This window comes from Azospirillum halopraeferens DSM 3675 (genome assembly GCF_000429625.1).
Taxonomy (GTDB): domain Bacteria; phylum Pseudomonadota; class Alphaproteobacteria; order Azospirillales; family Azospirillaceae; genus Azospirillum; species Azospirillum halopraeferens.
Genome location: NZ_AUCF01000006.1, coordinates 170,855 through 226,167, shown reverse-complemented (window position 1 = coordinate 226,167; position 55,313 = coordinate 170,855). Strand labels below are relative to the sequence as shown.

General features: G+C 70.6%; 56 protein-coding genes (2 of these 56 running past the window's edge). 29 read left to right on the top strand and 27 right to left on the bottom strand.

The window, feature by feature from the left end:
* The 5 genes from G472_RS0108940 to G472_RS0108920 form a co-directional block, all read right to left on the bottom strand.
* A protein-coding gene (locus G472_RS0108940) for a hypothetical protein (RefSeq protein WP_029008111.1) crosses the window boundary here: on the bottom strand, nt 1-181 show its 5' portion. It extends 71 nt beyond the left edge of the window; the window shows 181 of its 252 coding nt (coding positions 1-181); its start codon is at nt 179-181; its stop codon lies beyond the left edge, outside the window.
* Nucleotides 182-228: 47 nt separating this feature from the next.
* Nucleotides 229-1,062 carry a carboxylating nicotinate-nucleotide diphosphorylase gene (gene nadC, locus G472_RS39740; protein WP_029008110.1) on the bottom strand — a complete coding sequence of 278 codons (834 nt, stop codon included), beginning with the start codon at nt 1,060-1,062 and terminating at the stop codon, nt 229-231.
* Complete coding sequence (locus G472_RS0108930) at nt 1,047-2,678, bottom strand: L-aspartate oxidase (protein WP_035691655.1); 1,632 nt, start codon at nt 2,676-2,678, stop codon at nt 1,047-1,049. The genes nadC and G472_RS0108930 overlap by 16 nt, the downstream gene beginning before the upstream one ends.
* A 26-nt stretch (nt 2,679-2,704) precedes the next feature.
* Complete coding sequence (gene nadA / locus G472_RS0108925; RefSeq protein WP_245593436.1) at nt 2,705-3,733, bottom strand: quinolinate synthase NadA; 1,029 nt, start codon at nt 3,731-3,733, stop codon at nt 2,705-2,707.
* Between the two features lie 107 nt (nt 3,734-3,840).
* Nucleotides 3,841-4,857 (bottom strand): NUDIX hydrolase, encoded by a 1,017-nt coding sequence (locus G472_RS0108920; protein WP_029008107.1) that lies wholly within the window; start codon nt 4,855-4,857, stop codon nt 3,841-3,843.
* 186 nt (nt 4,858-5,043) lie between these two features.
* Between G472_RS0108920 and G472_RS0108915 the strand changes: the two genes are divergently transcribed.
* Nucleotides 5,044-5,214 carry a hypothetical protein gene (locus G472_RS0108915; RefSeq protein ID WP_029008106.1) on the top strand — a complete coding sequence of 57 codons (171 nt, stop codon included), beginning with the start codon at nt 5,044-5,046 and terminating at the stop codon, nt 5,212-5,214.
* A 110-nt stretch (nt 5,215-5,324) separates the two neighbouring features.
* Nucleotides 5,325-6,182: a pantoate--beta-alanine ligase gene (gene panC, locus G472_RS0108910; RefSeq protein ID WP_029008105.1), complete on the top strand. Its 858-nt coding sequence runs from the start codon at nt 5,325-5,327 to the stop codon at nt 6,180-6,182.
* Nucleotides 6,183-6,206: 24 nt separating this feature from the next.
* Here panC and hemB read toward each other — a convergent pair whose 3' ends face one another.
* The 3 genes from hemB to G472_RS0108895 form a co-directional block, all read right to left on the bottom strand.
* Nucleotides 6,207-7,220, bottom strand: a complete 1,014-nt coding sequence (gene hemB, locus G472_RS0108905) for a porphobilinogen synthase (RefSeq protein WP_029008104.1) — start codon at nt 7,218-7,220, stop codon at nt 6,207-6,209.
* A gap of 68 nt (nt 7,221-7,288) precedes the next feature.
* A complete protein-coding gene (locus tag G472_RS0108900) occupies nt 7,289-8,134 on the bottom strand; it encodes a metallophosphoesterase family protein (RefSeq protein WP_029008103.1) in 846 nt (281 codons plus the stop codon).
* Nucleotides 8,131-9,036 carry a diacylglycerol/lipid kinase family protein gene (locus G472_RS0108895; protein ID WP_029008102.1) on the bottom strand — a complete coding sequence of 302 codons (906 nt, stop codon included), beginning with the start codon at nt 9,034-9,036 and terminating at the stop codon, nt 8,131-8,133. The genes G472_RS0108900 and G472_RS0108895 overlap by 4 nt, the downstream gene beginning before the upstream one ends.
* Before the next feature lie 390 nt (nt 9,037-9,426).
* On the opposite strand from G472_RS0108895, the gene G472_RS0108890 reads away from it, so the two are divergent.
* The 6 genes from G472_RS0108890 (at nt 9,427) to G472_RS0108865 (ending at nt 15,042) form a co-directional block, all read left to right on the top strand.
* Complete coding sequence (locus G472_RS0108890; protein ID WP_029008101.1) at nt 9,427-9,900, top strand: MarR family winged helix-turn-helix transcriptional regulator; 474 nt, start codon at nt 9,427-9,429, stop codon at nt 9,898-9,900.
* 430 nt (nt 9,901-10,330) lie between these two features.
* The gene (locus G472_RS0108885; RefSeq protein WP_029008100.1) at nt 10,331-11,101 is read left to right on the top strand and encodes an ABC transporter ATP-binding protein; all 771 of its coding nucleotides are present in this window, start codon (nt 10,331-10,333) and stop codon (nt 11,099-11,101) included.
* Nucleotides 11,094-11,843: an ABC transporter ATP-binding protein gene (locus tag G472_RS0108880; protein WP_029008099.1), complete on the top strand. Its 750-nt coding sequence runs from the start codon at nt 11,094-11,096 to the stop codon at nt 11,841-11,843. Before G472_RS0108885 ends, G472_RS0108880 begins: the two co-directional genes overlap by 8 nt.
* Nucleotides 11,844-11,897: 54 nt before the next feature.
* The gene (locus tag G472_RS0108875) at nt 11,898-13,103 is read left to right on the top strand and encodes an ABC transporter substrate-binding protein (RefSeq protein ID WP_029008098.1); all 1,206 of its coding nucleotides are present in this window, start codon (nt 11,898-11,900) and stop codon (nt 13,101-13,103) included.
* Nucleotides 13,104-13,169: 66 nt separating this feature from the next.
* Entirely contained in the window at nt 13,170-14,060 is an 891-nt protein-coding gene (locus tag G472_RS0108870) for a branched-chain amino acid ABC transporter permease (RefSeq protein ID WP_035691654.1), read from the top strand.
* Between the two features lie 4 nt (nt 14,061-14,064).
* A complete protein-coding gene (locus G472_RS0108865) occupies nt 14,065-15,042 on the top strand; it encodes a branched-chain amino acid ABC transporter permease (RefSeq protein WP_035691653.1) in 978 nt (325 codons plus the stop codon).
* A 38-nt stretch (nt 15,043-15,080) separates the two neighbouring features.
* Here G472_RS0108865 and G472_RS0108860 read toward each other — a convergent pair whose 3' ends face one another.
* On the bottom strand, nt 15,081-15,761 hold the full coding sequence (locus G472_RS0108860; protein WP_211100162.1) for a FadR/GntR family transcriptional regulator: 681 nt from the start codon (nt 15,759-15,761) through the stop codon (nt 15,081-15,083).
* 232 nt (nt 15,762-15,993) lie between these two features.
* On the opposite strand from G472_RS0108860, the gene G472_RS0108855 reads away from it, so the two are divergent.
* The 5 genes from G472_RS0108855 to G472_RS0108835 are packed head-to-tail and all read left to right on the top strand — an operon-like array spanning nt 15,994 to nt 20,179.
* Nucleotides 15,994-17,022, top strand: a complete 1,029-nt coding sequence (locus G472_RS0108855; RefSeq protein ID WP_029008094.1) for an ABC transporter substrate-binding protein — start codon at nt 15,994-15,996, stop codon at nt 17,020-17,022.
* 31 nt (nt 17,023-17,053) lie between these two features.
* On the top strand, nt 17,054-17,893 hold the full coding sequence (locus G472_RS0108850) for an ABC transporter permease (RefSeq protein WP_029008093.1): 840 nt from the start codon (nt 17,054-17,056) through the stop codon (nt 17,891-17,893).
* Between the two features lie 3 nt (nt 17,894-17,896).
* A complete protein-coding gene (locus G472_RS0108845) occupies nt 17,897-18,709 on the top strand; it encodes an ABC transporter ATP-binding protein (RefSeq protein ID WP_051340598.1) in 813 nt (270 codons plus the stop codon).
* A gap of 13 nt (nt 18,710-18,722) precedes the next feature.
* Nucleotides 18,723-19,478, top strand: a complete 756-nt coding sequence (locus G472_RS0108840) for an ABC transporter permease (RefSeq protein WP_029008091.1) — start codon at nt 18,723-18,725, stop codon at nt 19,476-19,478.
* The gene (locus G472_RS0108835; RefSeq protein ID WP_029008090.1) at nt 19,475-20,179 is read left to right on the top strand and encodes a fumarylacetoacetate hydrolase family protein; all 705 of its coding nucleotides are present in this window, start codon (nt 19,475-19,477) and stop codon (nt 20,177-20,179) included. Before G472_RS0108840 ends, G472_RS0108835 begins: the two co-directional genes overlap by 4 nt.
* Nucleotides 20,180-20,312: 133 nt before the next feature.
* Here the strand turns inward: G472_RS0108835 and G472_RS0108830 are convergent, their stop codons facing one another.
* The 5 genes from G472_RS0108830 to G472_RS0108810 form a co-directional block, all read right to left on the bottom strand.
* Nucleotides 20,313-20,597, bottom strand: a complete 285-nt coding sequence (locus G472_RS0108830) for a DUF2218 domain-containing protein (RefSeq protein ID WP_029008089.1) — start codon at nt 20,595-20,597, stop codon at nt 20,313-20,315.
* Nucleotides 20,594-21,406 carry an ABC transporter ATP-binding protein gene (locus tag G472_RS0108825; RefSeq protein ID WP_029008088.1) on the bottom strand — a complete coding sequence of 271 codons (813 nt, stop codon included), beginning with the start codon at nt 21,404-21,406 and terminating at the stop codon, nt 20,594-20,596. The genes G472_RS0108830 and G472_RS0108825 overlap by 4 nt, the downstream gene beginning before the upstream one ends.
* The gene (locus tag G472_RS0108820) at nt 21,403-22,446 is read right to left on the bottom strand and encodes a FecCD family ABC transporter permease (RefSeq protein ID WP_051340622.1); all 1,044 of its coding nucleotides are present in this window, start codon (nt 22,444-22,446) and stop codon (nt 21,403-21,405) included. The genes G472_RS0108825 and G472_RS0108820 overlap by 4 nt, the downstream gene beginning before the upstream one ends.
* A gap of 8 nt (nt 22,447-22,454) precedes the next feature.
* Complete coding sequence (locus G472_RS0108815; RefSeq protein WP_029008086.1) at nt 22,455-23,564, bottom strand: ABC transporter substrate-binding protein; 1,110 nt, start codon at nt 23,562-23,564, stop codon at nt 22,455-22,457.
* 82 nt (nt 23,565-23,646) lie between these two features.
* Nucleotides 23,647-25,650, bottom strand: coding sequence for a TonB-dependent receptor domain-containing protein (locus G472_RS0108810; RefSeq protein WP_084536534.1), 2,004 nt, complete (start codon nt 25,648-25,650; stop codon nt 23,647-23,649).
* A 196-nt stretch (nt 25,651-25,846) separates the two neighbouring features.
* Here G472_RS0108810 and G472_RS32095 point away from each other — a divergent pair, with 196 nt between their 5' ends.
* A complete protein-coding gene (locus tag G472_RS32095; protein ID WP_051340596.1) occupies nt 25,847-26,854 on the top strand; it encodes a helix-turn-helix transcriptional regulator in 1,008 nt (335 codons plus the stop codon).
* Between the two features lie 299 nt (nt 26,855-27,153).
* On the opposite strand, the gene G472_RS38770 is transcribed toward G472_RS32095, so the two are convergent.
* Together G472_RS38770 and G472_RS0108790 are read right to left on the bottom strand one after the other, a co-directional pair.
* Nucleotides 27,154-27,891, bottom strand: coding sequence for a hypothetical protein (locus G472_RS38770; RefSeq protein ID WP_156927047.1), 738 nt, complete (start codon nt 27,889-27,891; stop codon nt 27,154-27,156).
* A gap of 44 nt (nt 27,892-27,935) precedes the next feature.
* Nucleotides 27,936-28,772 (bottom strand): MBL fold metallo-hydrolase, encoded by an 837-nt coding sequence (locus tag G472_RS0108790; protein WP_211100161.1) that lies wholly within the window; start codon nt 28,770-28,772, stop codon nt 27,936-27,938.
* 290 nt (nt 28,773-29,062) lie between these two features.
* Here G472_RS0108790 and G472_RS0108785 point away from each other — a divergent pair, with 290 nt between their 5' ends.
* On the top strand, nt 29,063-29,890 hold the full coding sequence (locus G472_RS0108785) for a helix-turn-helix transcriptional regulator (RefSeq protein WP_029008083.1): 828 nt from the start codon (nt 29,063-29,065) through the stop codon (nt 29,888-29,890).
* On the opposite strand, the gene G472_RS0108780 is transcribed toward G472_RS0108785, so the two are convergent.
* Genes G472_RS0108780 through G472_RS0108765 form a run of 4 tightly spaced genes read right to left on the bottom strand, consistent with a single transcriptional unit; the run spans nt 29,878 to nt 35,024 of the window.
* Nucleotides 29,878-30,378: a 3'-5' exonuclease gene (locus tag G472_RS0108780; RefSeq protein ID WP_029008082.1), complete on the bottom strand. Its 501-nt coding sequence runs from the start codon at nt 30,376-30,378 to the stop codon at nt 29,878-29,880. The genes G472_RS0108785 and G472_RS0108780 overlap by 13 nt on opposite strands.
* Before the next feature lie 29 nt (nt 30,379-30,407).
* Complete coding sequence (locus G472_RS32085; RefSeq protein ID WP_035691651.1) at nt 30,408-31,478, bottom strand: osmoprotectant NAGGN system M42 family peptidase; 1,071 nt, start codon at nt 31,476-31,478, stop codon at nt 30,408-30,410.
* On the bottom strand, nt 31,478-33,226 hold the full coding sequence (ngg, locus tag G472_RS0108770) for an N-acetylglutaminylglutamine synthetase (protein ID WP_029008081.1): 1,749 nt from the start codon (nt 33,224-33,226) through the stop codon (nt 31,478-31,480). Before ngg ends, G472_RS32085 begins: the two co-directional genes overlap by 1 nt.
* Before the next feature lie 22 nt (nt 33,227-33,248).
* Nucleotides 33,249-35,024, bottom strand: a complete 1,776-nt coding sequence (locus G472_RS0108765) for an N-acetylglutaminylglutamine amidotransferase (protein WP_029008080.1) — start codon at nt 35,022-35,024, stop codon at nt 33,249-33,251.
* 565 nt (nt 35,025-35,589) lie between these two features.
* On the opposite strand from G472_RS0108765, the gene urtA reads away from it, so the two are divergent.
* From urtA to ureG, 12 genes are all read left to right on the top strand, one after another.
* A complete protein-coding gene (urtA, locus tag G472_RS0108760; protein ID WP_029008079.1) occupies nt 35,590-36,870 on the top strand; it encodes an urea ABC transporter substrate-binding protein in 1,281 nt (426 codons plus the stop codon).
* 116 nt (nt 36,871-36,986) lie between these two features.
* Nucleotides 36,987-38,612 (top strand): urea ABC transporter permease subunit UrtB, encoded by a 1,626-nt coding sequence (gene urtB, locus G472_RS0108755; protein ID WP_029008078.1) that lies wholly within the window; start codon nt 36,987-36,989, stop codon nt 38,610-38,612.
* Nucleotides 38,613-38,718: 106 nt separating this feature from the next.
* Nucleotides 38,719-39,858, top strand: coding sequence for an urea ABC transporter permease subunit UrtC (gene urtC, locus G472_RS0108750; protein WP_084536533.1), 1,140 nt, complete (start codon nt 38,719-38,721; stop codon nt 39,856-39,858).
* Complete coding sequence (gene urtD, locus G472_RS0108745) at nt 39,833-40,687, top strand: urea ABC transporter ATP-binding protein UrtD (protein ID WP_084536532.1); 855 nt, start codon at nt 39,833-39,835, stop codon at nt 40,685-40,687. The genes urtC and urtD overlap by 26 nt, the downstream gene beginning before the upstream one ends.
* A gap of 1 nt (nt 40,688) precedes the next feature.
* Complete coding sequence (urtE, locus tag G472_RS0108740; protein ID WP_029008075.1) at nt 40,689-41,384, top strand: urea ABC transporter ATP-binding subunit UrtE; 696 nt, start codon at nt 40,689-40,691, stop codon at nt 41,382-41,384.
* A 136-nt stretch (nt 41,385-41,520) separates the two neighbouring features.
* A complete protein-coding gene (locus tag G472_RS32080) occupies nt 41,521-42,354 on the top strand; it encodes an urease accessory protein UreD (RefSeq protein ID WP_035691647.1) in 834 nt (277 codons plus the stop codon).
* A gap of 12 nt (nt 42,355-42,366) precedes the next feature.
* Nucleotides 42,367-42,669, top strand: coding sequence for an urease subunit gamma (locus G472_RS0108730; RefSeq protein WP_029008074.1), 303 nt, complete (start codon nt 42,367-42,369; stop codon nt 42,667-42,669).
* An 8-nt stretch (nt 42,670-42,677) separates the two neighbouring features.
* A complete protein-coding gene (locus G472_RS0108725; protein ID WP_029008073.1) occupies nt 42,678-42,983 on the top strand; it encodes an urease subunit beta in 306 nt (101 codons plus the stop codon).
* Between the two features lie 25 nt (nt 42,984-43,008).
* Nucleotides 43,009-44,718, top strand: a complete 1,710-nt coding sequence (gene ureC, locus G472_RS0108720) for an urease subunit alpha (protein ID WP_029008072.1) — start codon at nt 43,009-43,011, stop codon at nt 44,716-44,718.
* Between the two features lie 12 nt (nt 44,719-44,730).
* On the top strand, nt 44,731-45,192 hold the full coding sequence (ureE, locus tag G472_RS0108715) for an urease accessory protein UreE (RefSeq protein WP_029008071.1): 462 nt from the start codon (nt 44,731-44,733) through the stop codon (nt 45,190-45,192).
* Nucleotides 45,176-45,910, top strand: a complete 735-nt coding sequence (locus G472_RS0108710) for an urease accessory protein UreF (protein ID WP_342667912.1) — start codon at nt 45,176-45,178, stop codon at nt 45,908-45,910. Before ureE ends, G472_RS0108710 begins: the two co-directional genes overlap by 17 nt.
* Entirely contained in the window at nt 45,907-46,554 is a 648-nt protein-coding gene (gene ureG, locus G472_RS0108705; RefSeq protein ID WP_051340594.1) for an urease accessory protein UreG, read from the top strand. Before G472_RS0108710 ends, ureG begins: the two co-directional genes overlap by 4 nt.
* Here ureG and G472_RS0108700 read toward each other — a convergent pair.
* From G472_RS0108700 to G472_RS0108670, 7 genes are all read right to left on the bottom strand, one after another.
* A complete protein-coding gene (locus tag G472_RS0108700; RefSeq protein ID WP_029008068.1) occupies nt 46,517-47,674 on the bottom strand; it encodes an ABC transporter ATP-binding protein in 1,158 nt (385 codons plus the stop codon). The genes ureG and G472_RS0108700 overlap by 38 nt on opposite strands.
* An 8-nt stretch (nt 47,675-47,682) precedes the next feature.
* Entirely contained in the window at nt 47,683-48,498 is an 816-nt protein-coding gene (locus G472_RS0108695) for a carbohydrate ABC transporter permease (protein WP_029008067.1), read from the bottom strand.
* Nucleotides 48,495-49,400, bottom strand: a complete 906-nt coding sequence (locus G472_RS32075; protein WP_035691644.1) for a carbohydrate ABC transporter permease — start codon at nt 49,398-49,400, stop codon at nt 48,495-48,497. The genes G472_RS0108695 and G472_RS32075 overlap by 4 nt, the downstream gene beginning before the upstream one ends.
* A gap of 13 nt (nt 49,401-49,413) precedes the next feature.
* Nucleotides 49,414-50,703, bottom strand: coding sequence for an ABC transporter substrate-binding protein (locus G472_RS0108685; RefSeq protein ID WP_051340593.1), 1,290 nt, complete (start codon nt 50,701-50,703; stop codon nt 49,414-49,416).
* 83 nt (nt 50,704-50,786) lie between these two features.
* Nucleotides 50,787-51,254: an L-2-amino-thiazoline-4-carboxylic acid hydrolase gene (locus G472_RS0108680; protein ID WP_029008065.1), complete on the bottom strand. Its 468-nt coding sequence runs from the start codon at nt 51,252-51,254 to the stop codon at nt 50,787-50,789.
* Entirely contained in the window at nt 51,251-52,426 is a 1,176-nt protein-coding gene (locus tag G472_RS0108675; RefSeq protein WP_029008064.1) for a M20 aminoacylase family protein, read from the bottom strand. Before G472_RS0108675 ends, G472_RS0108680 begins: the two co-directional genes overlap by 4 nt.
* Nucleotides 52,427-52,539: 113 nt before the next feature.
* On the bottom strand, nt 52,540-53,226 hold the full coding sequence (locus G472_RS0108670; protein ID WP_029008063.1) for a CBS domain-containing protein: 687 nt from the start codon (nt 53,224-53,226) through the stop codon (nt 52,540-52,542).
* Nucleotides 53,227-53,534: 308 nt separating this feature from the next.
* Between G472_RS0108670 and G472_RS0108665 the strand changes: the two genes are divergently transcribed.
* Nucleotides 53,535-54,884, top strand: a complete 1,350-nt coding sequence (locus G472_RS0108665; RefSeq protein ID WP_029008062.1) for an aspartate aminotransferase family protein — start codon at nt 53,535-53,537, stop codon at nt 54,882-54,884.
* On the top strand, nt 54,881-55,313 hold the 5' portion of the coding sequence (locus tag G472_RS0108660; protein WP_029008061.1) for a beta-keto acid cleavage family enzyme. The gene runs 416 nt beyond the window's last position; only the first 433 of its 849 coding nucleotides appear in the window; it begins with the start codon at nt 54,881-54,883; its stop codon lies beyond the right edge, outside the window. The genes G472_RS0108665 and G472_RS0108660 overlap by 4 nt, the downstream gene beginning before the upstream one ends.

Sequence of the window (55,313 nt, the reverse complement as noted above, 5' to 3'; positions counted from 1 at the left end):
TGTGGAACATCAGCGCCATCAGGCCGACGGCGAGCGCGGCCGTCAGCACGATCCCCAGCACCAGCGCCAGCACCCCGTGCAGACCGAGACCGAAGCCGTCGCCCTCCAGCATCCACAGGGATGCCAGCGCCACGCCGGTCAGCGCGGTGCTCACCGCCAGGAACACGTAGACCCACCGCATCCGCCGCCTCCCTTCCGCCCGGGAGACGGGACATGGTGGGCGGTGCGCTACATGTCCAACCCGATGTCCAGGGTCGGCGCGCTGTGGGTGAGCCAGCCGCAGGAGATCATGTCGACGCCCGCCTCGGCGATGGGGCGGACGGTGGCCAGGGTCACCGTGCCCGACGCCTCGGTCAGCAGGCGGCCGTCCACCAGTTCCACCGCCCGGCGCAGGGTGTCCGGGTCCATGTTGTCGAGCAGCACGGCGTCCACCGGCAGCTCCAGCAGTTCGCGAAGCTGGTCCAGCGTGTCCACCTCCACCTCCACCTTGACCATGTGGCCGATGGCGGCGCGGGCGCGCTCCACCGCCGGGCGGATACCGCCGGCGATGGCGATGTGGTTGTCCTTGATCAGCACCGCGTCGTCCAGGCCGAAGCGGTGGTTGGACCCGCCGCCCAGGCGCACCGCCGCCTTCTCCAGCACCCGCAGGCCGGGCGTGGTCTTGCGGGTGCAGACGATGCGCGCCCGCGTCCCGTCGACGGCGCGCACCAGGGTGCGCGTCGCCGTGGCAATGCCCGCCATGCGGCCCATGAGGTTCAGCGCCGTGCGCTCCGCCGTCAGCAGGGCCCGGGCGCTGCCGCGCAGGGTGGCGATGCAGCCGCCGGCCGGAACGTCGGCGCCGTCGCCGTGCTCCACCACCGCTTCCATGGCGGGGTCGAGCAGGCGGAAGGCGGACAGGGCCACCTCCAGCCCGGCCACCCGGCCGTCCTTGCGGGCCGACAGGCGGGCGGTCGCCACCGCGCCGGCCGGGACGATGGAGTCCGTGGTCACGTCGCCGGCGCGGCCCAGATCCTCCAGCAGCGTGGCGCGGACGATGGACTCGTACATCAAAGGCTGAAGCATGCGGCGTCTCCGGTCGCGCGCCCGGCCGGCTCCCCGGCCAGCGCGTCGAGGGTGAAGAAGTGGCGGACGGCCGCGGGGTCCGTGGCCGGGTAATCGCTGCGGCTATGGGCGCCGCGGCTCTCGCGCCGCAGGGCGGCCGCGTGGACCACCAGGCGGGCGGCAAGCAGCAGGTTGCGCGCCTCGCCCCAGCGGCGCACCGCCACTTGCCCGGCGTCGCCGGCGGGCAGCGCCTCCAGTTCGGCGTCGAGACGGTCGAGGCGGCGGCGGCCGCGCTCCAGCCCGTCGCCGTCGCGCACCAGCCCGGCCGCGTCGTAAAGGCTGCGGCGCGCCGCGGCGACGATGCCGGCGATCGCCGCGCCGTCCCCGTCGCCGGGAACCGCCGGCGGCTCGGGCAGGGCGACGGGGACCGGGGCGGGAGCGTCGCAGGCGGCGGCGTCACGGGCGACGCGGGCGCCGAACACCAGCGTCTCCAGCAGGGAGTTGCTGGCCAGCCGGTTGGCGCCGTGGACGCCGGTGCAGGCCACCTCGCCGCAGGCCCACAGGCCGCCCAGCGAGGTGCGGCCGTGGGCGTCGGTCCACACGCCGCCCATGTGGTAATGGGCGGCGGGGGCCACCGGCACCGGCGCGGCCAGAGGGTCGAAGCCGGCGGCGGCGCACAGGGCGAGCACCGTGGGGAAGCCGTCGGGCTTCGCCGCCAGGGCCGGGCGCAGGTCGAGCAGCACCGGCTCTCCGGCGGCGACGCGGCGGCCGATGGCGCGGGCCACCACGTCGCGCGGCGCCAGTTCGGCCAGCGGGTGCTCGTCGGCCATGAAGCGGCGGCCGTGACGGTCGAGCAGCCGGGCACCGGCACCGCGCAGCGCCTCGGTCAGCAGCGGCGCCGGCCCGTCGCCGGTGTCCGCGGCCAGCGCCGTGGGGTGGAACTGCACGAACTCCACGTCCCCCAGCAGGGCGCCGGCGCGGGCCGCCAGAGCCAGCCCGTCGCCGGTCGCCTCCACCGGGTTCGTGGTGCGGGCGAAGGCGGCGCCGATGCCGCCGGTGGCCAGCACCACCCGCGGGCTGCGGTGGAACACCCAGCCGTCGCGGTGGCGGGCCAGCAGGCCGCAGACGCGGCCGGCGCGGACCACCAGGTCGGTGGCGAAGGCGCCCGTCTCCACCGCGATGGCGGGGGTGGCGCGCACCCGGGCCGCCAGCGCCTCCACCAGCGTGCGGCCGGTGGCGTCGCCGCCGGCGTGGACGATGCGCGCCGCACCATGGGCCGCCTCGCGCCCCAGCAGCGGCCGCCCGTCGGCGCCGCGGTCGAAGGGCAGGCCGGCGGCCAGCAGCTCGGCCACCCGCGCCGCCCCCTCGCGGGCCAGCAGCCCGGCCATGGCCGGATCGACGAAGCCGGCTCCGGCGGCCACCGTGTCGGCGGCGTGGGCGTCGGGCGTGTCGTCCGGGGCCAGCGCCGCGGCGATGCCCCCCTGGGCGTAGAGGCTGGACCCGCCCGGCAGATCGTCGGTCTTGGTCAGCAGGACGACGGGGCCGATGCCCGGCCGGTCGGCGAGGTGCAGGGCGACCGTCAGTCCGGCCAGGCCGGACCCGACCACCAGCACCCCGGCGTCGCGCATGGTGAACATGGCAAGCCCTCCCGGGGCCGTGGGGATCAACGGGGCTTCACCGCCAGCATGCGCTCCACCGAGAGGCGGGCGCGGTCCGCCAGATCCGGCGCGATCTCCACGCGCGGCTCCAGGGTGACCAGCGCCCGGTGGATGGCGGCCAGCGTGATGCGCTTCATGTGCGGGCACAGGTTGCAGGGCCGCACGAACTCCGTCTCCGGCACGGCGGCGGCGATGTTGTCGCTCATGGAGCATTCGGTGACCATGAAGACGCGCGGCGGGCGCGTCCGCTCGATCATGTCGATCATGCGCGCGGTGGAGCCGACGAAGTCGGCGGCGGCCAGCACGTCGGGCGGGCATTCCGGGTGGGCGATGACCACCAGATCGTCGAAGCGGCTGCGGAACTCCGCGATCTCGGCGCCGGTGAAGCGCTCGTGCACCTCGCAATGGCCCTTCCAGGCGATGATCTCCACGTCGGTCTGCGTGGCCACGTACTTTGCCAGGTACTCGTCGGGCAGCATGATCACGCGCGGCACGCCCAGGCTCTCCACCACTTCCACCGCGTTGCCGGAGGTGCAGCAGATGTCCACCTCCGCCTTCACCGCGGCGGAGGTGTTGACGTAGGCGACGATGGGAACGCCGGGATAGGCTTCGCGCAGCAGCCGCACGTCGGCGGCGGTGATCGATTCGGCCAGGGAGCAGCCGGCGGCGGCGTCGGGGATCAGCACCGTCTTCGACGGGTTCAGCAGCTTGGCCGTCTCCGCCATGAAGTGGACGCCGGCCATGACGATCACGTCGGCGTCGGACTCGGCGGCGCGGGCGGCCAGCGCCAGGCTGTCGCCGACGATATCGGAGACGCCGTGGAAGATCTCCGGCGTCTGGTAGTTGTGGGCCAGGACGACGGCGTTGCGCTCCCGCTTCAGCGCGGTGATGGCGTGGACCAGCGGCGCGTGGAACGGCCACTCGATCTCCGGGATCACGCGCTTCATGCGCTCGTAGACCGGCGCCGTGGCGCGCCGGACCTCGTCGGTGTAGGCCAGCCCGGCGGCGTCCGCGCGGGGCATCGCGCTGTCCATGGATATGCTCCGCATGAGTGGAAGCGTTATTGCTCAATAAGAGCATAAATGGGGTGTGGCAAATGTCAACCGTTCCGACGGCCCTTTCCGCAGAGCGGAACGGTGCCTTAGGCTTCGGCGTCGGGGATGGCGCGGGTGCTGGTGCGTTCGTGCACGGCCTGGCGGCGGAAGCGGTACAGCTCGGCCGGGCGGCCGCCGGTCTGGTTTTCGAAGGCGCCGGTCGGCTCGACGAAGCCGCCGGAGATCATCAGGCGGCGGAAGTTCTGCTTGTGCAGGCGCGTTCCCGACAGGGCCTCCACCACCTGCTGGAGCCGGTGCAGGGTGAAGGCGGGGGGCAGCAGTTCGAAGACGATGGGGCGGTACTTCAGCTTGCCGCGCAGCCGTTCCAGGGCGGTCGCCAGGATGCGGCGGCCGTCGCGGGCCATGGGTCGGCCGAGCGCCCGGGGCATGTCGCGCGGCGCCGATGCGCCGGCGACGCCGGCCAGCGCCTCCAGCCGGCGGTCGCGGTGGGACTCCACCACCAGCCCGGCCTCGTACAGCAGCTCATAGCGCTGCAACACCCGCTCGCCGTCCCAGGGCGCCCCGTCGAGGGCGAAGGCGAGTTGCGCGCGTTCCGTCCGGCGGGCGCGCGTGCCGGGGTCTTCGGCGGCGGCGCTCCAGCGCTCCAGCGCCGGCACGATGACCGAATCGATCAGGGCCGGGCGTTCCTCGCGCCAGTCCTCCCACGGGAAGTGATCGTAGAGGTCCCGCCACGCGGCGCCGCCGCTGCCGCCGATGGGTTCGTCGCGGACCAGGGCCAGATAGCCGACGCTGAGCGCCCGCGGCCCGCCGAACAACTCGTGCGGGTCGCGGAAGCGGTCGCCGAAGGTGTAGAGCTGCTCCACATAGCGCAGGCCGACGCCGGTCAGCCCCTCGGCGACGGCGCGCACCCCTTCCTGGAGCGTGCGGAAGCGGCCGGGCTCGAAGGTGGCGCCGGGCAGGGCGTCGCGGTGGGGCGGCGGCAGGTCGCGCCCGCGCAGGGCCTCCGGCACCTCGAAGCCGCTGCGCACCTCGACCACGCGCGGCACGCCCGCGGCCACCGCGACGATCACCACCGTGAGGCCGAGCTGAAGCTCCCCACCCAACGCACGCCCCCCTGATTTGCCCCGAACCGTCCCGCCGGACCGGGGGGAACATAGCCGCCGGCCGCCGCCACCGCCAGCCGCGACACGTCGCCGCAGCGCGGCGCTGCGGTACGATGTCGCGCGACAGGTCCACCGGGGATCCGTTACCAGGGGCTCCCTTCGCCATCCATCCGGAAGTTCCGCATCATGGAAGATACCCGCGTCACCCTTCAGGCCCTCGCCCTCCTGCTCGCCGTCGTCGTCGTTCTCGTCGGGCTGGTCGTCGCCTCGCCGTCCGGGCTGGTGCTGCTGGCCACCGTCGGTGCCTGGGCCAACCTGGCCTGGCTGCTGGGCGTCACCATCGGTCGCAAGGCCTGACGCGCGACGCGGCATCCGGCGTACGGGCACTGGACAGACGGGGCGGACGCGGATTAGGACAGCGTCCACCGCGATCCGTACCGTCAACCGCCCGCGCCGGAGGCCGTGCCATGGACACCTCTCTTCCCGTCGTCCGCTCCGTCTGCGACCTGCGCGCCCGCGTTGCCGACTGGCGGGCGCAGGGTTTGCGTGTGGCGCTGGTCCCCACCATGGGGGCACTGCACGACGGCCACCTCGCCCTGGTGCGCCGCGCCGGCGAGCTGGCGGACCGCGTGGTCGCCAGCGTTTTCGTCAACCCGACCCAGTTCGCCCCGCACGAGGACTTCGACCGCTACCCCCGGGACGAGGCGGGCGATTCCGCCAAGCTGGCATCGGCCGGCTGCCATCTCCTCTACGCCCCGTCGGTGCGCGCGATGTATCCCGACGGCTTCGCGACGTCCGTGGCCGTCGCCGGACCGGCGCGCGGCCTGTGCGCCGACAGCCGGCCGCACTTCTTCGGCGGCGTGGCGGTGGTCGTCACCAAGCTGTTCCTGCAAGCCCTGCCCGACGTCGCCGTGTTCGGCGAGAAGGATTACCAGCAGCTTCAGGTCATCCGCCGCTTCACCCGCGACCTCGACATCCCCGTTCGCGTCGAGGGGCTGCCCACGGTGCGCGAAGCAGACGGGCTGGCCATGTCGTCGCGCAATGCCTACCTCACCCCCGACGAGCGGGCCCGCGCCCCGGAGTTGCAGCGCGCCCTGAGCGCCGCCGCCGCCGCGCTGGCCGGCGGCGTCGAGGCAGCCCCGGTGCTGGAGGAGGTGCGCCATCGCCTTGCCGCCGCCGGCTTCGGCCGGGTGGATTATGTGGAACTGCGCGACGCCGACACGCTGGAGCCGCTCACCCGCGCCGATGGCCCGGCCCGGCTGCTGGCGGCGGTGTGGCTGGGCAAGGCGCGCCTGCTCGACAACGTTCCGGTGGCGGCGGGCTGATGCTCCGCCGCGGCGGGCGGGGGATCACCCCGCCTTCAGCAGCCGGGCCGCGTCGCGAGCGGCGTAGGTGAGCACGGCGTCGGCGCCGGCGCGCTTGAACGACAGCAGCGTCTCCATCAGGGCGGCGTCGTAGTTCAGCCAGCCGTTGGCCGCCGCCGCCCGCAGCATCGCGTACTCGCCCGACACATGGTACGCGAAGGTGGGTACGGCGAAGCCGTCTTTCACCCGGCGGATGATGTCCAGGTAGGGCAGGCCGGGCTTCACCATCACCATGTCCGCCCCCTCCTGCAGGTCCATGGCCACCTCGCGCAGGGCCTCGTCGCCGTTGGCCGGGTCCATCTGATAGGTGCGCTTGTCGCCCTTGAGGAAGCCGCCGGAATTTACCGCATCGCGGAACGGGCCGTAATAGGCCGAGGCGTACTTGGCGGCGTAGGAGCACAGCCGGACCAGCCGGTGGCCGGCACCGTCCAGCCGGTCGCGGAGGACGGCGATGCGGCCGTCCATCATATCCGACGGGGCGACGATGTCGGCGCCCGCCTCGGCCTGGGACAGGGCCTGGCGGGCCAGAACCTCTACCGTCTCGTCGTTGAGGATGCGGCCGTCGCGCAGGATGCCGTCGTGGCCGTGACTGGTGTAGGGGTCCAGTGCCACGTCGCACAGCAGTCCGACGTGGGGCGCCGCCGCCTTCAGGGCGCGGATGGCGCGGTTCATCAGGTTGTCGGGGTTGTAGGCTTCCGCCGCGTCCTCCGACTTGGCATCGGACCCCACCACCGGGAACAGGGCGACGCAGGGGATGCCAAGGTCGCCGGCGGCGCCGACCTCGTCCACCAGCACGTCCAGGGTCATGCGCTCCACGCCGGGCATGGAAGGCACGGGCTCGCGCCGGCCCGATCCCTCGATCGCGAAGACCGGCCAGATCAGGTCGTCGACGCTGAGGCGGTTCTCGGCGACCAGGCGCCGGGTCCAGGCGTCGGCACGGTTGCGGCGCAGGCGGGTGTGCGGGAACGCGCCGGTCGTCAGGTGGGCGGGGGAGGTCATCGGGCGGGCTTCTGTATCGGCCATCGGAAAAGGGCAGGGGGGATGTTACGCCCGTTGTCCCGGCCGGCTCAAGGTGCGGTTGCCGGGCGGAAGCCCGTGTCCTGCGCTTCCAGCTCCCACAGATGGTCGCGCCGGCGGTAGCGGCTGACCAGGCCGGGGGTGAAGGCCGCCCCCTCCCACGCCCGCACCTCGAAGGTGATGTGCGGCCGGGCGATGGTGATGAGGTTGTAGGCGTTCGCCTCGTTGCGCAGCCGGGTCGAGGTGGCGGTCGACGCCTGGGCCACCAGGATGGAGCGGGCGACCTGCGTGTGGAAACTCATGATGTCGCCCGAATAGGCGCGGTGCAGGTGCCCGGCCAGCAGCAGGTCGACCCCGCAGTCCTCCAGCACGCTCAGCGCCGGCCCGTGGCGGCCGACCAGGCGGGTGCGCGGCGCGTCGGGCGGTGGCAGGAAGGGATGGTGGGTGAACAGCACCTTGAAGACGTGGGGCGGCAGTTCGCCGAACACGTCGCGGATGCGGTCGATCTGGCCCCGGTTGATCCGCCCGTGGGAGAAGTCGAGGATCACCGAACGCGCCGTGTTGAGGCCCAGCACCGCGATCTCGTCATCCACGTGGAAGGGGCTGAGATCCCCGGAGATGTAGTGCTTGTAGTGGTGGAACGGGTCGATGAAGCGCCGCAGCAGGTCGTAGACGGGAATGTCGTGGTTGCCGGGCACCACCAGGTAGGGAAAGGGCAGCCGTTCCAGGAAGGCGCGCGCCTCCTCGAAATGCCGGCGGCGGGCGCGCTGCACCAGATCGCCGGAGATGACGATCAGGTCCGGCTTTTGGGTCATCAGGTCGCCCACCAGCCCTTCGACGACGGCGTGGTCGATGCGGCCGAAATGCAGGTCGGAGATGTGGGCGAGCGTCTTCATGAGGCGTTCGTCATGGGCTGCAGGATGCGCAGCGCCCGTGGCCGGATGCGATAGACCAGCGGCGGCGCCGGGCGCCGGATCTCCCCGTCGTTGGCGATCCGGAGGCGCCGGCGCCGGCTGTGTACGGTCAGCCCCGTCGCCTCCAGCCTCACCAACTCCTCGTCCTCCTGCCAGGTTCCCAGCATCAGGCGCGTCATCAGGCGCAGCATTGCCCACCCGCTGCGGTGGCGGGCGACGTAGACGCCGAGACGGCCGCCGTCGAGCGTCGCCCGCCGCAGCACCGGGCCATAGCCTTCGGCGTAGGGGTTGTTGGACACCACCAGCACCGGTGTGCGCACCCGCTGCGGTCCCTCGCCCAGGTCGATGGCGACGTCGAGCACGGGCAACCGGTGCAGGGCCTTCACCGCCGCCAGCGCCATGGCCGGCCACTTGCCCAGCCCGTGGAGCACGCGCTGGCGCTCCCGCTCCTGCACCATGGCCGGGTAGATCCCCAGGGCCGAGTGGTTGAGGAACAGCTCGCCATTGACTTCGGCGACGTCGATGGCGCGCGGACGGCCGTGGGCCACCGCGCGCGCCGCGGCGGTCAGGCCCGGGGGCGTCCCCAGTTCGCGCGCCAGCAGGTTCATGGTGCCCAGGGGCAGCACGCCCAGCGGCTTGCCCACCGGCACCAGCAGGTTGACCGCGGTGGCGACCGTCCCGTCGCCGCCGCCCACCACCACCGCATCGGCGTCGGACGCGGCGGCGCGCGCGATGGCTGCGCGGCACGTCGTCGCGGTGGCGATATCGACGCCGACCTCGGCACCGGCACCGGCGAAGATCGCCCCGATTGCCGCCGCCGCGGTGTCGGCGGGCATCCGCGACAGCGCGCCGGCAGAACGGTTGAGGACGATGGCGACTTTCATCGGAGCATCCGTGAGAGAACGGCGTGCCGGCGCGGAGCTGGCGGAATCCTGCCGGCTGCGGCGACCGGAGTCGAGGGCGCGCGCCGGGAGGCGGAGGGCGCGACTGTACCAAGGTTGCAATCGATTGCCTCTTGCCGCGCATGGTGATGTCACGATATCGAAACCTCTGCGCGCAATCGGTCCGCCCCCCGGCGATCGTGCGGTCGCGCGTGCGAACAGGGCCGGTTCCGAGTCTCCCGGTGACATTCCGGGACGGAAACCGACCTTTTTCCTCATTAATGGGATGATTGCCGACCAATGATCGGTTAATCTGTTCTTAAGGAGCCGGGATAGCCCCGCCAGGGACCTGCCGATCGGACGGTACCCGGGTATGAGACAAAGGAGACCGCGGTGCGCAAACCTTACTACGAGAGCATCCTGCTGATTGAGCGGCTTCACCGCCACTTTCTCGAGGTGCTCAAAACCGAGCTTGACCGGCTCGGTATCCAGGACATCAACAACGTTCAGAGCCTGATTCTGTACAACATCGGCGAAGACGAGATGACCGTCGGCGAGTTGACGGCCCGCGGCTATTATCTCGGCTCCAACGTCTCCTACAACGTGAAGAAGATGGTCGAGAACGGCTACCTCGGACAGGAGCGCTCGCCGCACGACCGCCGGTCGGTGCGCGTCCGCCTGTCGGAAAAGGGGCTGGAACTGCGTGACAAGATCGGCCAAATGTTCGAACGCCACCTCCAGGCGCTGGAGAAGGCCGGATTCTCGGACGAAGAACTGATCAAGGCCAACGAAACGCTGCGCAAGCTCGAACGTTTCTGGTCGGCCTCGCTCGACTACAGCGGCTTTCCGTTGACGTCTGCGGCCTGATCGGCCGCCGGGCAGCGGGTCTCCTTTCCGGTCCCGCCGGCACCCGGTGCCGCGCGGGACCGTGGCTTTCAGGGAGGCGCGCCGCACCGTCCGGCACGATGGCCGGGCGCAACTCCTCCTGGCGCGCACGGGGTGCGGGCCGCGGCGACTCGGATGCGTCCGAATCGGTCGTATACGAATCAGATGTATACGAATCGGATAACCGGCGAACGCCGCCACGTGCTGTGGTCGCCCCGACGCTGTAAGGCGGACATCCCCTCGCCCGCGCGTTCCTTGCCAACTCATCATTCGCATCGCTGATGGTCAGTGTTGCGTTATGTCGGACAGCCTAACCGGTTTTGCCGGGTGTTTGCGTCTGTCCGCCGTGGTTACCTAGACCCCAGGGCACCGAACACCGCGACCACAAGCGGGGCAGGAAACGGGGAGGACGATGACCGCTGACGTCATCCTGGAGACTCATGGCCTTACCAAGGAATTCCGCGGATTCGTCGCGGTTCGCAACGTCAACTTGCAGGTCCGCCGGGGAACCATCCACGCGCTGATCGGACCCAACGGGGCGGGCAAGACCACGGTCTTCAACCTGCTGACCAAATTCCTGGCACCGACCTCGGGCCGCATCCTCTACCACGGCCGCGACATCACGGCGATGAAACCGGCGGACGTGGCGCGGCTCGGCATCGTGCGGTCGTTCCAGATCTCTGCGGTGTTTGCGCATCTCAGCGTGCTGGAGAACGTGCGCGTGGCGTTGCAGCGGCCGCTCGGCACCTCGTTCCATTTCTGGAAGCCGGAGAGCACCCTGGCGGGTCTCGACCGGCGGGCGCTGGAACTGCTCGACGCGGTCGGACTGCCGGAATTCGCCGACCGTCCCGCGGCGGAACTCCCCTACGGCCGCAAGCGCGCGCTGGAGATCGCCACCACCCTGGCTCTCGATCCGGCGATGCTGCTGCTGGACGAACCCATGGCCGGCATGGGACACGAGGATATCGGCCGCATCGCCGGACTGATCCGCCGCATTGCCCGCGACCGCACCATCCTGATGGTCGAGCACAATCTGAACGTCGTCGCCGACCTGTCCGACACCATCACGGTGCTGTCGCGCGGCGAGGTGCTGGCCGAGGGGCCGTACGCCGCCGTGTCGCGCGACCCCCGGGTCATGGAGGCCTACATGGGGACCACGGTGGAGGAGGCGGGGCATGCCTGACGGGGCGGCGGCGCCGGCCGGTGCGAGGGCGGGGGTTCCCGCCGATGCCATGCTGGAGGTGCGGGATCTGCACGCCTGGTACGGCGAATCCCACGTCCTGCACGGGGTCAGCCTGACCATTCCCCGCGGCGAGGTGGTGACTCTGCTGGGGCGCAACGGTGCCGGCAAGACATCGACACTGCGCGCCATCATGGGCATCGTTCCGCGCAGCGCCGGCTCCATCCGCATGGAAGGGCGGGAGATCCTGGGGATGGCGCCGTTCCGCATCGCCCGGCTGGGTCTGGGATTCGTGCCGGAGGAGCGCGGCATCTTCGCCAGCCTGGACGTCGAGGAGAACCTGATGCTGCCGCCCAGGGTGCGCGACGGCGGCATGGGCGTGGACGAGATCTTCCGTCTTTTCCCCAACCTCAAGGAGCGCCGCCGCAGTCCGGGCATGCGTCTGTCGGGCGGTGAGCAGCAGATGCTGGCCATCGCGCGCATCCTGCGCACCGGTGCGGCGCTGCTGCTGCTGGATGAGCCGACGGAAGGGCTGGCCCCGGTCATCGTCCGGCAGATCGGTGCCGTCATCCGGGCGCTGAAGGACAAGGGCTTCACCATCCTGCTGGTGGAGCAGAACTTCCGCTTCGCGGCGACCCTCGCCGACCGCCATTACGTCATGGAGGACGGCCGGATCGTCGACATGATCCCCAACGACGCGCTGGCGGCCAACATGGAGCGCCTGCACGACCGTCTCGGGGTCTGAAAGCCCGCAGGAGAACCGGGCCAACCGCAACCAATGACCAGGGAGGACTCGCACATGATCGCACGTCTGCTCGCCGGGGCCGCACTCGTCGCTCTCGGAACCGGAATGGCGCACGCCCAGGGGATTTCCGGCGATGTCGTCCGGATCGGCGTGTTGAACGACCGCTCCGGCCTCTACGCCGACCTGGGCGGCGAGGGCTCGGCCGTGGCCGCCCGCATGGCGGCGGAAGAGATGGGCGGCAAGGTCGCCGGAAAGCCCATCGAGGTCATCGTGGCCGACCACCAGAACAAGGCCGATATCGGCTCCAACATCGCGCGCCAGTGGATCGACCGCGACGGTGTCGACGTCATCGCCGACGTCCCCAATTCCGGCGTTGCCCTGGCGGTGCAGGAGATCGTGCGGGAGAAGAACCGCATCTTCCTGATCTCCGGCGCGGCGACCGCGGCGCTGACCGGCAAGTCCTGCTCGCCCAACGGCTTCCACTGGGCCTACGACACCACCGCGCTGGCCCGCGGCACCGGCAACGCCATGGTGAAGGAAGGCGGACAGAGCTGGTTCTTTCTGACCGCCGACTACGCGTTCGGCCACCAGCTCGAATCCGACACGGCGGCCGTGGTCAAGGCCAACGGCGGCCAGGTGACGGGCACCGTGCGCCATCCGCTGAACACGCAGGACTTCTCCTCCTTCCTGCTGCAGGCGCAGTCGTCGGGTGCCAAGGTGATCGGCCTCGCCAACGCCGGCGGCGACACCATCAACTCGATCAAGCAGGCGGCGGAGTTCGGCATCACCCAGAGCGGCCAGCAACTCGCCGGGCTGCTGCTGTTCATCACCGACGTCCACGCCCTGGGCCTGGCCAGCGCGCAGGACCTGATGCTGACCACCGGGTTCTATTGGGACATGGATGACCAGACCCGCGCCTGGTCGGAGAGCTTCGAGGCGAAGACCGGCACCAAGCCCACCATGGTGCAGGCCGGCGTCTATTCGGCGGTGCGCCATTACCTGAAGGCCGTCGAGGCGGCGGGAACCGACGAGGCCGGGGCGGTCGCCCGGCAGATGCGGGAGCTGCCCGTCAGCGACATGTTCGCCCGCAACGCCAAGCTCCTGCCCAACGGGCGGCTGATCCACGACATGTACCTGGCCCGCGTGAAGACGCCCGCGGAGTCGAAGGGGGCGTGGGACTATTACGAGATCGTGCGCACCATCCCCGGCGAGGAGGCCTACGCATCCCTGGCCGAGAGCGGCTGCCCGACCGCCAATTGACGCCGCATCGGCGCGAAGGGCAGGAGCGGGGCCGTCGCGGCCCCGCGAACGGGGGAGGTGCCAAGCGTGTTCGCCGAGATCTTCGGAATTCCGCCGCAGGCGCTGTTCGGACAGCTCCTGCTCGGGCTGATCAACGGCTCGTTCTATGCGCTGCTCAGCCTCGGGCTGGCGGTGATCTTCGGCATGCTGAACGTCATTAACTTCGCCCACGGGGCGCTTTACATGCTGGGCGCCTTCGTGGCGTGGCTGCTGCTGAACCGGCTCGGCATCGGCTATTGGCCGGCCCTGCTCCTGGCGCCGCTGATCGTCGGGGCCATCGGGATCGTGCTGGAAAAGGCGCTGCTGCGGTGGCTCTACAAGCTCGACCACCTCTACGGGCTGCTGCTCACCTTCGGTCTGGCGCTGATCATCGAGGGGATGTTCCGCCACTGGTACGGCGTGTCCGGCATGCCCTATCCGATTCCGCCGGCGCTGCAGGGCGGGCAGAACCTGGGCTTTATGTTCCTGCCCAACTACCGGGCCTGGGTGGTGGTGGCGTCGCTCGCGGTCTGCCTGGCCACCTGGTACGCCATCGAGCGCACGCGCCTGGGCGCCTATCTGCGCGCCGCCACCGAGAACCCGGTGCTGGTGCAGGCGTTCGGCATCAACGTGCCGCTGATGATCACGCTGACCTACGGCTTCGGCGTGGCGCTGGCCGGTTTCGCCGGCGTGCTGGCGGCGCCCATCTATTCGGTCAATCCGCTGATGGGGGCCAATCTGATCATCGTCGTCTTCGCCGTTGTGGTGATCGGCGGCATGGGCTCGATCCTCGGTGCCATCGTCACCGGCTTCGGGCTGGGTCTGCTGGAGGGGCTGACGAAGGTCTTCTATCCCGAGGCATCCAACATCGTGATCTTCGTGGTGATGATCGTCGTCCTGCTGATCAAGCCGGCGGGGCTCTTCGGACGGGAGAGATAGGGCCATGGTGACCGACATCCGTGATGGCGGGCGCGGCGCCGTGGGCACCGCCGGAACGTCGTGGCTCCGGCTGGTCGCCGGGGCGGTGCTGCTGCTGGTGCTGCTGACCGCGCCGCTGGTGCTGTACCCCATCTTCCTGATGAAGGTGCTGTGCTTCGCGCTGTTCGCCTGCGCCTTCAATCTGTTGATCGGCTATGTCGGGCTGCTGTCCTTCGGCCACGCCGCCTTCTTCGGCGGGGCGGCTTACGTCAGCGCCCATGCGATCAAGGTGTGGGGCGTGACCCCGGAGATCGGCATCCTGCTGGGCACAGCGACGGCCGCGGTGATGGGGGGGGTGTTCGGCTGGATCGCCATCCGTCGCCAGGGCATCTACTTCGCCATGATCACCCTGGCGCTGGCCCAGATGATCTACTTCCTGGCCCTGCAACTGCCGTTCACCGGCGGCGAGGACGGCATCCAGGCGGTGCCGCGCGGCCACCTGTTCGGGCTGATCAACCTGAACAACTCCCTGGCCATGTATTACACGGTGCTGGTGATCTTCCTGTTCGGCTTCGCGGTGATCCGGCGCGCCGTGCACTCGCCCTTCGGGCAGGTGCTGAAGGCGATCCGCGAGAACGAGCCGCGGGCGGTGTCGCTGGGTTACCGGACGGACCAGTACAAGCTCGTCGCCTTCGTCCTGTCGGCGACGCTGGCCGGCCTGGCCGGGGCTACCAAGGCCCTGGTCTTCCAGCTCGCCAGCCTGACCGACGTGACCTGGCAGATGTCGGGGGAGGTGGTGCTGATGACGCTGCTGGGCGGCATGGGCACCCTGTTCGGCCCGGCGGTGGGGGCGGCGCTGGTGGTCACCCTGCAGAACTACCTGGCGGCCACGCAGCTTCCCGTCACCGTGGTCATCGGCGCGATCTTCGTGATCTGCGTCCTGGTCTTCCGCCGCGGCATCGTCGGCGAGATCGCCCACCGCCTGGGAGTGCGCAAGGCATGACCGGACCTTCCGGCCCGCCGCGCGGCGGACCGGAGGCGTCAGCTCAACCGCGGCCGCAGCAGGTTGCGCTCCACGTGTTCCAGATGCTCGCGCATGAGGGTGCGGGCCCGGTCGGCGTCGCGGTCCTCGATCGCCGCGACGATGGCGTCGTGTTCGGCGAAGCTGTGGTGGTCCGGCGGCGGCGAGGCGCGGTCGGGGCGCAGCCGGCCCCAGGTGACGGCACGGCGCACGGCGTTCAGCGTGTCTAGCAACGCCAGCAGCAGGCCGTTCCGCGTCGCCTCCGCGATGGCGCGGTGGAGGCGGTTGTCCCAATTCTCATACTGACGCCAACTCGTGGCGGAGCGGCTGCGCTGGATGCAGGTTCGCATCTCCGCGACATGGGCGGGCGAGGCGACGATGGCGGCCAGGGCGGCCACCTCGGGTTCCAGCAGCAGGCGGGTGCGCATGACCTCCGCCGGGTCGGTGCGGCGGGCGATGGCGGCGATGTCGGCGTGGGTGTCCAGCGGCCGGCTGCCGACGAAGGTGCCCTTGCCCACGTGGCGCCAGATCTGTCCTTCCTGCTCCAACACGGCCAGCGCCTTGCGCAGCGCCGGGCGCGGCACGCCCAGCCGCTCGCTCAGTTCCCGTTCCGGCGGCAGCCGGCTTTCGAAGGGCAGGTCGGCGGCCGCCAGGAAAGCGCGGAGCTGCACCAACGCTGCGTTCTGACCGTTGCTCGTCATAGCGTCCATCGTGAACCAATTTGGTTATTGGTTATGGCCCAATCCGCCTGGGTATGGCAAGCGTCTCACGGGTGCAGTGTTGACAAAACAGGATATTTTCAAGCGGCGCCGATTCATTCGCTTGACGTACAAATGAATCGGCGCGATAACCAATAGAAAATTGGTTCCGGATTGGCCCGGCCGTCCCGGCAGCGGGACGACGGCAGTCCGGACGACAAGGGGAGGAGAGACGATGACCGCAGACACCCGCCGCCCGGCGCGGCGTTCCTTCGTTCACGGCGCTCTGGCACTGGGTGCCGCCCTCGGCATGGCGGCCGCGGTCGCCGTGACCGCCGGCCCCGCCCTGGCGGCCGGCACGGTGCGGGTCGCCTTCGGCGACATCGCGTCCGTGGAAACGCTGCACTTCCTGATCGCGCTGGAGCGTGCGAAGGAACGCGGCGTCGACGTCGCCGTCACCTATTTCAAGTCGGAGGATCTCGCCGCACAGGCGGTCGTCGGCGGCCAGGCCGACATCGGGGTCGGCGCGCCGTACGCGCTGGTGCAGAAGGTCAGGGCGCCGATCCGCTTCTTCTACCAGATGAGCACGCTGAACTTCTATCCGATCGTCAACACGCAGAAATACCGGTCCTGGAAGGACCTGGACGGTCAGGAGATCACCGTTCACTCCCGCGGCTCCGGCACCGAGGCGATCATGCGCCTGATGGCCGACAAGCACGGCATCACCTACAAGACCATCTCCTATGTGCCGGGATCGGAGGTGCGCGCCGGCGCCATGCTGCAGGGCACCATCAACGCCAGCATCGTCGACAGCACGAACCGCCGCATCCTGATGGAGAAGGCGCCCGACCGCTTCGCCGTCCTGCCCATGGAGGGCGTCAGCGCCACCGACGAGGCGCTCTACGCCAACACCGACTATCTCACGCGGGAGATGGATGTCATCGAGATCCTGGTGGAAAGCCTGGTCACCACCTGGCGCGAGGTCAACGACGATCCGGACGCCGTGGCAGCCCTGCGGGAGCGGTACAACCTGCTGCCCGACCTGCCCCGGGAACTGGAGGCGGACATCGGGCCCTACTTCCATGAAGCGGCGGACAGCCGGATGCTGCCGCTGAACGGCGGCGGCGAGGAGGCGGTGGCCGACGATTTCGCCTTCTACACCCTGTCCGGCCAGCTCGAGGGCGAGGCCGCGGCGCTGAAGGTCGCCGACTTCTGGGACCTGCGGCCGCTCGACGCGGTGCTCGCCAAGGTCGGACGCCGCTGACACCCGCTCCCGCAACGTTCGGGGACCTTTCATGAGCAGCAACGTGCACAGCCCGGGGGCGGCGGCCGCAGCCGTCTCCGGACGGCCGGGCCGGGCGCTCGCCCGCGCCGCGGGCGCGCTGGTCGGCGGGCCGATGCTCTGGCGGCTCGCCTCCGTCGCCTTGTTCTGCCTGACGTGGGAGGTGGCCGGGCGCATCCCCGTCAGCTATGCCTTCCCCACCTTCGGCGCCACGGCCGCCGCCTTCGCCGCCATGGTGGCCGACGGCAGCCTGCCGGCCGCCTTCGCCGTCACCCTGCTGCCGCTGGTCATCGGCGTCACCCTGTCCGCCGTGCTGGGCGTCGGCATCGGCGTGCTGATGGGGCTGCGGCGCGGGGCGGAATGGATCGCCGCGCCCGTGTTCATCGTGTTGCAGGCCGCCCCCATGGCGGCGCTGATCCCCCTGGTCACCTTCGTCTACGGGATCGGCCTGACGTCCAAGGTGCTGGCGGTCTGCCTGCTGGCCCTGCCGGTGATCGCGCTGAACGGCTACAAGGCGGTGCGCAATGTCAACCCGTCGCTGCTGGCGATGGCGCGCTCCTTCCTCGCCTCGCCGTGGCAGCGGGTGGTCCGCATCATCCTGCCCGACGCCAGCCCCGTCATCTTCGCCGGCCTGCGGCTGGGCGTCTCGGCCGGCTTCATCGGCGTGATCCTGGCGGAGCTGCTGATCACGCCCACCGGCATCGGCGACCTCATCACCTATCACCGTTCCATCGCCAATTACGCGGAAATGTACGCGTCCATCGCCTCGATCATCGTCTTTTCGGCGGTCACCCTGGCCGTGCTGCAGACGGTGGAGGTGGCGCTGTTCCGTCCGGAGAAGAAGGGAACCTGACCCATGGGAGCGGTTCGCCGCATCGACGCCGCCCGCGCCGGGCGGCCGGGTCCCGCCACCGCCGATCCGATCGTGCAGGTGCGCGGCATCACCAAGCGCTACGGCTCCACCGAGGCACTGAAGGACGTCGACGTCGACGTCCCCCGCGGCAAGCTCACAACGCTGCTGGGCCCCAGCGGCTGTGGCAAGACCACGCTGCTCAAGATCGTCGCCGGGCTGCTGGACGCCACCGCGGGCGAGGTGCTGGTGAACGGCAAACCGATCTCCGGCCCCGGGCCGGAGCGCGCCTTCGTCTTCCAGGACTTCGCACTGATGCCCTGGGCCACGGTGATCACCAACGTCGCCTTCGGGCTGGAGATGCGCGGCGTGCCGAAGGCCGAGCGGCTGGAGACGGCACGGCATTGCATCAGGGAAGTGGGGCTGGCGGGGTTCGAAGACCGATACCCCCACGAGTTGTCGGGCGGTATGCGCCAGCGCGTCGGGCTGGCCCGCGCGCTGGCGGTCAGTGCCGACGTGCTGCTGCTGGACGAGCCGTTCTCTGCCGTCGACGAGCAGACGCGGCGCAAGTTCCAGGAGGATCTGCTGCGTCTGCGCCACCAGGAGAACAAGACCTTCCTGTTCGTCACCCACAGCATCGAGGAGGCGGTGTACCTGTCGGACGCCATCGTCATGCTGTCGCGCCGTCCCGGCCGCGTGAACCGCATCATCGAGCCGGCGATCGACCGCTCCGGGTCGCCCGACGAGATCCGCCGCGACCGGCACTATCTCGATACGGTGGAGGAGATCTGGCACAGCCTGCGCGATTTCGTGGAATGAGGGGGAGGCGGTCATGACCCTGTTCGGCGTGCGGGTGCCGATGATGGCATCGCTCATCCTGTGGTGCGTCCTGTGGGAGATCGTCGGGCGTCTCGACCTCATCTTCCTCGTCCCCCCCTTCACCGCCGTTCTCGCCGCGGCGTGGGAGTTGGTGAACACCGGCACCTTCCAGCGGGCGACCGTCACCACCCTGTGGGCCTTCTTCGTCGGCATGGGCTTCGCCATCGCCGTGGGGGTGCCGGTGGGACTGCTGATGGGCCGGGTGCCGGCGGCGGACCGGTTGCTCGGCATGTGGGTGAACGTGTTCGTCTCCGCGCCTCTGTCGGCGCTGGTCCCGGTGCTGATGATCCTGCTGGGCATGGGCGAGACGACGGTGGTCGCCACCGTGTTCCTGTTCGCGGTGTGGATCATCGTGCTGGACACGCGGGCCGGGGTGCAGCACGTTCCCGCCTCGCTTCTGGAAATGGCGCGCAGCTACGGTGCGGGCCGGTGGCGGACGCTGACGCGCATCGTCATCCTCTCGGCCCTGCCGGAGATCCTGGCGGGCATCCGGCTCGGCATGATCCGCGGGGTGAAGGGGGTGGTGATCGGCCAGCTCCTCATCTCGATCATCGGATACGGCGAGCTGTTCGAGCTGTACTCCCGCAACTTCCTGATGGAGCAGTTCTGGGCCTTGACCATCCTGCTCTTCGCCTTTGCCATGCTGGTCGCCGAAGGGGTCGGCATGCTTGAAAAGAAGATCGAATATTACGCCGGAGTGAGACAATGACCGTCATGGACAAGGATGTTTCGTACGTCGTCGAGCCGCAGCCGATCCCGGCCCTGCCGGTGCGCGGCAGCGGGGCGCTGTTTCCCGTGCACCGCATCTACTGCGTCGGGCGCAACTACGCGGAGCACGCGATCGAGATGGGGCACGATCCGAACCGCGAGCCGCCCTTCTTCTTCCAGAAGAACCCCGACAACCTGCTGCTGACCGGTGAATTCCCGTACCCCCCGGCCACCTCGGACGTCCACTACGAGATCGAGATGGTCGTGGCCCTGTCCGGGGGCGGGCGCGACATTCCGATGGAGCGGGCGCTGGCGTGCGTCTACGGCTACGGCGTCGGCCTGGACATGACGCGCCGCGATCTGCAGGGGGAAATGAAGAAGCTCGGCCGCCCCTGGGAGATCGGCAAGGCGTTCGAGCACTCCGCCCCCTGCTCGGCCCTGGTGCCGGCGTCGGAGATCGGCCATCCCGCCGGCGGGGCGGTGTGGCTGGATGTCAACGGCGAGCGCCGCCAGACCGGCGACATCAACCAGATGATCTGGAAGGTGCCGGAGATGATCGCCTACCTCTCCGGCCTGTTCGAGCTGCGCCCCGGGGACCTCATCATGACCGGTACCCCCGCCGGCGTCGGGGCCGTCCGGCGCGGCGACGTCATGAGCGGCGGCGTCGAGGGTGTGGGCGAGCTGACCGTCAGGGTGGTGTGATACGGCCGGGAAAAGATCCGTTCCATTGATTTCCGGCCGTGAAACCCGACAGATCAATGCTTTGCATTGATCGATAGGGTCATACCGTCGGCATCATTCAGATGCCGACGGTTGACGGCCAGCGGCTTTCCGGTCATGCCTCCTCCCAGATGAGGACCGGCTTCTCGCGCCAGGCGAAGCGGGTGAGGTGGTCGTCGACCACCGCCTTCACCCGCTCGACCCCCTCGGCGCTGTCGGATTCGCAGCGCAGGGTCAGCACCCCGTCCGCCGCCTCCATGTGGCAGGTGCCCCAGGGGAAGTCGGCGCGCCCGCGGCAGTCGTCGTACTCCACCGTGATCTTGTGGGCGAAGTGCTTGCAAAGCTGGACCAGGTAGCGGCCGGCCGCGTCGGTGGCGACCTGCGTGCGGTGTGCGATCATGATGCGTTTCCTTCCGTGTCGGGCCACGCGCCCTCGTCGAGGGCGCGGTCGGCCAGTGCGATTCGATAGCCCCGCGAGCACGTCTCGACGCGCCCGTCGATCCCGAACGCCCGCCGCAGCAGGGCGCCGTCCAGGGCCGCCGGCGGGCCGTCGGCCAGCAGGCGGCCGCCGCCCAGCACCAGGGTGCGGTCGCAGAAGCGCAGGGCCAGGTTGATGTCGTGCATGGCCAGCAGGGCGATGCAGCCGTCCCGGTCGGCCAGGCTGCGCACGCTTTCCAGCACGTTGAGCTGCCAGCGCAGATCGAGCGCACTGGTCGGCTCGTCCAGCAGCAGAAGGCGCGGCCGGCGCACCATGGCCTGGGCGAGGCCGATGCGCTGGCGCTGGCCTCCCGACAGTTCGGTCAGGCGGCGCAGGGCCAGCGGCTCCAGCCCCAGCCGGTCGAAGACCGCCTGGACGCGTCGTTCCGCCTCGGCGGCCGGCAGATCGGGGCGGGCGGCGCGCAGGGCGCTGGTCACCGCCTCGTAGGCGACGAGCACGCTGCCCTGCGGCAGCGTCTGCGGCAGGTAGCCGGTCAGCCGCACCCGCCGCGCCGGCGTCATCGCCAGCAGGTCATAGCTGTCCAGCGCGGCGGCGCCGGCGGCGGCGACCAGTCCGGCCAGCGCCTTCAGCAGCGTCGACTTGCCGGCGCCGTTGCAGCCGATCAGCGCCACCAGCGATCCCGGCGGGATCGGGCCGGCGTCGATGCCCTCCAGCACCCGCCGACGGCCATAGCCGGCGGTCAGGCCGCCCAGGGTCAGACCCCCGGTCATGTCCCCCTCCGCTGCGACAGGATCAGCGCCATGAACAGCGGCACGCCGACCAGCGCGGTGACGATGCCCACCGGTAGCAGCAGGCCGGGCACCAGCGACTTGGCGGCGATGGACGCGAGCGACAGGACCAGCGCCCCGGCCAGGGCGGCGCCCGGCAGGAAGAAGCGGTGGTCCTCGCCCAGCGCCAGGCGTGCGATGTGGGGGCCGACCAGCCCGATGAAGCCCACGGTGCCGACGAAGGCCACCGCCGCACCGGCCAGCAGGCTGACCCGCAGCAGCACCAGCAGGCGCAGCCGGCGCACGGGAATGCCGAAGCTGCGGGCGTGCTCCTCGCCGCCGCGCAGCGCGGTCAGCGCCCACACGTCGCGCAGCGACAGGGGCAGGCAGACCGCCAGCACCAGCGCCACGATGCCGACCTTCTCCCACGTGGCGCGGGCGAGGCTGCCCATGGTCCAGAAGACGATCTGTTGCAGCGCGTCGGCGCTGGCCACGTACTGCACCAGCCACAGCAGGGCGTTCATCACGAACACCATGGCGATGCCGAACAGCACCACGGTGTCGGGACCCGCCCCTTGCGTGCGCGCCAGCCCCTGGATGACCAGGGTGGCCGCCATGGCGCAGGCGAAGGCGCTGGCCGGCACCATCACCGACGGGCCGAGGCCGAGCACCGACAGCTCCAGCACGATGGCCAGCGACGCCCCGAAGGTGGCGGCGTTGGACAGGCCCAGGGTGAAGGGGCTGGCCAGGGGGTTGTGCAGGACCGTCTGCATCTCCGCGCCCGCCAGGGCCAGGCAGGCCCCCACCACCACCGCCATGGCGGCGGCCGGCAGACGGATGCTCCACAGGATGACCGAGGTGCTGCGGTCGAGCGACCCGGGGTCCAGCAGCCCGTGCAGCACCGCCGCCACCGGCAGCGCCGACGGGCCGGTCGCCGCGTCCGCCAGGAAGGAGAGGACGAGCCCCGCCGCCAGCAGCGCCAGCACGATGACGCGGCGGAACACGAAGCGGCGGTAGCGGCGGGCCAGCGGGGTTGCGGTCATCGTCTCCGTCATCGGGCGTCGATCCAGTAGGTCCCGTCCACGGGCACCGGCTGGAAACGGGCGTAGAAATCGCGCAGCGTCGCCTCGGGATCGAGATCGGCGCACAGCTCCGGCTGGAACCAGCGGGCCATGGCCTGGACGGCGACGATGTTGAAGGGCGAATGGAAGAAATGGTGCCACACCGCGTGGGCCCGGCCGGCGCGCACCGCCTCCAGGTCGGCGATGGCGGTGCGGTCCAGGGCGCGGAGCAGGGTGGCGCGCGCCAGCCCGGCGTCCACACCCGGCCCCAGCACGATGCGTCCGGGCGCCCCTTCCATCCCCGCCCGGTTGCCGATGGCGGTGCCCACGTAGACGTCGGGCCGGTGGGTCAGCAGATATTCGGGATTCATCATCCCGGCGATTCCCGGCACCACGGCGGAGCCGAGATTGCGGCCGCCGGCCTCCTCGATCAGGCGGCCGATGACGCCGGCGCCGACGGTGGCGCAGCAGTCCTCCTGCAGGCCGACGCGGTTTTCCAGGAACACGACGGGCCGCCGGGTCGCCCGCGCCACCCGGTCGCGCACGCGCTCCAGCTCGTGCCCGTAGGCGGCGACGAAGGCCGCCGCTTCCGCCTCCCGGCCCAGCAGGGCGCCCAGAACGGTGATGCTGCGGGGGGTGTTGACGATGGGATCGTGGAAGAAGTCGACGAAGGCGACGGTCACCCCGGCCGCTTCGAGCTGGTCGATCAGCTCGCGCGCCGCCGGCCCCGGGCCGTGGCCGGCCAGACCGAAGATCGCCAGGTCGGGGGCCAGCGCGATGGCCCGCTCGGCGCTGAAGCTGTCGGCGGACACCTTGCCCACCGGGGGGATGTCGGCGATGCCGGGGAACCGCTCGGTCCAGCGGGCGTAGCCGGCGGGATCCAGCAGCGGGAAGTCGCCCATCATCCCCACCACCGCACCGGCGGGGTCGCTGCGGTCGAGGATGCCCAGCGCGGCGAGGAAACGCCCCTCTCCGAGCACGATGCGCTCCACCCGGTCCGGCACCCGCACGGTGCGGCCGGCGAGGTCGACGATCCCGGCGGCGTGCGCCGGCGGTCCCGCGATCAGGGCCAGGAGGAGGAGAAGGATCAGTCTTCGCATGGCACTGCCTTGTGGATGATGGGATGGGGCGCACCCACCGGCCGGCGGCGGGCGCGCCCCTCGTCTCTCTGAGCGTCCGGACTCAGAACTTCAGGGTGGACGCGAGGTAGAAGGACCGGCCTTCCGACAGCACCGGCTGGATCACCGCGGTCTGGCCGTAGGTGGACCGGCTTGCGTAGGCCTCGTCGAAGAGGTTGTTGGCTTCGGCGCGCAGCGTCCAATGGGGCATGGACGCCACCGGCACCCATTCGGCGAACAGGTTCACCACCTGGTAGGGCTCCAGGTCGCGGAAGCCGGCGGCGCGCAGATCTTCGTCTTCCAGCCTCAGGGCCAGTTCGGCGGAGGCGCCCAGGGTCAGGCGCAGGCTCTCCACCGTGTAGTGGCCGCGCAGCGTGATCAGATCGCCGACGGCGATGCCGGTGTTGTAGTCGCCGGGCAGGGCGATGCGGTCGCCGTAGGTCACGTCGGAGCGGGCGTAGGTGGCACCGACGGCAGCGTGGCCCCACGAATAGGAGGCCGACAGGTCGAAGCCCTGCGTCTTCAGGTCCTCGCCGTTGATGCGCCGGAGCCGGGTGTAATTCCACGCCATGGGGTCGTGGATCACCGTGCGGAACAGGGCACCTTCCAGGCTGAGGCCGCCTTCGGCGTAGCGCAGACCGCCGCGCACGTTGTGGGCCCGCGACGGCTTCAGGTCCGGGTCGTAGGTGTAGTCGCCGGCGTGATAGAGCGCCGTCTCCGCCATCTCCAGCCCGCCCCACGCGTAGCTGTAGCCGGCGAACGCGGTGACCCCGCCGAACACGTCGACCTCGGCGGACAGGTTGGGGCTGAGGCCGGTGTTGTCGAAGGTCCGGCCATCCACCGCCCGGTAGCTCTGGTGGTCGAGGCGCAAGCCCGTCGACAGGCGCAGCCGGTCGAGTGGCGCCACCCGCGCCTGGACGAAGCCGCCGAAGCCGGAGATGCGCTCCTCGGCGTCGGTGGCGAAGTGGAAGCGCTCGACGAACGCGTCGTCGCGGTAGGCGTCGATGCCCACGGTCAGCCGGCCGGCGGGGATGGCGACGCTGTTCTGCACGGTGCCGCCGATGCTCTCCACGTCGGCGTTGAAGGCGCCGTGCGCGGTGGGGCGGCGGTTGTCGTTGGGCCGCTCCAGCCGGTTGCGGTTGTAATAGACGCTGATTTCGGGATCGAACAGGTCGGTCGGCTGTGTCGTGCGGTAGCGCAGCGTGGCGGTGGTGCGCGTCGCCTCGCTCCGGTTCAGCAGTCGCCCCGTCGGGTTGGCGATCAGGCCCATGTTGGGGCGCAGGCGGCGGATGCCCTCGTCGTTCACCACCTCGCCGGAGACCTCGAAGCGGTGCCCCCGGTCGGATTCGTAGGCCAGCTTGGCCAGGCCGGCGGTCAGGTTGGCGGCGGTGCCCGCCTCCTCGTAGCCCGCACCCGTCTTGTAGTCGTCGCCCCTGGCGCGCGAGACCATGCCCAGGATCTCGAACCCCTGCGCGGCGGCATAGCCCGCGGCGGTGGTGCGCCACGTCCCCGGATTGGTGTCGTAGCCGAGGATGACCGTGCCCCCCGCCGTCTGCCCCGGCAGCAGCAGGTCCCGGGCATCCTTCGTGGTGAAGTGCACGGCACCGGCCAGGGCGCCGAAGCCGGCGTCCGCCGGCGCCACCCCGGCCTCCACCGTCGCCGACTTCAGGAAGATCGGATCGAGCGTCAGGTTGCCGTTGTGGTGCCAGACGTTGTTGCGCTGGGGCGCGCCGTCGACGGTGACGTTCAGCTTGTTCTGGTCGATGCCGTGCACATAGATCTTCTGAGCCGCCGTGCTGCCGGACGGGACGGTGACGGCCGGGTCGTTGCGGAACAGGTCGCGCAGGGTCAGCGGCTGCTCCCGGTCGATCTCCTCCCGGCTGATGGCGCCGGTGGTCTCCATGATGCGCAGCGCCTCCCCCGCGACGCGGACCGGGGGCAGGGTTTCCGCCGCCCGGGCGGCGGGCGGAGTCAGCGCCGCCACGGACGCCAGCATGGAGGTGGCGAGCAGCCCCGCCCTGATCCGGCCCCGGCGCCTGATCTGACCATACTCCGTTCGTCTGGACATCGTTCTTCGGTCCTCCTGTGGCCCGACCCTGGACAGAGTGGGGATTCCGTGATAGCGAGAATGATAATTAGTCGCAACATATGCGTTGCGGGGAGCTGTCCGTGACGTTCGTTGTAGTCCGGTCGCCGTTGCGGTGCCTTTGCGGCACGGTCGAAATGCTTTGCCGAATGGTCAGAGTTTGGGAGGGTGCGCACCGATGTCCGACCTTCGATCCGGTGGTTCCGCCGCGCCGTGCGCCCCGGTCGCCTACCGGTACCTGACGGATTCGTTCGGAACCCGGACGGCGCCGGTGCAGATCGTGACGCCGGTCCTGAACCCCGAGGATCCGGTGCTGCTGGGCCGGTTGCGGCAGTTGCGCCTGCGTTCCGGCATGGATCTGCACGCCACCGACGCGATCGACGTCCACGACCTGACGACCCGGGTGGAGGCGGAGCCGGCGCTGACGGTGACCCTGTTCCTGCGCGGCCACGCCGACGTGTCGCTGGGCGCGCGCCGTCACCAGGTGGACGCCCGCCGGGGCCCCCGGCTGTTCATCCGGGCGTGCTGCGAACCGGACCTGTTCGTGCGCCGGGGGGTGAGCGGCAACTGGGTGCGCAAAATCAGCATCGGCGTCCCGCGCGACTGGGTGGCGGGCGCCGCGTCCGGCTCCGGCGAGGCGGTGCGCCGGTTCACGGAAACCCACGGCGCCAGCGCCATCTGGGACCCCACCCGACGCCAGGTCGAGTTGGCGGAGCGCATCCTGGCAACGGCACCGTTCGGATCGGGGCTGGAGTCCCTGTTCCTGGAGAGCCACGCCTTCGAGATCGTGGCGGAAGCCCTGGTGCGGCTGTCCGGCGGAGAAGGGGCGCCGGGCGGCGGGGTGTGCGGGCGCGACCGGGCGCGCGTACAGGCCGTCTGCGAATTCCTGGACGCTCACGAGGGGGATTCCCCGCGGCTGGACGAGGTCGCCCGCCACGCGGGCATGAGCGTCAGCACCCTCCAGCGCCTGTTCCGTGCCGTGCACGGCACCTCGGTGTTCGACTATTACCGCTGCGTGCGCATGGACCGTGCTCGCGCCGCGCTGGAGCGGGAGGGCGTCAGCGTCACGGAGGCGGCGTTCGTCGCCGGCTATGGCAATCCCGCCAACTTCGCCACCGCCTTCCGGCGCCGGTTCGGCCTGCCGCCCGGGCAGGTGCGCGGCCGGCCGGGGATCCTGACGAAGTAGCCCGGCCGGCCGGGCGCGCGGACGCCGAACTCCGTCCGGATGCGTCGGCGCTTCTTGCGCACACGTCCCGGAACCGCGTACCGCCACCGGGGTTTCTCCGCCACGTTCGCGCAGAACCGGGGGGAACCATGCCGCGCCCGTCTCCGTACGGCCTCTGCAAGCCGCTCCTGCTTGCGGCCACCGCCCTGACCGCCGCCGCCTGCCTGCCGACGCAGCGCGCCGTGGTCATCGACTGCTGGAACCTCCGGGAGTCCGCGCTGGAGCGTGCGCAGGCGCAGGGCCAGTGCCGAGATGCGTTCTCACAGAACATGCTGTTCGTTCCGCCGCCGCCGCCGCGCCTCCCCGCCCAACGCATGGCCGGTCACGGCGGCAGCGGCGAGATGGGATCGCCTGCCGGCGCTGCGGCGGGCGGCACGGGCGGCAGCGGCACGGGCACCGGCACCGGCAGCACCGGGGGCGGCGACACCGGGACGGGCGACACGGGGACGGGCGGTGACGATGGCGGCACCGGCACCGGATCGGGCGGCGACTCCGACAGTGGCACGGGCGGTGGTGACTCTGACAGCGGATCCGGTGGTGGCGATCCGGGTGGCAGTGATGCCGGGGGCAACGGGGGAGGTGGCGGCGGCAGCGACGGGGGGGACGGCAACGGGAACGGCGGCGGCGGTGGCGGTGGCAACGGTGGCGGCGACGGGGATGGTAACGGTGGCGGCAATGGTGGCGGTAATGGGGGTGGTAACGGCGGCGGCAACGGTGGCGGTAATGGGGGTGGTAACGGCGACGGCAACGGTGGCGGTAATGGGGGTGGTAACGGCGACGGCAACGGTGGCGGTAATGGGGGTGGGAACGGCGGCGGCAATGGTGGCGGTAATGGAGGTGGGAACGGCGGCGGCAATGGAGGCGGCAACGGTGGTGGGAACGGCGGCGGCAATGGAGGCGGCAACGGTGGCGGGAACGGCGGGGGCAACGGGGGTGGCAACGGTGGAGGGAACGGAGGGGGCAACGGTGGCGACGGCTGAGCGTGTGGTGTGCCGCAACCCCTTCCCGTGGTGGCGGGAAAGGGCCGCCTCCGGCACCGGACCTACAGGTTCAACTGGTATGTGACGGGCACCCACCGGTATCCGGCGTCCTTGCGTTCGACATACCCCAGCGACGGGAACGACATGTGGTAGGCCGACACCAGGAGCCGGTCGGCTGTGGCCATGTCGTAGACCCGCTTCCGGGTCGCCGCTCCCGCTTCCTTGTCCATGTCGAAGAAGGCGTGCCATTCCGGGTGCGCCAGCGACGCGACTTCGTGGTGGGCGCAGTCGCCCCACAGGAGAAGGCGCCGGCCCTCGCTCTCGATGTGGAACGACAGGTGTCCCGGCGTGTGGCCAAAGCTCGCGACAGCCCGGATGCCGGGTGTGACGTCGTCGCCGGGTTTGAGGAATCGGACGCGGTCGGCCAGCGGCACCAGGTGCGTCCGGAAAAGCCGGGCGGAGCGGAACTCGTTCCCGTCCTTGTCGGCGGACAGGCGATCGTCCTTCGCCCAGAAATCGTACTCCACGGCGCCGATGGCATAGCGGGCGTTGGGGAACAGTGGCCTTCCACGCTCCATCAGCCCGCCGATGTGATCGGGATGGGCATGGGTCAGGACGATCACGTCGACCTGGTCCGGCGTGTAGCCGGCCGGCTCCAGCATGTCCGCCAACCAGCCGCCGTGGGGCCGGGGAACAAACCCGTCGCCACCGTTGCCGGTGTCGAACAGGACGAGTTCGCTGCCGGTGTTGACCAGAGTTGGCGTGAATCCGGGCTGGAAGCGGGATTCGGGCAGCAGGCTGTCGTGCATCAGCCGCTCCACCGCCTCCTTGGGCTGATCCTCGCCGACGATCGGCCAGGGCCCGTCGATCACGGCACCGGCGTCCAGGATGTTTGTCACCTCGAACGCTCCCAGCCGGAAACGATAGTGCCGCGGCGTTGCAGCCCCCAACATCGGTGCCGCGGCCCGTGCCGGAGGGCTGAGCGTGCCGGCAAGAGCCGGCGCTGCGGCGAGCGCGGCCATCGACGCCAGAACCCGGCGGCGCGTTGATGGAAGGCGAGGAATGGGCATCGGACGGAATCCTTCCCTTAAAGTCTCATTGTCGTGTTGGCCCTCAGCATGATGTGATGCTCCCGGCCGCCGCATCGGCCGGCAAATGCCGGAGCAGGCATCATGGCTGGAGGATAGGGATGAACGGCGACGCGCGCTTGTACGAACGTGCTGCCGATGGCTCCGCTCCCCTTTGGCATCTCGACCGGGGCTTCACGTTCTTTGCCGGTCCGCTCGACTACAACGCCAGCCACCAGCATGGCGCCCCGGTCTACCTGGCCGGACTTCACGGTCCGTTCGGCCTGCGGCTGCCCGGTACCGAATGGATGAGTTGCCGGACCGCGGTCATACCCGCCGGCGCGCTGCATGAACTGGATGTCGGCGGCAATCCGATCGCCGTCCTCTACATCGAACCTCACGTGGCGGGTGTTCACGCGCTCCTTCCGCTGGTCCGCGACGGACGGGAGGTCGGGGTGGGCGGAGCGCTGGTCGGCGGCCGGGGCGAGGTCTCCCTGGTGCGCGATCTCTACGAAGACCCGGCGGGCGGTACCCGGGCGGGCGCCGCGCTGCGCGATCTCGTGGGTTTCTCCGACCGGCGTGCAGCCCGCTCCATCGACGGGCGTGTGGCCCGGGTCGTCGGGGCCATGCACGCGAACAGCGAAGATCTCACACCCGTGAACGACCTCGCCGCCGGCGTCGGGATGTCCGCATCACGGTTCCAGCACGTGTTCACCCGGGAGGTCGGCGTGCCTTTCCGCCGGTACCGCGCCTGGTGCCGCATGCGGGCCGCCATCGGCGCAATCGTCGAGGGAAACACGTTCACCGCCGCCGCCCATGCCGCCGGCTATGCCGACCAGCCCCATTTCGCCCACGACTTCCGCCGGACCTTCGGCGCGCCGGCGTCGCGCAGCCTGACCGGCGTGCGGCCGCCGCCGGGCCGCCGCCCGGCGCAGCACTACAGCTTATGACCGTCGCGCAGGGCGGCCAGGGCGATCTCGGCGCAGGCGGAGGCGTCGGACAGGGCGTCGTGGTGCTTCAGCGCGATGCGCAGATGGCGGCACACGTCGGGCAGCTTGGTGGGGTAGACGCCCCAGGCGGCGCGGGCGATCTGCACCGTGCAGGCGAAGCGGTGGCGCGGCGTCGGCAGACGGTGGGCGGTGCAGCAGGCGTGCAGCACGCCCTTGTCGAAGGGAGCGTTGTGGGCCACCAGCAGGGTCGCCCGCGCCAGCAGCGGCGCCAGATCCGGCCACACGCCGGCGAAATCCGGCGCCTCGCAGCAGTCCTCCCAGCGCAGGCCGTGGATGTGGGTGAACAGGAAGCGGGAGCGGGGCGGGCGGATCAGGCGCTGCAGGCGCTCGGTGATCCGCCCGTTCTCGACCAGCACCACGGCGACCGAACAGGCGCTGTCGCGCCCCTGGTCGGCGGTTTCGAAGTCGATGGCGGCGAAGGCGGTCATGCCGCCACTCTACACCACCGGCGCGCGCGTTACACCCGCAACGGCCCCTCCGGCTCGCACTGCATGTAGAGGGTCAGCAGGCGGCACAGGCTCTCCAGGGCGCCGACGTGGGTGCGCTCGTAGCCGTGCGAGGCGTCAACGCCGAAGCACACCAGGGCGGTGCGTATGTCGTTGCCGGCCTCGATGGCGGCGGCGCTGTCGCAACGGTAATAGCGGAACACGTCGCGCTGGTGGGGAATGCCGTGCTCCCGGCACAGGGCGAGCAGCCGGTGGGTCAGCGAATAGTCGAACGGCCCGGTGGAATCGGCCATGGCGATGGTCACCCCGGTCTCGCGGCTGTTCTGGCCGAGGGCGGGGGTGCCGTTGTCGATGGTGACCATCTCCGCCACGTCCTGGTGCAGCACGGTGGAGGCTCCGGACCCCACCTCCTCGGAGATGGTGAACAGCAGATGGCAGTCCACGGGCAGGGCCGCGCGGGCGTCCATCACCGCCTTGGCGGCGGCGAGCGCGGCGGCCGCCCCCGCCTTGTCGTCCAGGTGGCGCGAGACGATGAAGCCGGTGTCCGGGAACTCCGGCTGGGGATCGATGGCGACGAAGTCGCCGACGTTGAACCCCAGCGCGTCCAGGTCGCCGCGGCACACCGCCGGAGCGTCGACCCGCAGCTCCACGCTCTGCCAGTTGGTCGGCTGCTCGTCCACCTCGTCGCCGAAGGTGTGGCCGGACGCCTTCAGCGGCAGCACGGTGCCGCGGTACCGGCCGGTGTCGGTGAAGACGGTGCAGCGCGCCCCCTCGGCGAAGCGGGACGACCAGTGGCCGATCGGCACCAGGGCCAGCCGGCCGTTGTCCTTCAGGGACTTCACCTGCGCCCCCAAGGTGTCCACATGGGCGACCAACGCGCGGTCGGGGCTTTCCTGGCGGCCCTTGAGGTTGGCGCGGATGGCGCCGCGCCGCGTCAGCTCGTAGGGAATGCCGAGCGTCTCCAGCTCGCCGCAGACGTAGCGCACCACCTCGTCGGTGTAGCCGGTGGGGCTGGGGATGGCCAGAAGGTTGCGCAGGACCGTCAGGAGATAGTCGGTGTCAATGCTAAGGGGTTGGGGCATCAGGACATCCCCCGGGTTTGCGGGAACAGCAGGTCGACGAAGCGCTCGGCCGTCGGCTGCGGCTCGTGGTTGGCCAGGCCCGGCCGCTCATTGGCTTCGATGAACACATGGCCGGATTTGTGCGGCGCCTCGACCAGCAGGTCGAAGCCGACGACGGGGATGCTCAGGGCGCGGGCGGCGGCCACAGACACCTCCACGAGGTGAGGGTGCAGGCGGTCGGTCACGTCGTGGATGGTGCCGCCGGTGTGCAGGTTGGCAGTCTTGCGCACCGGCAGGACCACGCCCTCCGCCAGCACGTCGTCGAGGCCGTAGCCGGCGGTGCGCACGCAGCGCTCGGTCTCCGCGTCCAGGGGGATGTGGCTCTCCCCGCCGGTGGCGGCGGCACGGCGGCGGCTCTGCGCCTCGATCAGAGCGCGGATGCTGTGCTGGCCGGTGCCGGTCACCTCGGCCGGGCGGCGTACCGCGGCGGCCACCACCTTGTAGTCGATGACGATGACGCGCAGGTCCTGGCCCTCGCAGAACCGCTCCAGCAGCACCGTGTCGCAGTGCCGGCGCGCTTCGGCGACGGCGCGCTCCAGGGTGTCGCGGTCGCGCACGTCGACGGTGATGCCGCGCCCCTGCTCGCCGCGGGCCGGCTTCACCACCACGCTGGTGTGGCGGGCGAGGAACTCCGCATCGGCGTCGGGGTCTCCGGCGGTGACCTGCTCGGGCACCGACAGCTCGGCGCGCTCCAGCACCCGGCGGGTCACCGCCTTGTCGTCGCAACGACTCATGGCGACGGCGGTGGTCAGCTCCGACAGGCTTTCGCGGCAGACGATGGAGCGGCCGCCGGCGGTCAGACAGAAATAGCCGGCCTCGGCGTCCAGCACCTCCACCCCGATGCCGCGCCGGCGTGCCTCATTCACGATGATGGTGGCGTAGGGGTTCAAGCGCTCCTCCGGCGGTGGCCCCATGAACAAGGGCTCGTTGAAGGAGTTCCGCGTCTTCAGCGCGAAGGCGGGGATGCGCCGGAATCCCAGCTTCTCGTAAAGGGCGATGGCGTTGACGTTGTCGTGCAGCACCGACAGGTCCATGAACGAGCGTCCGCGCGCCTGGAAGTGCTCGGCCATGGTGCGCACCAGGGTCTCGCCGATGCCGGGAAAGGATGCCTGGGGGTCGACCGCCAGGCACCACAGGGAGCTGCCCTGCTCCGGATCGCCGAAGGCGCGGCGGTGGTCCACCCCGGTGACCGAGCCGACCACCGCTCCCGTCGCCTCGTCCACCGCGACGAACAGGGTGATGGTGCGGCTGTTGCGGCTGCTGACCAGGAACGTCGGGTCGACCTGCACCATGCCGCGGCTGGCGTAGATGCGCAGCACCCCTTCCGCGTCCTGGCGCGTGCGCAGCCGGCGCACGGCATAGCCCTTGGGCCGGCGACGCCCCGGCCGGTACTCGTTCAGCCACAGACGGAAGGTGTGGGAGGGGTCGAGGAACAGCTCCTGCGGTGCCCGCGCCAGGGCGACGTGCGGGTCCTGGAGGTAGAAGGCGATGTCCCGGCGCCCCGGCTCCTCGGCGCGCAGCGTTTCGACCAACCGGTCAAGGTCGTCGAAGGTGTGGGCGAAGATCAGGCGCCCCCAGCCGCAATCGACGACGGCGTCGGCGTGGTACTCGGTCTCGGTGTCCTCGGCGGCGCGGCTGCGCCGGAACCGACCGAGGGTCGGACCGGCGTTGCGCTCCAGCCGGTGCTGGTGGGCTCGGGTGAGCGACATGGCGGGCCTCCGCGGCGGGGTCTCAGACACGGTGTTCCTGGAGCCAGAGTTCCAGCAACGCCACTTGCCACAGCTTGGATCCCTGCAAAGGCGTGATGTGCTGCTCGGGGTTGGTGAGGAGCCGGCCGAGATAGTCCGGACGGAACAGCGACCGTTCGCGGGCGGCGCGGCTGTTCAGCGCGTCGCGGACCAGGTCGAGGAACGGGCCGCGCAGGTACTTCAGCGCCGGCACCGGGAAGTAGCCCTTGGGACGGTCGATGACCTCGGCGGGGATGACGCGCCGTGCCGCCTCCTTCAGGACGTGCTTGCCGCCGCCGGCGATCTTCAGCTCCGCCGGAACGCGGGCCGCCAGTTCGACCAGCTCGTGGTCGAGGAAGGGGACACGGGCCTCCAGCCCCGCCGCCATGGTCATGTTGTCGACCCGCTTCACGGGGTCGTCGACCAGCATGACCGTGGTGTCCAGCCGCAGCGCCTTGTCCACCGGCCGGTCGGCGCCGGGACGGGCGAACGCCTCCTCCACGAAGGCGCGGGCGTGATCCTCGCCGACGAAGCGGGGATCCAGCGCCCCGGCCATCTCGGCGTGGTCGCGGTCGAAGAACACCCGGGCGTAGTCGGCCACCGGGTCGCGGCTGTCCAGCATCGGCGGGTACCAGTGGTAGCCGCCGAACACCTCGTCCGCCCCCTGGCCGGACTGCACCACCTTGACGTGCTTCGCCACCTCCTGCGACAGCAGGAAGAAGCCGATGTTGTCGTGGCTCACCATCGGCTCCGCCATGGCGCGGATGCAGTTGGTCAGCTCCGGCAGGGCGCGGGAGGAATCGACGAAGATGCGGTGATGATCGGTGCCGAAGCGCTCCGCCACGATGTCGGAGTACATGAACTCGTCACCGGCCTCACCGCCCACCGTCTCGAAGCCGATGGAGAAGGTCTTGATGCCCGTCTGCCCCGCCTCGGCCAGCAGCCCGGTGATGAGCGAGCTGTCGAGCCCGCCCGACAGCAGCACGCCCACCGGCACGTCGGCGACCAGCCGCCGCTCCACCGCCCGGCGCAGGGCCGCCAGCACCTCGTCCTGCCAATCGGCGGCGGTCTTGTTCTCGTCGCCCGGCTGCGGACCGAAGCTCAGCGTCCAATAGACCCTTTCGCGCCGCGTGCCGTCCGGCTCGATGGTGAGCAGCGTCGCCGGCGGCAGCTTGCGCACGCCCTTCAGGATGGTGCGCGGCGCCGGGACGACGGCGTGGAAGCTCATGTAATGGTGCAGGGCCACCGGGTCGATGCCGGTGTCGATGCCGCCGGCCGCCACCAGGGCGGGCAGGGACGACGCGAAGCGCAGGGCGCCGTCCACCTCGGCCAGGTAGAGCGGCTTGATGCCCAGCCGGTCGCGGCCCAGCACCACGCGGCCGCTGTCGCGCTCGGCAATGGCGAAGGCGAACATGCCGTGCAGGCGCTGCACGAAGTCCGGGCCCCAGGCATGGTACGCCTTCAGCAGCACCTCGGTGTCGCCGCCGGAGAAGAACCGGTAGCCGAGGCCGATCAGCTCCGCCCGCAGGTCGCGGTGGTTGTAGATGCAGCCGTTGAACACAATGGCGAGGCCGAGGTCGCTGTCGACCATCGGCTGCTGCGACGCTTCGGTCAGGTCGATGATCTTCAGCCGTCTGTGGCCGAACGCGACGCGCCCTTGCGCGAACACGCCGTGCCCGTCGGGACCGCGCGCCGCCATGCGCGCGCACATCGCCTCGATCGCGGACACGGCGGGAGCGCGGCCGTTTCGAAGCGAGATCTCACCACTGATACCACACATCGGCTGTCGAGCCTCCTCGTTGGTTTAGGACGAAGGGGCGCTCGACCCGGGATTGGGCCAAACACCTGGGCGTCGGACCGATAACGGTCGACGCCGCGGGTGAGCGACGGGCGGGGCGAAAAAAGCCGGTCGGCTCGGTACACGCCGCGCGGAGGGTAGGGGTGCGGCGTCGCGGCCCCGCAAGGCCACAGGGCTGTCGCTCGGTGTCGGCCGCCTGCGCGACCGACGGTGGTAACGTAGGCACCGCAATCCGCTCCGTCCACCGACCCTTGGTAGCAATCTCCCGCCATGGTCCCGGGCGGATCGACTTTTGGCTGCGAAGCGTACACAAACCGGCATTCCATGCCGATAATTTGATCAATTCGTGGGCAATGCTCATTGTTTGGGCGATTGTTCGACCGCAATCGGCAGGGTGCGGGCCACCCGGGCAGTGGCCGGAGGGTGGCTGCCCCTGCTGTTCCCGGTGTTTCGCGCCGGCATCGGCGGTCCGGCCAGAGTTGGCACCACTCTTGCGATCTATCCCCCGTCCGAGACATCCACCCGGTACGAGGGATAAAAGATGAGCATGAAGGCGCTGGGACTGAGGGGGTTGGCGCTGGGCGGCGCGTTTGCCGCCGCACTGACGGCGGGGATCGCCCAGGCGGCGGAGCCGATCAAGATCGGCGTGCTGCATTCGCTGTCGGGCACGATGGCGATCAGCGAGACGACGCTGAAGGACACCATCCTGATGATGGTGGACGACCTGAACAAGAAGGGTGGTCTGCTCGGCCGCAAGGTCGAGGCGGTGGTGGTCGATCCCGCTTCCAACTGGCCGCTGTTCGCCGAGAAGGCGCGCGAGCTGCTGCAGAAGGAGAAGGTGGCCGCAGTGTTCGGCTGCTGGACCTCGGTCAGCCGCAAGTCGGTCCTGCCGGTGTTCGAGGAGTTGAACGGGATGCTGTTCTATCCCGTGCAGTACGAGGGCGAGGAGTCCTCGCGCAACGTCTTCTACACCGGTGCGGCGCCCAACCAGCAGGCCATCCCGGCGGTGGAATACCTGATGAGCCCGGACGGCGGTGAGGTGAAGCGCTGGGTCCTGGCCGGCACCGACTACGTCTACCCGCGCACCACCAACAAGATCCTCGAGGCGTTCCTGATCTCCAAGGGCGTGCCCAAGGACGACATCATGGTCAACTACACGCCGTTCGGACACTCGGACTGGCAGACCATCGTCGCGGACATCAAGCGCTTCGCCTCGGCGGGCAAGAAGACGGCGGTGGTGTCGACCATCAACGGCGACGCCAACGTTCCCTTCTACAAGGAACTGGCCAACCAGGGCATCAAGGCGACCGACATCCCGGTCGTCGCCTTCTCCGTGGGTGAAGAGGAACTGGCGGGCATCGACACCAGCAACCTCGTTGGCCACCTCGCCGCCTGGAACTACTTCATGTCGGTGGACACGGCCGAGAACGACGCCTTCATCAAGCAGTGGCACGCCTTCATCAAGGACACCAAGCGCGTGACCAACGACCCGATGGAGGCCCACTACATCGGCTTCAAGATGTGGACCCAGGCCGTTCAGCAGGCCGGCACCACCGACGTCGACGCCGTGCGCCAGGCCATGTACGGCCAGAAGGTCCGCTCGCCCTCGGGCTACGACATCGTGATGAACACCAACCATCACCTGTCCAAGCCGGTCATGATCGGCGAGATCCAGGCCGACGGCCAGTTCGAGATCGTCTCCAAGACCGACGCCGCCATCAAGGCCGATGCCTGGTCGCCCTTCATCCCCGAGAGCGCCAAGCTGACCGCCGACTGGACCTTCCCGTGGGTCTGCGGCAACTGCACCGAGCCGAAGTTCGCCAAGTGATCGGCTGACCCGGTGGTGACGGCCGCGCCGGGCACGCCCCGGCGCGGCCGTGCCCGCCACCCCCGCCGCCATTCCCTTCATTCGTTGATCCGTTTCTTCACCCGAGAGGCTTCCCCATGCCGAGACTCGCCGCGCTGTTCTTCGCGCTGCTTCTGGCAGTCGCGGCCGCCGCGCCGGCCCGTGCGGTCGATGACGCGGTGTTCGCCGCCGCGCTGAAGGGGCTGGCCGTCGAAGGCTTCGCCGAGAAGACGGCCGCCGCCGACGCGCTCGCCGCCACCGGCGATCCGCGCGCCCTGCCGGTGCTGCGCGCCATGGCGGCCGGCAACCTGTACGTCCGCAAGGCCGACGACGCCCCGGTGCTGGGCGAGCGGGCGGGGCGCGATCTCGCCCTGACCGACCCGGTCAGCGGTGCGGACCTCGGCACCGCGGCGAGCCGCGACCTGACCAAGATCACCGTCAACAACGTGCTGCGCACCGCCCTGGCGGCGATCATCGGCCGGCTGGAGATCGCCGACCCCGACCCGGCCCGCCGCCGGGCGGCGGTGGAGAGCATCGCCCGCGATTCCACGCCGGAGGCCGCCGGGGTGCTGCGCGCCGCCCTGGAGCACGAAGCCGATCCCGGCGTGCGCACGCTCATGGAGCGGGCGCTGGCGCGGATGTCGCTGGCCAGCCCCGACGCTGCGGTCCGCCTGGCGGCCGTGGAGTCCCTGGCCGGCGGCGAACTCTCGCCGCAGGTGCGCGCCCTGGTGGCGCCCCTGGCGGAGAGCGATGCCGACGCCCGGGTGCGCGACGCCGCCCGCGATCTGGTAGAGCGCATCGAGCTGCGCCTGATGATCGTCGATATCACCCTCAACCTTTTCCAGGGGCTCAGCCTCGGTTCGGTCCTGCTGCTGGCGGCCATCGGGCTGGCCATCACCTTCGGCGTGATGGGCGTCATCAACATGGCGCACGGCGAGATGATCATGCTCGGCGCTTACACCGCCTTCGTGGTGCAGGAGGCGTTCCGCGCCTTCCTGCCCGACGGGGTGTTCGGCCTCTATCTGATCGTCTCCATCCCCGCCGCCTTCCTGGTGGCCGGCGCCGTCGGCGTGGCGCTGGAGCGCGGCATCATCCGCTTCCTCTACGGCCGTCCGCTGGAAACGCTGCTGGCCACCTGGGGCATCTCGCTGATGCTGCAACAGGTCGTGCGCAGCATCTTCGGCGCCCCCAACAAGGAGGTCGCCAACCCCGCCTGGATGACCGGCGCGTGGGAGGCTCTGCCCGGCCTGGTGCTGACCTGGAACCGCGTCGCCATCATCGTCTTCGCCCTGGCCGTGCTGGCTGCGGTGGCCCTGGCCCTGCGTTACACCGCCTTCGGTCTGCAGATGCGCGCGGTCACCCAGAACCGCTCCATGGCGGCCGGCATGGGCATCCGCACCGGCTGGGTCGACGCCCTGACCTTCGGCCTGGGCTCCGGCATCGCCGGGGTGGCCGGGGTGGCGCTGAGCCAGGTGGGCAACGTCAGCCCCAACCTGGGCCAGGCGTACATCGTCGACAGCTTCATGGTGGTGGTGTTCGGCGGGGTGGGCAGCCTGTGGGGCGTGCTGGCCGGGGCCATGAGCCTGGGCATCGTCAACAAGATCCTCGAACCCTACGCCGGCGCCATGCTGGGCAAGATCCTGGTGCTGGTCTTCATCATCCTGTTCATCCAGAAGCGTCCGCGGGGCCTGTTCGCCCTGAAGGGCCGCGCGGCGGAGGCGTGAGTCGCATGAGGAACGTCGTCTTGTCGGGTCCCTTCGGGCCCACCTTCCCCGCCGGAGGCGGGGGAGGGCACCGCGGTGCGCGCCGCGCAAACCGGGAGACCGCGTCATGGGTCCGCTGACCTCCCGCCTTCTCGCCCTGGAATCCCGACGCGGCTGGTCGGTGTTCTGCGGGCTGCTGCTGGTCGCCGCGGTTCTGGTTCCGGTGCTGCACCTGGCCACCCCGCCGGACAGCCCGCTGCACGTGCCGGCCTACATGGTCAGCCTGCTGGGCAAGTACCTGTGCTTCGCGCTGCTGGCGCTCAGCCTCGACCTGGTGTGGGGCTACGCCGGGGCGCTGTCGCTCGGCCATGGGGCGTTCTTCGCGCTGGGCGGCTACGCCATGGGCATGCACCTGATGCGGCAGATCGGCGAGCGCGGCGTCTACGGCAACGCCGGCCTGCCGGACTTCATGGTCTTCCTCAACTGGAAGGAGCTGCCCTGGTACTGGTGGGGCTTCGACGGCGTGCTGTGGACGGCGCTGATGATCGTGGCGGTGCCGGCGGCGCTGGCCTTCGTGGTGGGCTGGTTCGCCTTCCGCTCGCGCATCACCGGGGTCTATTTCTCGATCATCACGCAGGCCATGACCTTCGCCCTGATGCTGGCCTTCTTCCGCAACGAGATGGGCTTCGGCGGCAACAACGGCCTGACCGACTTCAAGGACATCCTGGGGTACCCGCTGCAATCGGACGCCACCCGGGTGGCCCTGTACGTGGCTTCGGCGGTGATGCTGGCGGCGGGCTACCTGGTGGCGCGCTTCGTGGTGGCCTCCAAGCTGGGCCGGGTGCTGATGGCGATCCGCGACGCGGAGAGCCGGGTGCGCTTCCTCGGCTACGACGTGACGGCGGCCAAGCTGTTCGTCTTCACCCTGTCGGCGGTGCTGGCGGGGATCGCCGGCGCCCTCTACGTGCCGCAGGTGGGCATCATCAACCCGTCGGAATTCTCGCCGGCCCAGTCGATCGAGGTGGCGATCTGGGTGGCGGTGGGCGGGCGCGGCACCCTGTTCGGCGCCATCCTCGGCGCCTTCACCGTCAACGGCGCCAAGAGCGTCTTCACCGGCCTGGCGCCGGAGGTGTGGCTGTTCTTCCTGGGCGGCCTGTTCATCCTCGTCACCCTGTTCATGCCCAAGGGGATTGTCGGCCTTTGGGGTCAACTGCGAGCCAAGATCGGGGAGGGCGTCCAGAATGTGGCGCAGAAGCACCGTGCCTGAGGGCGACGGCACCATCGTCGCGGCCGAACCGAAGGCGTCGGCCGTGCCGGCCCGGGCCGGTCGGCGGACCGCCGCGGCGCCGGCCGCGGCGGCGGGCACCGTCCTCTACCTGGACGGCGTGACCGTCAGCTTCGACGGGTTCCGGGCGCTGAACAACCTGTCGCTCGTCATCGCCAAGGGGGAGCTGCGCACCATCATCGGCCCCAACGGCGCCGGCAAGACAACCATGATGGACGTCATCACCGGCAAGACCAAGCCGGACCGCGGCCACGTCATCTTCGATGCGGACACCGACCTGACCCGCCTGGACGAGACGCGGATCGCCAACCTGGGCATCGGGCGCAAGTTCCAGAAGCCCACGGTGTTCGAGCACCTGACCGTGTTCGAGAACCTGGAACTGGCCCTGAAGTGTGACCGCGGCACCTTCCGCACCCTGTTCTTCACCCTGGACGCCGCCCGGGCGCGCCGCATCGACGAGATCATGGGGCTGATCGGGCTGGGCGACCGGCGCGCCTTCCGCGCCGGCCAGCTCAGCCACGGGCAGAAGCAGTGGCTGGAGATCGGCATGCTGCTGATGCAGGAGCCGCAGATCCTGCTGCTGGACGAGCCGGTGGCCGGCATGACCGACCACGAGACGGAGCAGACCGCCGACCTCATCCTCGACATCAACCGCGACCGCTCGGTCGTGGTGGTGGAGCATGACATGGAGTTCGTGCGGCGCCTGGGCGCCAAGGTCACGGTGCTGCACGAGGGCTCGGTGCTGGCCGAGGGTTCGCTGGAGACGGTGAAGAACGACCACCGCGTCATCGAAGTCTATCTGGGGCGCTGACATGCTGACCGTCGACAACGTGCACCTCTACTACGGCGCCAGCCACGCCCTGCGCGGCGTCTCGCTGGAGGCGCCCAAGGGGCAGGTGACCTGCCTGCTCGGCCGCAACGGCGTGGGCAAGACCAGCCTGCTGCGCGCCGTGCTGGGGCTGGAGGCGATCCGCCGCGGCTCCATCGGCTGGGAGGGGGCGGAGATCGCCGGGCTGCCCACCTACGAACGGGCCCGGCGCGGCATCGGCTTTGTGCCCCAGGGGCGCGAGGTCTTCCCGCGCCTGACGGTGCTGGAGAACCTGCAAACCGGATTCGCCACCCTGCCGGCGAAGATGCGCACCATCCCCGACGAGATCTTCGAGCTGTTCCCCGTTCTGAAGGACATGCTGCGCCGCCGCGGCGGCGACCTGTCGGGCGGTCAGCAGCAGCAGCTCGCCATCGCCCGGGCCCTGGTGACGCGGCCGCGGCTCCTCATCCTGGACGAGCCGACGGAGGGCATCCAGCCTTCCATCATCAAGCTGATCGAGGACGTGATCCGCCGCCTGGCGGCGCGCGGCGACATGGCGATCCTGCTGGTGGAACAGTATTTCGAGTTCGCCCGCGACCTCGCCGACCGCTACGCCGTGATGGACCGCGGCGAAGTCGTGCTTGCGGGCACGGCCGCGGACATGGTCGAGTCCGAGGTGCGCAGGCATTTGACGGTTTGACGTTCCCGTGACGGATTTTTCGCGCGACGCAGTCGCACCGGGCTCCCACCCAACCCTCCCCCGCACCGCGGGGGAGGGCGCGGTTCCTCCCCCCGTCGAAGATGGGGGGAGGTCAGGAGGGGGGCCCGGCGCGAGCGTGTCCCCCTCCCGCCTCACCATCCACGGCACTGCCGAGGTGGCGTTCGCCCGCGACTCCGGCGGGCGCACACGCCTTGCCCACCTCTACCACCACGATCCGCTGCGCCTGCTGTTCCCGACTCCGGCGGCCGGCGACCCGCCGACGGCGGTGGTGGTCACCACCTCGGGCGGGCTGGTGGGCGGCGACCGGCTGGACATCGTCGCCCGGGCGGGAGAGGGGGCGGCGGCGCTGGTGACGGCGCAGGCGGCGGAGAAGGTCTACCGCTCCACCGGCGCCGACGTGCGCATGGACGTGGCGCTGGAGGTGGCCGACGGCGGCTGGCTGGAGTGGCTGCCGCAGGAAACCATCCTGTTCGACCGGTCGCGGCTGCGGCGCACCACCGCGGTGGCCGCCACCGGCGGCGGGCGGCTGCTGGCGGGGGAGCTGCTGGTGTTCGGGCGGATCGCGCGGGGCGAGCGATTCGCCACCGGGCTGGCCCGCGACGCCTGGGAGGTGCGGCGCGACGGGCGGCTCGTCTGGGCCGATGCCCTGCACCTGGACGGCGACGTCGCGGCGCTGCTGGACCATCCCGCCGGATTCGCCGGGGCGACAGCGTTCGGCACCATCGTCTACGCCGCACCCGACGCGCCGGCACGGCTGGACACGGCGCGTGCGCTGCTGGATGGTACCGGGGGGCGGGCGGGAGCGACCTGCCTCGGAGAGGTGCTGGTGGTGCGCCTGCTGAACGCCGACGCACGCCGGCTGCGCGAGGATTTCGGCCGCTTCTGGGCGGCGTTCCGGGCGGAAGCGGCGGGCCTGCCGGCCCGGCTGCCGCGCCTGTGGCACGTATGACGGGGGAGTGCGATGAACCTGACACCGCGGGAAAAGGACAAGCTGCTGGTGGCCATGGCCGCCGTGGTGGCGCGCCGCCGGCTGGAACGCGGCGTGAAGCTGAACCATCCGGAGGCGGTGGCGCTGATCACCGACTTCGTGGTCGAGGGCGCGCGCGACGGCCGCACGGTGGCGGAACTGATGCGGGACGGCGCCACCGTGCTGACCCGCGCGCAGGTGATGGAGGGCATCCCCGAGATGATCCACGAGATCCAGGTGGAGGCCACCTTCCCCGACGGCACCAAGCTCGTCACCGTCCACAACCCGATCCGCTGAGGCCCGCCATGATCCCCGGCGAACTCTTCACCGCCCCCGGCGACATCGAACTGAACGCCGGCCGCGCCACGGTGACGCTCGACGTCGCCAACACCGGCGACCGGCCGATCCAGGTCGGTTCCCACTATCACTTCTACGAGACGAACGAAGGGCTGTCCTTCGACCGCGAGAAGGCGCGGGGCATGCGCCTGGACATCCCCGCCGGCACCGCCGTGCGGTTCGAGCCGGGGCAGACCCGGCCGGTGACGCTGGTGGCCTACGCCGGCGCCCGCATCGTCCACGGCTTCAACGGCAAGGTCGAAGGCGCGCTCTGACGGCGCCCGCGCAACGGAGGGGAAGATGGCACACCGCATCGACCGCGCGGGCTACGCCGCGCATTACGGCCCGACCGTCGGCGACCGCGTCCGCCTGGCCGACACCGACCTGATCATCGAGGTGGAGGCGGACCACACCGTCTATGGCGAGGAGGTGAAGTTCGGCGGCGGCAAGGTGATCCGCGACGGCATGGGCCAGTCGCAGGCGACCCGCGCCGAAGGGGCCGTGGACACGGTCATCACCAACGCCCTCATCCTCGACCACGGGGGCATCGTCAAGGCCGACATCGGCATCCGCGACGGCCGCATCCACGCCATCGGCAAGGCCGGCAACCCCGACGTCCAGCCCGGCGTCACCATCGTCGTCGGTCCCGGCACCGAGGTGATCGCCGGCGAGGGCAAGATCATCACGGCCGGCGGCATCGACGCCCACATTCACTTCATCTGCCCGCAGCAGGTGGACGAGGCGCTCTACAGCGGCGTCACCACCATGCTCGGCGGCGGCACCGGCCCGGCGGCCGGCACCAGCGCCACCACCTGCACCCCCGGCCCCTGGCACATCGCCCGCATGCTGCAGGCGGCCGAGGGGCTGCCGATCAACCTCGGCTTCTTCGGCAAGGGCAACGCCGCCCGTCCCGACGGCCTGCTGGAACAGGTGCGCGCCGGCGTCTGCGGCCTGAAGCTGCACGAGGATTGGGGCACCACGCCCAAGGCCATCGACACATGCCTGGCGGTGGCGGAGGAGACCGACATCCAGGTCGCCATCCACACCGACACGCTGAACGAATCCGGCTTCGTCGAGAACACCATCGCCGCCTTCAAGGGCCGCACCATCCACGCCTTCCACACCGAAGGGGCGGGCGGCGGCCATGCCCCCGACATCATCACGCTGTGCGGCCTGGGCAACGTCCTGCCGTCCTCCACCAACCCGACGCGGCCCTTCACCGTCAACACGGTGGACGAGCACCTGGACATGCTGATGGTCTGCCATCATCTGGACAGCCGCATCCCCGAGGACGTCGCCTTCGCCGAGAGCCGCATCCGCCGCGAGACCATCGCCGCCGAGGACATCCTGCACGACCTCGGCGCGATCTCCATGATGTCGTCCGACAGCCAGGCGATGGGCCGGGTGGGGGAGGTGATCCTGCGCACCTGGCAGACCGCCCACAAGATGAAGGTGCAGCGCGGCCGCCTGGCGGAGGAGACGGGCGACAACGACAACGTCCGCGTCAAACGCTACGTCGCCAAGTACACCATCAACCCGGCGCTCGCCCAGGGCATCGCCGCCCATGTGGGCTCGGTCGAGGCGGGCAAGCTGGCCGACCTGGTGGTGTGGTCGCCGGCCTTCTTCGGGGTGAAGCCGGACATGGTGCTGAAGTGCGGCACCATCGCCGCCGCCCCCATGGGCGACCCCAACGCCTCGATCCCGACGCCGCAGCCGGTGCATTACCGCCCCATGTTCGGCGCCTTCGGCCGCTCCCTCACCGCCGGCTCCGTGACCTTCGTCAGCAAGGCGGCGCTGGACGAGGGCGTCCACCATCATCTGGGCCTGTCCCGGCAACTCCTGGCGGTGGAGGGGTGCCGCACCATCACCAAGGCCGGCATGGTCCACAACGGTGCCACCCCGCACATCGAGGTCGATCCCGAGACCTACGAGGTGCGCGCCGACGGCGCCCTGCTGCTGTGCGAACCGGCACCGGTGCTGCCCATGGCGCAGCGCTACTTTCTGTTCTGACGAGGGGACCCGATGCTTCGCCGCGCCATCTGCGTCCACGCCGCCGGCACCTGGGACGAATCCCGCTCCGCCGGCACCGTGACGCTCGCCTACGACGACCGTTTTCGCCGCCGGGTGCGGCTGACCGACGACGCGGGCGGGGAGTTCCTGCTGGACCTGCCGCGCGCGCAGGTCCTGGCTGATGGCGACGGGCTGGAACTGGACGGCGGCGGCGTGCTGCGGGTGCGCGCCGCACCCGAGCGGCTGGCCGAGGTGCACTGCCACGACGCCACGGAGTTCGCCCGCGTCGCCTGGCACCTGGGCAACCGCCACCTGCCGGTGGAGATCGCACCGGGTGTGCTGCGCCTGCCTTGGGATCACGTGATCGTCGACATGCTTCACGGCCTGGGCGCCCATGTGCACGAGGTGCAGGCCCCCTTCACGCCGGAGCAGGGGGCGTACGCCGGCGGCGGGCACCATGGGCATGGACACTGAGGCGTCGCGTCGGGCCCCGGCGCAGCCACCGCCGCAGGGCGCTTTGCTCCGCCTCCTCGCCTGGCTGTCGCCGTCCTTTCCCACCGGCGCCTACACCTACAGCCACGGGCTGGAGGCGGCGGTGGAGGCGGGGCTGGTGCGTGACCGCGCCACCCTGGCGGACTGGGCCGGGTTCGTGCTGGAGCACGGGGCCGGCCGGACCGACGCCGTGCTGTTCGCCGCCGCGCACCGGGCGGTGAGCGCCGGCGACGACGACGCCTTCCTGTGGGCGCTGGAGCGCGCCGACGGCCTGCGCGGGACGCGCGAGATGGCGCTGGAATCCTCCGCCCAGGGGACTGCGTTCCTGGGCGCGGTGGCCGCGGCGTGGCCGCTCGAAGGGCTGGAGCGCTGGCGGGGCCTGATCGCCGGGACCGGGCGCGCGCCGGCGCACGCGGTCGCGGTGGCCCTGTGCGCGGCGCTGGCCGGCATTCCCCTCGCGCCCGCGCTGGCCGGCTTCCTGCACGCCGTGGTCGCCAACCTGGTGTCGGCCGGCGTGCGCCTGGTGCCGCTGGGCCAGACCGACGGACAGCGGACCATGGCGGCGCTGGAGCCGCTGGTGGCCCGCCACGCCGCGTGGGCCGAGTCCGCTTCCCCCGACGATCTCGGCAGCCGTGCGCCGATGGTCGACTGGACCTCCGCCGTTCACGAAACCCAATACACGAGGTTGTTCCGCTCATGACGCTCGCCGCCGCCCCCATCGAGAAGAGCCATTCCGGCCCCCTGCGCGTCGGCATCGGCGGTCCCGTCGGTTCCGGCAAGACCGCGCTGACCGACGCGCTGTGCAAGCGCATGCGCGACGGCTGGGAGGTCGCCGCCATCACCAACGACATCTACACGAAGGAGGACGCGGAGTTCCTGACCCGCTCCGGCGCGCTCGACCCGTCGCGCATCATGGGGGTGGAGACCGGCGGCTGTCCCCACACGGCCATCCGCGAGGACGCGTCCATTAATCTGGCCGCCGTGGACCAGATGGTCGCCCGCTTTCCCGACCTGGACGTGATCTTCATCGAGTCCGGCGGCGACAACCTGGCCGCCACCTTCTCGCCGGAGCTGGCGGACATCACCATCTACGTCATCGACGTGTCGGCCGGTGACAAGATCCCGCGCAAGGGCGGGCCGGGCATCACCCGCTCCGACCTGCTGGTCATCAACAAGATCGATCTGGCGCCGCTGGTGGGGGCCAGCCTGGAGGTAATGGACCGCGACGCCCGCAAGATGCGCGGCGAGCGCCCCTTCCTCTTCACCAACCTCAAGGCCGGCCAGGGCCTGGACGAGATCATCCGCTTCATCGTGACGGCGGGGGGGCTGCCGCTGCCGGCGTGACGGGGGCCGGCGGCTCGGCCAGGGGGTGGCGGCGGTGCCGGGGCAGGGCGCGGCCGTCGCCGGTGAAGAGGTGGGCGGTATCCGCCGCGATGCCGACGGCCAGCGGATCGCCGGCGGCGACCCGGACGTCACCGGCGGCCTGCGTCACCACCGCTTGCCCGTCCGCCAGCCGGACGTGGCAGAAGGTCTCCGCCCCCAGCCGTTCCACCACGAAGACCGTGCCGGGCAGCACGGCGTCGGCGTCACCGGCGGGCACCGTGTGCTGCGGGCGCACGCCCAGCGTCACGCCGTCCCCGGCGGACACCCCGTCGGCGATCACCGGTATCCGCACCCGTCCGCCGCCGGGAAGGGCTGCGGTTACGGCCGCGCCATTCACGTCCGTGACGGTGGCCGCCAGCAGGTTCATGCGCGGGCTGCCGAGGAAGCCGGCGACGAAGGTGTTGGCAGGGTGGTGGTACAGGTCCATGGGCGTCCCCACCTGCTCCAACCGCCCGGCGTTCAGCACGGCGATGCGGTCGGCCAGGGTCATCGCCTCAACCTGGTCGTGGGTGACGTACACCATGGTGGCGCCGATCTGTCGGCGCAGCTCGGCGATCTCGATGCGCATGGCAACGCGCAATGCGGCGTCCAGGTTGGACAGCGGTTCGTCGAACAGGAACACCCGCGGCTCGCGCACGATGGCGCGGCCGATGGCGACACGCTGGCGCTGTCCGCCCGACAGTTCCCGCGGCTTGCGGTGCAGAAGGTCTTCGATCCGCAGGGTGCGGGCGGCGGCGCGCACCCGATCCTCCACGGTGTGGCGGGCCGTGCGCGCCAGCGTCAGACCGAAGGCCATGTTCTCGTACACGCTCATGTGCGGGTAGAGGGCGTAGGACTGGAAGACCATGGCGATGCCGCGCCCGGCCGGCGGCACGTCGTTGACCTCTGCGCCGCCGATCAGGATGTCGCCGCCGTCGGCGTCCTCCAGCCCGGCGATCAGGCGCAGCAGCGTGGACTTGCCGCAGCCCGACGGCCCGACGAACACCATGAACTCGTTGTCGCGGATCTCCAGGTCGATGCCGTGGATCACCGCTGTCCGCCCGAAGGCCTTGCGCACCCCGCGCAGTTCCACCGCCGCCATTCCCCCTCCTATCCTTTGACCGCGCCGGCGGTGAGGCCGGAGACGATGCGGCGCTGGAACACCAGGACCAGCGCGATCAGCGGCACGGTGACGACGACCGAGGCCGCCATCACCTGGCCCCAGGGCAGCTCGAACGCGGATGCACCCGACATCAGCGCAATGGCGACGGGCACCGTGCGCCGGTCGTCGGTCAACGTGAAGGTCAGCGCGAACAGGAACTCGTTCCACGCGGTGATGAACGCCAGCAGACCCGTTGCCGCCAGTGCCGGACCCAGCAGCGGAAGGAAGATCCGCGTCACGATCACCCACGGCGTTGCGCCGTCGACGATGGCCGCCTCCTCCAGTTCCCGCGGCAGTTCCCGCATGAAGGTCGTCAGCACCCAGACCGTGAAGGGCAGGGTGAAGATCATGTAGGTCAGCCCCAGCCCCCACAGGCTGTTGTAGAGGCCGAGTGCCCGCACCAGTTCGAACAGACCGGACAGCACGGCCACCTGCGGGAACATGGACACCGACAGGATCGACAGAAGCAGCAGCGACCGGCCGCGGAACGCCACCCGCCCCAGCGCGTACGACGCCGTCACCGCCAGGGCCAGCGATACGCCCACGACGCCCGATGCCACCAGAAGCGAGTTCAGGATGCTCCGTCCGAACGGCTGGCCCCGGAACACCGCCGCATAGTTGGCGAGGGTGGGGTCGGCCGGCCACGCTTCCACGATGAACAGCGCGCTGCCCGACTTCAGCGACGACACGATGGCCCAGTAGAACGGGAACACCGTGTAGAAGACGATGGCGGCGAGGAGGAGGGCGAAGAGGAGGCGTTTCATCCGGAGCCCCCCTTTCCGCCCGGCCGTACACGGCCCAGCGTGATGGTCGTCACGGTGATCAGGGCCACCACCAGGAACAGCGCCGTGGCGGCGGCGGAGCCGTAGCCGATGTCCTGAAAATCGATGAGCTGCCGGCGCGCGTACACCGACATGGACATGGTCTCCCGGATGTTGCCGGTCAGAACGTACATCAGGTCGAAGACGCGCAGCGCGTCCAGCGTGCGGAAGATCACCGCCACCATCAGGGCCGGGCGGATCAGCGGCAGGGTGACGCGGAAGAAGACGCGCACGGGGTGGATTCCGTCCACCCGCGCCGCCTCGTAGAGGTCGCGCGGCAGCATCTGAAGCGCCGCCAGGATCAGCAGCGTCATGAACGGCGTGGCCTTCCACACGTCGACCAGGACCACGGCGGTCATGGACAGGTCCGGGTCGGCAGTCCATGCCTTCGGGGCTGCGATCAGTCCCGCGGCCAGCAGCGCCTCGTTCACGACGCCGTAGAGGTCGTGGAACATCCATCCCCACATCTGCGCCGACACCACGGTCGGGATCGCCCAGGGGATCAGCACCGCCGCCCGCAGCAGCCCGCGGCCGGGCAGGCGGGCGTTGAGAGCCAGGGCGATGACGAGGCCCAGCATCGTCTCCAGCGTCACCGACACCACGGTGAAGACCACGGTGTTCCGTACCGCCCTCCACCAGTCCGGATCTTCCGCGAGCCACCGATAGTTCTCGACGCCGACGATGACGTAACTGTCGAGGCTGCCGAGCGTGGCGTCGGTGAACGAGAAATACACCGTGCGCGCCAGCGGCCACACCGCCACCAGCGCCAGCACCGCCAGCATGGGAGCGAGAAACAGCGCGGCGGCGCGGCGGCGCTCGCGGGCGAGGGCGGAGCCGTGCGCCATCGGCGGCCCCGCCCTACCGGCGGCTGCGCCGGTTCAAACGCTCCAGCGATCGCTCCAGCCCGGCGAGCGCGTCCGCGGCCTCCGCCGAACCGGACAGCACGCGGTGGACGGCCTGGTACAGTTCGGCCGAGAGCTGGTTGTAAAGCTGCCCCGCCTGTCGGGAGGGGCGGGCGACGGCACCCGGAAGTGCCCCCGCCAGATCGGCCACCACCGGGTTGACGGCGATCAGGTCGGCGTCCTCGTAGAGCGCGGGACGGGTCGGGTTGTAACCGCCCCTCATTGCGCGGCGCTTCTGCTCCTGTGCGCCGGTCAGGTGGCGGACGAGGTCGGCGGCCGCGTCGGGGACGGCGGACATGCGGTTGACCGCCAGCATCTGCCCGCCGAGGGCGCCGGTGTGCTTGCCGTCGGTCCCGCCCCGGGGCAACGGGGCGACGCCCACCATCCCTTTGACGGGACTGTCGCTGCCGTTGACCAGCGGCCACGCGTACGGCCAGTTGCGCATGAATACGGCGTTGCCGGACTGGAAGGCGCCGCGCGCCTCCTCCTCGGTGTAGTTCAGCACGCCCTGCGGCGTGATCGTCCCGACCCAGCCGGCCGCGGTCGCCAGCGCCTCGACCGCCTGGGGGTTGTTCACGGTGACCGCTCCGTCGTCGCCGACGATCGTGCCGCCGCCGAAGCTGTCGATCCATTCCAGCGCGTTGACCGTCAGCCCCTCGTAGGCGCGGCCCTGCCAGACATAGCCCCACATCCGGTCGTTGCCGGCCGCCCGCTCCGCGTCCCGGATCAGGCGGGCGGTCTGTTCCAGGTCCGCCCAGGTCGTCGGCACCGGCCGGCCATGCCGGCGCAACAGGTCCTCGCGGTAGTAGAGCAGACCCATGTCGATGAACCAGGGCAGGGCGACCAGGCGTCCGTCAACCGTTGCCGTCTCCACCAGCACCGGCAGGTGCTCGCCGGCAGCGGCCGGGTCGATGTGATCCGCCAGATCGAGGAAATGGTCGCCGAGAATGCCCGGCCACACCACGTCGATCTGGAAGACGTCAATGTCCGCCGACCCGGCGGCCAGGAGCTGCTGGTAGAGGGCGAGCTGGTCGGTGGCGCTCTTGGGTGTGGCGACGAAGCGCACGGCGTTGCCGGTCTCCTGCGCCCATGCCTCGGCCCCCTCACGGCAGAGCTGGTGGCCGATGCCGAGCGCCGAGCAGGCGATAGTGACGGTCGTCTGCGCCGCCGCCGGCGGGGCGGCGGCGGCACCGGCGAGCAGGGCCGCGGCCGCGGCGAGACGGCGTATCCCGGTGTCGAGCGGCATCGTTCCCTCCCTCGCGTCCTGTCGAGGAAGGCTAGCGGCGCGGCCCGCGCCCGGGAACCCGACGAACGGACAGGCTTTTCCGGCTACTCCTTGGGATCGGCCTCGTAGGTGTAGCGGAAGTCGCAGTGGTCGGCACCGCCCATGATGGTCTGCGTGCGCGTCAGCCTGAGCTTCGGGTCGTAGCCGGTGCAGAAGGCGCCGTCCCGGTTGCACGACAGCAGGTGGCCGATGTGCCCCAGCCCCATGGAGCGGTACATCTCGGCGTAGCGGCAGCGCCTGACGTCGAAGTCGAAGTGCGCGTCGTCGCGGCGCGTCACGTCGATTTGCAGGGCGTCGTCCTTCTGCCACAGGGGGATCAGGTCGGCGAAGCTCTGCAGGCTCGTCTCGCCCTCGGCAAAGCTCCGGGCGTGGGCGATGGCGGCCTTCTCGATGGCCGCCCCCAGCACCTCCTGCGCCACGGTTTCGCCGAAGCGCGCGGCCATCTCCTCATAGACGGGCTTCAGCACCTCCGCCTCGATGCGGCGGCGTTCCAGGATGGACATCGGGCTCATGCGGCGTCCTTCGGCAGGACGGTCTCGGCCAGGCGCACCCAATAGCTGGCGCCGATCGCCAGGATCGCGTCGTTGAAGTCGTAGTGGGGGGAATGCAGGTTGCGGCCGCCGTCGGCGGGCCCGGCGCCCAGCCAGACGTAGCAGCCCGGCCGCTCGTTCAGCATGAAGGCGAAATCCTCCGCCCCCATGCTGGGCATCGGGTCGGGGTCAATGGCCGCGTCCCCCACCACGCGGGCGGCGGCGGCGCGCGCCCGTTCGGTCTCGACGGCGGTGTTGACGGTGGCGGGGTAGCGCCGCTCGTAGCGCAGGTGGGCCTCGATGCCGTAGGCCCCGGCAATGGCGGTGGCGATCTCGCGCATGCGCCGTTCCACCAGGTCCTGCACCTCCGCACGGAAGGTCCGGGTGGTGCCGCGCATCACCACCTGCTGCGGGATGACGTTCCAGGTGTCACCGGCGTGGAACTGGGTGACGCTGACCACCGCGGCATCCACTGGGTGGACGTTGCGGCTGGGAATGGTCTGGAAGGCGCCGACGATCTGCGCCGCCGCCACCACCGCATCGGAGCCCAGATGCGGCATCGCCGCGTGGGTTCCCTTGCCGGTCAGGGTCAGCTCGAAGGTGTCGAAGGCGGCCATCATCGGCCCCGGCCGCAGGGCAACCCGCCCCACCTCCAGGCCCGGCCAATTGTGCATGCCGTAAACGGCGTCGACGGGGAACTTCTCGAACAGACCCTGCTCGACCATCGCCCGGCCGCCGCCCTCGTTCTCCTCGGCGGGCTGGAAGATGAAGGCCAGCGTGCCGCGGAAGGTCGGATTCTCCGCCAGGCAGCGGGCCGCCCCCAGCAGCATGGTGGTGTGGCCGTCGTGGCCGCAGGCGTGCATCCGCCCGGGATGACGGGAGCGGTGGGGGACGTTCGTTTCTTCGTGAATGTGCAGGGCGTCCATGTCGGCGCGCAGCGCGACGGCCGGGCCGTCGCCGTTGCGCAGCACCCCGACCACGCCGGTGCCGCCCAGGCCGCGGTGCACCTCCAGCCCGAAGGAGGCCAGCTTCTCCGCCACCACATCGCCGGTGCGATGCTCCTCGAAGGCGGTTTCGGGGTGCGCGTGCAGGTCGTGACGCCAGGCACGCATCTCCGTCTCCAGCGCCGCGACGCCGGGTACCAGTTCGACCATCTCCGTCCTCTCCCGTCGCCGGGCTCCCTCCGGGGGGAGGGAGCCCGCAAACGTTGTCCATGGTTGCGGCTACCATAGACCCGCCGCCGGCGGGGTGTCGACGGCCGGCCGTATCACTCGACCCAGCGGTGGCGGTGCAGGTGCTCCTCGACGCCGCGCACGCCGGGCACGCTCTCGGCGGCGACGCGCAGGGCCCGGCGCTGCTCGTCGTTCTCCACCTCGCCCCACAGGTGGACGACGCCGCCGGCGACGACGATGTTGATCTTGTTGGCGTTGATCCAATGCTCGTGGGCGAGCTGCTCGGTCAGGTGGCGGCGGATCTCGTCGTCGCCGGAGGGCAGCGGCTCCGCCTGGCCATGGCGGTAGGCGACCAGGCCGTGCAGCAGGTTGGCGCGGCTGACGATGCCGACGATGCGGCCGTCCTCGCACACGGGCACGCGCTTGATGCGCTCGCGCTCCATCAGGCTGGCGATCTCCGCCAGTTCGGTGTCCGGCCCGACCGCGTGGACGGGCCGGGTCATCACGTCGGCGACGCGCCGGCCGTGCGACTTCACGAAATCGCTTGCCGACGCCCCGCGGCCGGTGATCAGCTCCAGCCAGCGCGAGCGGCGGCGCTCGGTGCCGGTCTCGGCGCGGTGCAGCAGGTCGCCCTCGGTGACGATGCCGACCAGACGGCCGTCCGGCTCCACGACGGGCGCACCGCTGATCCGCCGTTCCAGCAGGAGTGCTGCGACATCGGCCACCGCGGTGTCGGCCGTGACGGTGATCACGGGCGAGGTCATGACATCCTTGGCTTTCATCTCTCTTCTCCTGTTCGGCCGATCGCCGGCCATTTCCCCCCAATAAGGCCTATTGGTATGCCACATACCGAATCCCAAAGAAACCCCGTGTTTGGGGTTGCCGATCCCTTCGCCGGCCCTTCGGCGGGTTGGGCATAGGCGGTTCGGACAGGTCCGAAATTGCGTCTAGGCGCCGGACTCTTTCGGCCGAAACCGCCGCACGGCGTTGCCGGGCCTTTCCGGGTGAGGCTAAGGTTATCGGCACAACGAGCGCCGACAATGGCGCCGGCATGCGGGGAATGGCCCCGGAAGCAGGGAAGGGACAGCGCTTGACCCACGTCTTCCACCGCAGTCTGCGGTCGGATTACCGCGAAGCCGTTGCCGGGGACGGCATTCACGTGATCGATCGCCAGGGGCGGCGTTACATCGACGCCTCCGGCGGGGCCGCCGTGTCGTGCCTGGGGCATTCCGATGCGGCGGTGCGGGCGGCGATTCGCGACCAGGCGGACCGGCTGGCGTATGTTCACAGCTCCTTCTTCACCACGGCGGCGGCGGAGGATCTGGCGGCGGCGCTGGCGGGCGACGCCGCGCGCGAGCTGGGCTCCGACTCACCGGACTCGGTCTATCTCGTCTCCGGCGGGTCGGAGGGGGTGGAGGCGGCGCTGAAGCTGGCCCGCCAATACTTCCTGGAGATCGGCCAGCCGACGCGCCACCGCATCATCGCGCGGCGCCAGAGCTATCACGGCAACACGCTGGGGGCGCTCGCCGTCGGGGGCAACGCCTGGCGCCGGGCACCGTTCGAGCCGATGCTGGCTCCCGCGACGCACATCGCCCCCTGCTACGCCTACCGCGACCGCCGCGAGGACGAGAGCGAGGACGCCTACGGCCGCCGCGTCGCCGACGAGCTGGAGACGGCCATCCAGGAGGCCGGTCCCGACACCGTCGCCGCCTTCATCGCCGAACCGGTGGTCGGCGCCACCATGGGCGCGGTGCCCGCGGTGCCCGGCTACTTCCGGCGCATCCGCGCGATCTGCGACCGCTACGGCGTGCTGTTCATCGCCGACGAGGTGATGTGCGGCATGGGCCGCACCGGCACCCTCTTCGCCTGCGCGCAGGAGGGGGTGGTGCCCGACCTGCTGGTGATCGCCAAGGGGCTGGGGGCCGGATACCAGCCCATCGGCGCGGTGATGGTGACGCAGACCATCGTCGAGGCGATCCGGCGGGGCAGCGGCTTCTTCCAGCACGGCCACACCTACATGGGCCACGCCACCGCGGCGGCGGCGGCGCTGGCGGTGCGCCGGCGGATCGTCGACGACGGGCTTCTGGACGCGGTGCGGCAGCGGGGTGCGCAGTTGCGCGACGCCCTGACGCAACGCCTGGACCGCCATCCCCACGCCGGCGACATCCGCGGCCGCGGCCTGTTCGTCGGGGTCGAGCTGGTGGCCGACCGCGGCACCCGCGAGCCCTTCGCCCCGGAGCGGCGGATCAACGCCGCCCTGAAGGAGGCGGCCTTCGAGCGCGGCCTGATGTGCTATCCCATGGGCGGTACCGTCGACGGCCGCCGCGGCGACCATGTGCTGCTGGCGCCACCCTTCATCGTGACCCCTGACGACGTGGAGGTCATCGCCGACCGCCTGGCCGCGGCCATCGCCGACGCCACCGGGGAGCCCCTGCGGTGACTCCGCCGATTCCGCCGGCCCGAACGCCGCTGATCCTCATGGTGGCCCCCAACGGGGCCCGCCGCACCAAGGCCGACCATCCGGCCCTGCCCATGACCCCGGCGGAGCTGGCGCGCACCGCGGCGGAGTGCCGCGACGCGGGCGCCAGCCTGCTGCACCTGCACGTGCGCGACTCCCGGGGGCGCCACATCCTGGACGCCGACGCCTACCGCGACGCGCTGGCCGCCGTGCGTGACGCGGTGGGCGAATCGATGATCCTGCAGATCACCACCGAGGCGGTGGGTCTGTACGACCGCCACGCCCAGATGGCGGTGACCCGGTCGGTGCGGCCCGAGGCGGTGTCGCTGGCGGTGCGGGAGTTGATCCCCGACGTCGCGGCGGAGCCCGAGGCCGGCGCCTTCCTGGAGGAGCTGCACCGCGCCGGCACCC

Excerpts from the sequence above, each read along its gene's own strand:
- nadC (WP_029008110.1), bottom strand. The coding sequence starts at position 1,062 with ATGCTTCAGCCTTTGATGTACGAGTCCATCGTCCGCGCCACGCTGCTG.
- G472_RS0108930 (WP_035691655.1), bottom strand. The coding sequence starts at position 2,678 with ATGTTCACCATGCGCGACGCCGGGGTGCTGGTGGTCGGGTCCGGCCTG.
- nadA (WP_245593436.1), bottom strand. The coding sequence starts at position 3,733 with ATGGACAGCGCGATGCCCCGCGCGGACGCCGCCGGGCTGGCCTACACC.
- G472_RS0108915 (WP_029008106.1), top strand. The coding sequence starts at position 5,044 with ATGGAAGATACCCGCGTCACCCTTCAGGCCCTCGCCCTCCTGCTCGCC.
- panC (WP_029008105.1), top strand. The coding sequence starts at position 5,325 with ATGGACACCTCTCTTCCCGTCGTCCGCTCCGTCTGCGACCTGCGCGCC.
- hemB (WP_029008104.1), bottom strand. The coding sequence starts at position 7,220 with ATGACCTCCCCCGCCCACCTGACGACCGGCGCGTTCCCGCACACCCGC.
- G472_RS0108900 (WP_029008103.1), bottom strand. The coding sequence starts at position 8,134 with ATGAAGACGCTCGCCCACATCTCCGACCTGCATTTCGGCCGCATCGAC.
- G472_RS0108895 (WP_029008102.1), bottom strand. The coding sequence starts at position 9,036 with ATGAAAGTCGCCATCGTCCTCAACCGTTCTGCCGGCGCGCTGTCGCGG.
- G472_RS0108885 (WP_029008100.1), top strand. The coding sequence starts at position 10,331 with ATGACCGCTGACGTCATCCTGGAGACTCATGGCCTTACCAAGGAATTC.
- G472_RS0108880 (WP_029008099.1), top strand. The coding sequence starts at position 11,094 with ATGCCTGACGGGGCGGCGGCGCCGGCCGGTGCGAGGGCGGGGGTTCCC.
- G472_RS0108875 (WP_029008098.1), top strand. The coding sequence starts at position 11,898 with ATGATCGCACGTCTGCTCGCCGGGGCCGCACTCGTCGCTCTCGGAACC.
- G472_RS0108865 (WP_035691653.1), top strand. The coding sequence starts at position 14,065 with ATGGTGACCGACATCCGTGATGGCGGGCGCGGCGCCGTGGGCACCGCC.
- G472_RS0108860 (WP_211100162.1), bottom strand. The coding sequence starts at position 15,761 with ATGACGAGCAACGGTCAGAACGCAGCGTTGGTGCAGCTCCGCGCTTTC.
- G472_RS0108855 (WP_029008094.1), top strand. The coding sequence starts at position 15,994 with ATGACCGCAGACACCCGCCGCCCGGCGCGGCGTTCCTTCGTTCACGGC.
- G472_RS0108850 (WP_029008093.1), top strand. The coding sequence starts at position 17,054 with ATGAGCAGCAACGTGCACAGCCCGGGGGCGGCGGCCGCAGCCGTCTCC.
- G472_RS0108845 (WP_051340598.1), top strand. The coding sequence starts at position 17,897 with ATGGGAGCGGTTCGCCGCATCGACGCCGCCCGCGCCGGGCGGCCGGGT.
- G472_RS0108840 (WP_029008091.1), top strand. The coding sequence starts at position 18,723 with ATGACCCTGTTCGGCGTGCGGGTGCCGATGATGGCATCGCTCATCCTG.
- G472_RS0108835 (WP_029008090.1), top strand. The coding sequence starts at position 19,475 with ATGACCGTCATGGACAAGGATGTTTCGTACGTCGTCGAGCCGCAGCCG.
- G472_RS0108830 (WP_029008089.1), bottom strand. The coding sequence starts at position 20,597 with ATGATCGCACACCGCACGCAGGTCGCCACCGACGCGGCCGGCCGCTAC.
- G472_RS0108825 (WP_029008088.1), bottom strand. The coding sequence starts at position 21,406 with ATGACCGGGGGTCTGACCCTGGGCGGCCTGACCGCCGGCTATGGCCGT.
- G472_RS0108820 (WP_051340622.1), bottom strand. The coding sequence starts at position 22,446 with ATGACCGCAACCCCGCTGGCCCGCCGCTACCGCCGCTTCGTGTTCCGC.
- G472_RS0108815 (WP_029008086.1), bottom strand. The coding sequence starts at position 23,564 with ATGCGAAGACTGATCCTTCTCCTCCTCCTGGCCCTGATCGCGGGACCG.
- G472_RS0108810 (WP_084536534.1), bottom strand. The coding sequence starts at position 25,650 with ATGTCCAGACGAACGGAGTATGGTCAGATCAGGCGCCGGGGCCGGATC.
- G472_RS32095 (WP_051340596.1), top strand. The coding sequence starts at position 25,847 with ATGTCCGACCTTCGATCCGGTGGTTCCGCCGCGCCGTGCGCCCCGGTC.
- G472_RS0108785 (WP_029008083.1), top strand. The coding sequence starts at position 29,063 with ATGAACGGCGACGCGCGCTTGTACGAACGTGCTGCCGATGGCTCCGCT.
- G472_RS0108780 (WP_029008082.1), bottom strand. The coding sequence starts at position 30,378 with ATGACCGCCTTCGCCGCCATCGACTTCGAAACCGCCGACCAGGGGCGC.
- G472_RS32085 (WP_035691651.1), bottom strand. The coding sequence starts at position 31,478 with ATGCCCCAACCCCTTAGCATTGACACCGACTATCTCCTGACGGTCCTG.
- ngg (WP_029008081.1), bottom strand. The coding sequence starts at position 33,226 with ATGTCGCTCACCCGAGCCCACCAGCACCGGCTGGAGCGCAACGCCGGT.
- G472_RS0108765 (WP_029008080.1), bottom strand. The coding sequence starts at position 35,024 with ATGTGTGGTATCAGTGGTGAGATCTCGCTTCGAAACGGCCGCGCTCCC.
- urtA (WP_029008079.1), top strand. The coding sequence starts at position 35,590 with ATGAAGGCGCTGGGACTGAGGGGGTTGGCGCTGGGCGGCGCGTTTGCC.
- urtB (WP_029008078.1), top strand. The coding sequence starts at position 36,987 with ATGCCGAGACTCGCCGCGCTGTTCTTCGCGCTGCTTCTGGCAGTCGCG.
- urtC (WP_084536533.1), top strand. The coding sequence starts at position 38,719 with ATGGGTCCGCTGACCTCCCGCCTTCTCGCCCTGGAATCCCGACGCGGC.
- urtD (WP_084536532.1), top strand. The coding sequence starts at position 39,833 with ATGTGGCGCAGAAGCACCGTGCCTGAGGGCGACGGCACCATCGTCGCG.
- urtE (WP_029008075.1), top strand. The coding sequence starts at position 40,689 with ATGCTGACCGTCGACAACGTGCACCTCTACTACGGCGCCAGCCACGCC.
- G472_RS0108730 (WP_029008074.1), top strand. The coding sequence starts at position 42,367 with ATGAACCTGACACCGCGGGAAAAGGACAAGCTGCTGGTGGCCATGGCC.
- G472_RS0108725 (WP_029008073.1), top strand. The coding sequence starts at position 42,678 with ATGATCCCCGGCGAACTCTTCACCGCCCCCGGCGACATCGAACTGAAC.
- ureC (WP_029008072.1), top strand. The coding sequence starts at position 43,009 with ATGGCACACCGCATCGACCGCGCGGGCTACGCCGCGCATTACGGCCCG.
- ureE (WP_029008071.1), top strand. The coding sequence starts at position 44,731 with ATGCTTCGCCGCGCCATCTGCGTCCACGCCGCCGGCACCTGGGACGAA.
- G472_RS0108710 (WP_342667912.1), top strand. The coding sequence starts at position 45,176 with ATGGGCATGGACACTGAGGCGTCGCGTCGGGCCCCGGCGCAGCCACCG.
- ureG (WP_051340594.1), top strand. The coding sequence starts at position 45,907 with ATGACGCTCGCCGCCGCCCCCATCGAGAAGAGCCATTCCGGCCCCCTG.
- G472_RS0108700 (WP_029008068.1), bottom strand. The coding sequence starts at position 47,674 with ATGGCGGCGGTGGAACTGCGCGGGGTGCGCAAGGCCTTCGGGCGGACA.
- G472_RS0108695 (WP_029008067.1), bottom strand. The coding sequence starts at position 48,498 with ATGAAACGCCTCCTCTTCGCCCTCCTCCTCGCCGCCATCGTCTTCTAC.
- G472_RS32075 (WP_035691644.1), bottom strand. The coding sequence starts at position 49,400 with ATGGCGCACGGCTCCGCCCTCGCCCGCGAGCGCCGCCGCGCCGCCGCG.
- G472_RS0108685 (WP_051340593.1), bottom strand. The coding sequence starts at position 50,703 with ATGCCGCTCGACACCGGGATACGCCGTCTCGCCGCGGCCGCGGCCCTG.
- G472_RS0108680 (WP_029008065.1), bottom strand. The coding sequence starts at position 51,254 with ATGAGCCCGATGTCCATCCTGGAACGCCGCCGCATCGAGGCGGAGGTG.
- G472_RS0108675 (WP_029008064.1), bottom strand. The coding sequence starts at position 52,426 with ATGGTCGAACTGGTACCCGGCGTCGCGGCGCTGGAGACGGAGATGCGT.
- G472_RS0108670 (WP_029008063.1), bottom strand. The coding sequence starts at position 53,226 with ATGAAAGCCAAGGATGTCATGACCTCGCCCGTGATCACCGTCACGGCC.